We start from the raw sequence: 57,671 nt of genomic DNA on the forward strand, positions 1-57,671 counted from the left end.
ATTTAGATTATGTCGGGTTACCTATTTCAGTGATGCAACGGGAGTGTACATAACTGGGTATTTAAGCAATCGAAAAGGCATTAATGGATCAGGTTTGGATTGATGCTCTAAAAGAAAATAAAGATAGGCTTTTTTATTGTCTATCGTTGTTTTATAACACATCAACTTCAGACTCTTGACGTACCTCATTAATATAGGAGCGAGGCTGCATTTCTAATTTAGAAAAATCAATGCGCTCGCGTTATCATGTGGCAACCAAGCGTTCAAAAAATCACGTGCAACCCGAATGTCTGCCATAGCTGTTCGAAAAAATTGATCGTGTGGGTTAGTAATTTTGGTTTTTATTTTTATTCATTCTGTGGCTGATCGAGATCTGAAATACCAGCCCCCGTATTATTGCTATTAATCAAATAAAAATTTCCCGAAAAGATTATTTTTTTGATGATTTATATGGAATTATGGTGTAGCAACTTCAAGAAGACTGGCTGATATTTTTGGACCTTCCAACTATAATATTTAAGAGTAGTGATAGCACTTTATCATAAATAAAAACCATATTCTATTGATAGTAAAAACAAGGGATTTTAAAAAAGGGTAAAATTTATCACAAGGGTGTACCCTTGTGATATCGGAAAGTCCTTTTTTTGAAATTATGTGTGATCGCTCGGTATTAGCCATTGTTCTCTTGATTTTTTAGAGACTTTAATAAGAAAAGGCTGAAATCAAATAGCTGAATTTGTTTAAATAATTTCGAGATCCTCATTGAGCGTTTATTATTACGGGGAAGGAAAATAATTGTTTGGTCATAAAACGGTCGTGGGGCAGGGTAAAATCCAACTGGAGCACCAAAATGTTCACATTCTTCACTAATAAAGAACCAGTCTTTACTGTTTACAGAAAAAAGGTCAAATTGATTTAATAAAGAAAATACGGACTTTGCGTCTAAATGAACTGTATATAGTCTACCGCAAATAGGAATTTTTTTGTTTAATTTTAAGGCAAGATATCGAGCTGCTGAAAAATGATGAGATCCTCCACTATTACATAAATGAATGCGGTTGTTATCCCATGCATAACAATACAATGAAGGATTGTTGAGTACTCGTCCACCCTCCCACTGTAAATTTTTGTTTAAATTTTGTTCTGATATATCGGTGATTAAATTATGGTTAACCGTTGTTGCGAAATTATCAAGGGTTTTAAACAGGCTCAAATCTGATTTTGATGCGCCAAGGCAATCAATATCGCGAATATCACACCACCAATTTTCTGTTTCATTAACTGTAACGATATATTCTAGTTCTGGAATATATTGTAGCGTTGAGTCGTATCTTTTCCTTAGATTCAGGGTATATTTTTTATCAAAATAAAAACCATCCCACTTGTTCCAATGAATTATTTGATCCGAGTTAGCCGTTTGGGGAGGTGTTTTTAATACCACTTGTAGCTGAGAGTGACTTTTGATTTTTTTTATAAATCTTGATGGGTGTAAAAAACCTTCTTGTATCGAATCAACAATTAAATTAAGTACAGTCCCCATGCTTATCCTTTGTTTAGACTTGCGTTTAACTAGCTCAAAATCTAATAATGCCAAAGAAGTATTCCTTTTAATATTGATAAAATACTGTTTTTTTAGTTGTTTCCATTATATATCTAAAGTGTTTAGGTTTTTTTTGTTTTAAAAGGAGTTGTGTAGTTGGCTGTAATATCATTAGCCTCTAACTTGTATTGATTCAGACGTTGTTTGACAGTTTGACTGTCTTCAAACTTATTATCAGTGGCTATAGATCTTATAAATTGACGAGCGTTATTAACTAACTTTTCTAATAAGTTCTTATTTATTATTTTTATATTTTTACTTGGAGAACACGCATACTCAAAACAAGCAGATAAATGAATCATAATAGGTACACATTTAGCACCATTGCCATAATTGTTATTAAACCAAATTTCAGAACCATTCAGCTGGTTACAATCGTGTTTACAAATAAGATCCGTAGTTGCACCATTTTTACATTCAATAACTAAAAATTTTAAATCATCCAATAGCCAGAGATTATCTGGTCCTTTTCCATAATCATTTTCTGGGCGTTGGCCTATAAAGCCAAGAAGGTATGCTAAATCTTTAAAAGCATCTTCAAATATATTTGCAGTGCCTTCACTAAATATAAGTTTTGAAAATACTCCCTCTGCATAGATAATAAGTTTGTTCCCATCTTTAAATTTTTCTTTTAAATAGGTAGAACATTGTATTGCTTGTGATCCGGTATGATTTTGTAGTGGTCTATAACAGATGCCTTCGATTGGTTTAAGAACCCTTAAATTATCAGATATAGCGGATAACTGAGTTTTTTGCGATTCCACCTTATCGTACTTGTTTATATATTCTGACATATATTGTTTTAACACGCCTCTTAATAAAGGATCTTCATTTGACCTATTGATTTCATTCAAAATTCTATTTGCTGCTTCTTGTGGTTTCCCAGAGCGATCTAAATCGTAAGCCTCTCTTAAAGCTATTTTTATTGGGTCAGTTTTATTTTGATTAGAATAATTTAAGTCTGCCATAATACCCCTGCTTAACTTAACCCATTGAGGATCCCTTTTTAGACAGTAGTTTATGACGGTTTTAATCTCATCAGCTCCCTTTTCTTTTATTTGGTCTGCTATTTGCTCTGATAGTTCTAATTGAGCCTTTGTCGCGGGTGAAAATAGTTCTAAAGTTTCGCCCGTATAAAGCTGAGAAGTAAGATCTTTCCCCATAAGAAAAATGACGCAATAATCATCATTAGATCTAATTCCTCTCCCCATCCCCTGTTCCACTTTATGAACTATTTGATTTACTCTGTTCGAACTACCCGCAAGTTCACTCTGGCGAATTTTATCAATATTATTTCTGGCTGCTGGTAATCCATCTATAACTAACAATCGGCAAGCATTTTCGGGTAAATCAATCCCATCATATTTGTTAACTAAAATAGTTAATCCAATATGAGTCGTTTTAAGTTGTTCAATTCCATGAAGTATACTGTCTTTATTTAAAATGAGATTCGCCGCATCCTCCCAAAACTCCACTCGCTTGTTAGAAGGGACAATTACTACTACGTTATATTCTTTGGCTAATTCCAAACATAATGCTTTAACATCACTATCAAACATATTGGTGTTAAGAGCTTGTGGTAGTAAGATTAATCTGTCACCTACATCTCCCGCTGAATCTGGTGTGATTGGGGTATTAAGGTATTGGGGGCTTACACCAAAATGGGTGGTTAAGACGCTATCGTCCGATAATGTGGCAGTCATAAATATTTTTCTTGATGCATTACTCAGAGATGGAATCACATCGATTGGAATACAATTACTTGTAATTTCAATGGTATTCTTACTAATTACGCAACTACATCGCTCTAAATTTTCTTTAATCAATGCCCATTTAAATTTTATTTCTTCATGATTTTTGTTTTCAATTAAAACCTGCATTACATTACTTAGATTTTCTTGCCAGTTCCAATATGGGATTAAGATGTAGGCAAAAGGATCCCCTGATTTAATCTCCAAATATTTTGCTTCTGACTGCCTTTTCATTGCCTCTTCAAAAATACTATATATTTTTTTATGTGCTGGGTTAGAGGATGATACATTCAAAGTGAATTGTTCTTCGACTGTATTTACGCATGCATGGGCATCATCAATAAGGATCGTTTTAATGGGTATTTTGGTTCCTTCATCCCCAACTCCAAATACTGATTTCCCGTTAATTAATTTATATATATTAGTTACTAAAATTGCTTTCCCTTTTAAAAAACTCTCATTTTCAGGGTTGTCGACTGCATTTAATCCAAGATCTTTTGCTTCGGATAAAACTTGCTCTACTAAAAAATTATCTGGAACAATGTAAACTACAGGACCTTTCTTCTCATTCAGGCAACTTTTTAAAATTAAAAGACCAACCACTGTTTTACCGCCGCCTGTATTCATTTTTATGACCAGGTTTCGTTCCTCTTTTCGGTCAAACCACTTGCTCCATACTTGAGATTGCACATCGCGGGGGTAATGAAATTTGTTTGATTTTTTATTGGGTAACGCATTAAAAATTTCTCTCGGCTTTAAAACAGTATCAACAGTTTGTCCCGTACCCAGTTTGGAAAAATCTAATGCCATTTAATATCCTTTAAAGTTTACTGTTAATCCATATTGGCCAAAGAGTAATTAGGCCTGTAATTGCAATTTTAAGTGCATGTTCAGCGCATCAGCAACCTTCACCAGGGTCTCTAATGAAGGGATAAATGAACTATTGCCACTTTCAAGGCGAGAAATAACAGATTGTTTGGTTCCAATTTTACTGGCCAATTCAGATTGCGTCATATGTCGCTTTTTACGGGCATTTACAATCATTACTGCTATATTATTAATAATTTGCTCACGCTCATAGTGCTTGGCAAATTCTTCATCTTGATTGATTTTATCGTTAATAAATTCATTTAAGGTAAGTGCTTTCATGATCGTATACCTCCATCATTCGTTTTTCAGCCAGTTCAATTTCTTGCTTTGGCGCTTTTTGTGATTGTTTTTTATAGGCATGTAAAAGAACGATGATTTCTTTTTGAATGCACACATAAAAAAACCGATAACCACTGCGCGATGTTTTAATTTTAATTTCCCAAAGCGAGCCTTTTATTTGCCTGAATTGCACCCGTGGGCTATCAAAACCCAGTTCTTCAACACTCTGTAAACAACCAGCAAGTCGCGCTATTTCATCGGACGGTAAATCATTTAGAAATTCCGCCACGGGGTTTTTGCCCGATTTTTTTTGATAAAATTTTATTTTCATATTAATTTATAGCATAAATGTGATAATTTGGAAAGTATTTAACTAAACTTAATCCATGGATTTTAGTTTATTGCTTAACGTTTCCGAGTTATTCAATGATTCTAGTTTATCGAGCAGTTCCTTGATTGGTCTATGATTTTTTAGTAAAGGGTTTGCCCACAAAAACAAGATATCGTCGTCAGTTAATATTTTTTGCACTATATCTGGCTTTTCCTCCAGTAAAATCTCTACAGCACAAGCTACTAACCATTTCGAGGTTGATAGTTCACCTTTTGCGATTTCCTCAATAGTTTTTGGAGCAATACTTTTATCTTTACTAAAAAGCATCCTGGCTTTTTGGTGCAGTTTTTCTGATTTATTGTGAATGGATAATAATTCAGAGAATACCGCCTGAATTTTCAAAGAAACATCTGTTTTTACATTTTCGGAAAGTCCTAGTTGATTAAGCAGTGTCAGCGCTTGTTGTTTTTTTTCATCAGGAAGGCTTGCTGTCTTTATTTTAAGTTGCCCAATAGCGGCACTTATCATGGCATCATAAACATTCAAGTCGATGTGATCTTCAAAACATAACTTGCTTAGTTCATCAATAGCATCAATAAAGCTACCGGGTAATCGAATTCTAAAATCTTTTTGCTCGGACAGAGCCTTTGTGGAAAAGTAATGCTCAATAGCCACTAGATTATTCATGTAGTGCTTTAATTCAATGGTTTCTTCCTGGCTTAATTTATCCCAGCTATCGAATTCATCGCAGTTATTTGCTTGAAATGAGCCATAGGTTGTTTTTTTATCGGCTGATTGCACGTGAACTCTAGGTGGTTTATTCATGTTTGCTTTAACGGCAAACGATAATTTTTTCATGAATCTACTCCTGTTAATGGCCTACTCCCCACAGTAGGGAGTAGGGCAATAGTCAGTATTTATAATCGGGTATTCTTTCTATTCTGTTATCAATGAATTCAACCAGTTGATCGCAAAATACTCCTTTCATCGGTTTATAGGGTATCACTGGCCACACCAGCATGTCTGAGAAGTCTTTGTTAAGGTAAAAGGAAATATTGTATAAGTCTTGCGCCTCATCCAACTCGATACAGACAAAACCATCTAAATAACGCGCATGAACTCTTATAGCAAGCGCATTAGACGATAGTTCATACCATTTAGATACGCCCCACGACCAAACGATCGCTTTATTCGTGTGCAGCAATTGTTGTTGGATAATTTCTGGAATAGTCATTGTGTTCTCCTATGTTTTTACTATGTGTCATTAAGACAAGAACAGTATAACAAGGGTAGCAAGAAATTTCAATTACTTTTATAAACTATATTTATAAGATTAATTTATAAAAATAGTTGACAACTATAAGCTTTTTTGAGATACTGTATTTGTTCCTTGAGAACAATAGTAAAAACATAGGAGAAAACATCATGTTACCCATTTTATCAAAAGAAAAACTATTTAAATTAGCCCCTTCCATATTCACACAAGAAAGTTCCCACAAAACAAGTGCTCAGTACTCACCTATCTCAACAGAGCAAATCATTGAAAAATTAATGTCAGAAGGATTTTTTCCAACTTGGGCAACTCAGACCAAAAGCCTTAGTCAAGAATCGAAAGCATTTGCAAAACACATGCTCCGTTTTCAACGCCATGATGTCATGCAAAATAATCAGGGGCTTTATCCAGAGCTTGTTCTTATTAATTCTCATGATGGCCTGTCTTCTTATCGCCTAATGGCGGGTCTTTTTCGGGTTGTGTGTGGTAATGGAATGATTGCGGGACAATCCTATGACGAAATTAGAATTAAACATCAGGGAGATGTTGTTGGAAATGTTATTGAAGGTACTTATAAGGTGATTGAAACCGCGAACAAGATGCTCGATGTATCAGATGATATGGCTTCAATTCATTTAAACGATACTGAAAAGATGATTTTTGCCGAAGCTGCCCATTCTCTAAAATTTTCTGATGATGAGGGCGCAATGATTGTAGCTCCTGAGCGTTTATTGCAACCAAGGCGTTATGTGGATCAAAAAGATAATGATTTGTTTACGGTGTTTAATGTCCTGCAAGAAAATTTAATTAAAGGAGGGATCCGTGGCCATCGTTTAAATAAATACGGTTACACCACTCGAACAAAAACGAGAGAAGTAAAAGCCATTGATCAAAATGTGAAATTAAATCGTGCGTTGTGGACGTTCACCGAAAAAATGATGGAAATAAAAAGGTAACGGAATTTTTTTAGAGGCAAAGAACAATCTCTTTGCCTGATCCTGAAAATAGCGTGATAACAACAGCAAGATGAAAGGAACATTTGATGAAATTAAGACTATACCACGGACGCAATACCCCAGAACAAGAAATGGATGATTGGGGCTTTGAAGGAGCAACACTTAACGGTGTTGATGGGATTATATGGACTTATGGAGTGCTACGAGTGTTTTTTGTCAATGATAGCTCCTTAACGATAGCTAAGGATTTAACGGGATGGGATGAACTAGGGGATGGTTTAGAAATGTGTGTTTATGAGGACTTAATTAAAACCAAAGAGGGGTACTTTGGGGATTGGGAATTAATTTGAATATAAGTGGTATTTTATTGCTATTCTTTTTCCCTCCTTTTGTTAATTTTATATCTTATATATGCGCTGATAATTAATAGTATGTTAATTGATAAGATCACAGAATAATAAAAAATTCTGTGATCTAAAATTAGAGCATCCAATTTATTGATGATTAAAAATAAAAAAATCTTGATGTAAGAAAAAATAGCGTTAATATTAATCAGAATAATAATAAATAAAAATAACGCCACCTTCCGTTTTATTAAAGAAAAAAATAACATTATTGAATGTGCTTTTATTTGTAAGGATCTAATATTCATTCTAGGATAGTACCCTTCCTGATACCAATCCCACCGCTTCTAAGGGTATCGATTTTGAGTTCTCATTAGCGCAGTTTATGCCGTTAATTTTGGCAACTATAGTCCCTGATTGATAATCTGCTTTTAAAATGGAATCCGCAATTGCCGTGCAAGACATGAAATTAATGTTTATTTTAAATCGTAATTGATTTGGGTTATCAGAATCATGAAAAGGAGCCATGACGAATGCGCTGAAAATTGTACCCATGGGTATCGATTTTGATTCCTTAATATCAGACGAGGTGAAATTAAAATTCTTTGTAACCACAACTTCCCCCATCTTGCTTTCTGACACATAAATTCTTTTTGACTCTGATGTGAGTTCATTTTTATGTTCGGCCAGCAGTTTTAGAGACTCATTTTTATTAATAAACGGGATAGGGATAAACCAATCCACAATGGTTATCATGACCTTATCCAGAAAAGGAGGTTCAACACCATGAATTTTCGCGGCAATCTCGGACAACTCTTTTAGAGATATATAGGTTTGCTTTTCTTTTTGATCTAGTTTTGATTGAACTGAATAAGAGTGATAACCAAATAGACCAATAATAGTTAGTGGTATGATGTATTTACATGTAGTCCTAATACGGTTTTTCACTCGGATATCCCTTTTTTTTAATTGTATATTTACTAAATTTAATCCTAATGCGGAACAATACTAAACGGATGAAATAGCCTGTTTCTTCTCTTTTCGATGTTGCTTCCATTCTTTATCTTTAGAAAAGATCATGATTGATGACTCTTCAAAAAAATAGCTAATATCATCAATGCCAACCCATAAGCAATATTCCTTAATTTCAGAATAGATCTCTTTGCTTATTTCGATTTTAATTTTTTCTTTTTCAGGTGTTTTTTTTGCACTAATTAAAGCCATGGTATTCTCCAAAATTAACATAAATTTTATAAAAAATTTAGTTTACTATATCAGTAAAAAAAGGACATAAAAATAAAAATCGAAACAATTAATAGCGATTGGCAAACGGATCATAATTATTGCAATAATTTGTAGATGAATAACTACGATAATTGTTGTCATGATTTCTATAATAATCATCAAATGAATTGCTAGAACCAAATGTATTACCATTTACATCCAGACAACCAATCATTGGCAGGCCGCTTGCAGGATTAATTTTTGTATCATTTGATTCAGAGTAAGAATGAAAAGAATGCCGTTTAGCATACACTGCCTTCTCTTCTTCAGTCCATTCACTATAGGGTCGAAAATGAATGATTTTAGCAATTTTTTTCAGAAATCTTTTTAATATATCCATGATATAAATATCCCTATTGAGTAAATGGTTAAAAAAATACTGTGAATCACAAGTACGCAATTATTACGCGCTTTTCAAAAGATTTAATTTAAATAAATAATACTTAAATGCCCAGTTAAATATACATACAAAAAGAATGACTAAATAAAAAAGAACACACCCCTCGCAATGTTCATTGCATAAAACATATTTATTATTATTCAATAACTTACGTACAGATTTGCATTTTTAATTCTGCTAACTCCTCTGTTTTATATAGGTGCGTATCCACTCTTTAATAATAATCAATAAGTTATAAAATATCAACACCCAATCCACACCTAACAATTGAATATAAATAGTTTATAAAACAATAATACACACCTATTCGACACCTATAATTAAATGATATAATTATTTAGCATCAGTTAAAATTAATGCACTGAACCTGCATTCTAAATTTAAAAGAGGATTTTATGCCCAAGGCTTATTGTTATTTAAATCAAAAAATCATTGATCAACTCGAATCCATTAAAAAAGATGAAGGCCATGATTCATCGTCTCAAACAATGAAAGAAATGATTGAGCTAGGGATAAAGGTTTATCTCCATAATAAAGATAATCCAGTGATAAGCGAGGATGAAAAAAGACGTTTAGAAAAGGAAGAGGAATTAAATCGTCAACACACGACTCATCTTTTAAGATTGCTTGGAATCAGTGCTGATATTTTTCGTTGTGTTTATGATAAAAATAAACTTCAAAGTGATTCGAATAATCCCGAAGAACATATCGCAGAACTTAAGAAAAAGGTAGATAATTTCATTGAAGGATTTATCAATAATTAAGTTTTATAAATGGTATTTACCGTTAAATTTGAAAGTAAGACAGATAATTTTAATTCTAAAAATTTTACCAAGAATTGGACATTAATTGTTTTAATTGGAAATGAGTGGTTAATCCAATTAAAGTAAATGCGCCTAATGAAATAGCTAAACTACCATAATAAAACAGATCATTTCCATTGGGAAAATGAACTATTTGGTCAATAAATTCGATAAATAAAAAATACAATATCCAAATCAAAAATAACCACAGAGACAATCCCCTTTTTACATCGAAATAAAAACAATGAATACGACTTAATATTGCTAAAACGATAAAAAACGGGAGCGATATAAAATAGAAGAACATTTGCATTCCAGATGGATCATACGCAACCTGTAATAGGTTATTCATTTTAGTGGAACAAGCTATTAATACATAGACATAAATAAGGTAGGATGATGATCCATTTATCAATATAAGAGAGATTATTCCACTTATTTTTTTCATATAAAAAATTCCTATGATCAATTAACAGATTTTAATATATTTCCATTTCTTCTCGCTGAAGGGTCTTTAATTTATCAATTGAATTGCTTTTAATTTCAGGAATTTCAAGTTTAACCTGTTGTGAAATGGCTTCAAGGCACTTCTTAATTTGATCTTGATTTAAATCTGTTTTATTGAGGCTTCCAATCAATTTATCAACACTAACTGCTTTATTTAATGTATCAACTACTCCTTGTATCCCCCCGCTTTTATTGACATCATTAAAGTCTTTTTGATGCAGAGGAATAGCAATTTCTACAGTCTTTCCATGCTGTTTTAATCGTTCAATGGTTTGAATAATTACCCTATCCTCTTTAATAGGTTTACCATCATTATCCATGCAAATGACTATTTTATCAGTGAGCAATGCCATATCGATATTTACAAAATTTTCCTTGCCCAGTGTAGCTATAACGCGTTCATTTTGAACTGCATCTCTGATGCTTAGTCCTGTTTCTACACCTTCTGCAATATAGGTAACACTTTCATGCCCTGTACCCTCATTTAATATGACTCCAGCGCCTGCTTTTGAGCCATAAGTTTTCTTAGGTTTCATCTTCATTATCGCTTTATTTGCGGTTTCATTATCCAGATATACCGCTTCAACGCAGGCTACTTTATTGTCTTTGTCCCGAGCAATATTCAATAGTGCTGGTCTGTAGCGAACTTCTTCGGTATCTTTAGTATAAACATGGGGATGAAAGCGAATATTTTCTCCAGAAACATTATGAATCTTTCTGATTTCTTTTAAATACCGCTCTGCTATTGTGCCTGATATGGGTTTAGATTCTCGCGCTAATTGCATTCCATAATCTGATGTTTTTCTTTTCTTATAAGAATCGATTTCTTGAATCTTATTAGGGGTTTTGCTTGCTAATTTAATACGTTCCTTTAAGTCATCACCTGTTAATTTTGCAGCATATTCAAGACTTTCTTTAAAGTTTAGATTTAATGTTTTTTGAATCAAATGAAGCATATTTCCTTTTTCCTTTGTTTCAAAGTTATGCCAAACACCTCTTTTTTCTCCACTTAAACAGATGCTTAAGCTGCCGTTAGTACCGTATCGATATTCTGTTTTTGAAGAAAGCGCTCTATTGGGTTCTCCAAGTAGTGTTTCAATCACAAGCTCAGCCTGGTCGGATAAATGTTGTGACAGCGTGTTGGCATCATAGCGAGCTTCCTGGTTCTTAATTTGGGGCATGCTTTGCGCTAGCTTGGGTGATTTTGGTGGCTCATTGGGCGTTTTGGACTTTATTGGGGTATTCAGACGGCCAAGCGATTCCAATGCAGAAGTTTTTTCAGGAGTAACACGAAGTTGTTTTTGTAGTTTTTTATGATCGTCTGTATAAATCATCGCATGCAAGGAGCCTCGCGTTACCATGATATAAAATGAACGTAGATGGTTTACTTGAGCATTTTTAGTTTCAGCAACTCCAATAACAAATGGGGATGAAGCCCCTTGAATGGAGTAACTGGTAGCAGTATAACTATAATCCCAATGGGAATCCTTCAGCTGTTTTTTTTCCAGTACGTGCGCCACACCACTGCTGTCTTTTACGGTAAATGACTCATCATTTACCTCCGTCACCTGCACCCTTTCATTAGCGAAACGTCCCAAAGTTTTATCAGATTTTTTAAAGTGAATTTTTTCACCCACCGAAACCTTTCCTGGCATGGATTGAAACAATTCAATCTTCCAGTCTTTATTTTCTTTTTCAGGAACAAAGAGACATTTATTTCCTTTCGTATCATTTAATACCACTACTTTCGCTGACTCATCTACCGAAACCACTTTAAAATAGTGCTCTCCTTTCTTTAAAAAATACTCTTCTTTCTTTTTTAAGCAATCTCGATACGTTTCACAATAATAAAGCTCTGCAGTGGTGTAGTTCGTGCTTAGTAGCCGCGGAAACTCTTTGTTTTCAAGGCCTATGCTAGACTCTTTCATCAGCGCATTTCTAATCAGACCATTTGCAACTTCCCTTTTTTTATTCTCATGAATGATAACAATGGTGTTATCACGGCATGCGGGTGTACGTGATAAATAATCTCCTACAGCCATTTCTATGGGGCTTTTTTGTTTTAATTCTTCCTGGAAGAGTTCTCTTTGTTCTTGTTGAGTGGGTTCCTGTTCCAGGCTCGTTTGAGTCGAATGGCCTGTTTCAATAATTGAAGAGGTAATGTCATGGTAAGGACTATCGGCTTTAGTCCGGGTGATTGAGTCTAAGGGTTGATTAGCTAACTGAGTTAAGGCCTTATCAATATCACCCGTGATTAATGTTTCGATTGCTTTTTTATATCCGATGACTTGTTGTCGCACCAAATCATCCATACAGGCCACTCTGATGCTTCCTTCTTGAATCAATATCTTGCTTGGCTTACCACTTTCAATGCTTTGATGCTGGCTAATATCGCCAAGCATTGCGCAACGAGCGCCCGAACTATGAATTTTTTGGATGAGGCTTGCGCAATCTCGATTAGAGACCATAGAAGATTCATCAAGCAGCACAAGTGTTTCTTTGTTTAATGTCGATTCCTGTTCTTGTTCAATAAGAAAACTCTTTAATGTTTGCGCTTCAATGCCCAGCGCCCTCATTTCCTTTACAGCCTGGTGTGTGGGCGCGACCGCAATCAGCTCAACCTTTTCATGAGTCATCGATTGAACATGTCTGATGGTGTCAATCGCACTTCGAGTCATGGTTGTTTTTCCTGTTCCTGCATAACCCTGAATCATAATAAACTGATCGGATGTAGTCGTGATTAACTCACAGGCTTCTTTTTGGCCTTTGGTAAGGTGCGTCAGTTCTAATTGTTTTCGTGCTTCATCACCACTCATCAGCGGCTTTATCATGTTAATGCCTGCTTTAACATTCTTGATAATTGACTCTTCAAATGCCACCGCTTCTTTGGTGGTCAAAATCTCGTTCCCCCCTGATATTAAATCCCCATTAGTTATGACCTTATCCAAGACGTTATTTAATTCGTTAAGTCCTGCTTTTCCTATAGCCTGATGAACAGCAACCTTAAGCAAGTCTGACCGAGTAAAGGCTGCTTCTCGTTCCGAAAGATGTGCTATTGCAAAATTCAGCGCTTTTTCTGCATCACTTTTCGGGGTTTTTTCCGCGGTTAAAACAGTTAAGGCCTGTTCCAGTGACGTGAGCAGATCAGCCGTGGTTCTACGGTCAATAATCTGTGCACCATGATTGGTTTTGGCAGCATCCAAAGTCAGCGATATCGCTGAGGATTTTGTTGCAGTCTTCATTGCAAACCGATTAGCCTTGTCCACATCATCCGTAATAATCATTAATTCTTCTTTGCTCGATTCGCATAATACCGACATGGTATTTTGTTTGAGCGCATAGGCCGGTAGTGTCATAATGGTTTGTTTCACGGGTTTAATATCATCAGAATAAATGGTTTTGGCATAGGCATGGCTCAATGGGAAATGCTTTTCGTTACTTGTGATAAGATGAATAGTTTTTTTTCCATCTTTTATTTTTATTCCATGGCGGGTAAATGCAGTGACCTCATATTGGTTGCCGATTTTTAATCCTTCAAAGGATAAACTGCCCGTAGCAATTAATCGATCTCCTATCCCTACTGATAATGGTGTTTGTTCATAAACCTGCATGGAATCTGTAATATTTTTAGCAGCAAGTTGTGATCTTGCCCCGTTATGATTCCGAACAATCAATTGATTGTCTTTTTCATTGACACCGATTACCGTGAATTTTTTTGATTCTGTACGGGTGTTCTGGATTAATACCCAATCGGGCTGATAACTTTTGGCCAGTTTTTTTTCACTGAGGGTCAAGGACATACGGGTTAACGTATTTATACTCTTTTCATCTACTGAAATCTCCCCGTGCTCTTTTAACTGCTTACGGATTGCTTCATTGACCTCTTTCGCTTCGAGCTTTGAGACAGTTAATACTTTTGTATTCTGCCTCTGGTTCAACGGCAAGTTACTGTACATTTGTGCTGTTTTTAGAATACGCCCTTCAATCGTTTTTTCTTCTATGAGATTGATGTTGGTGGCAGGCGCTTTCCTGTCATCAACATCAAATGTTTTTATGCCGGCTTTATTCAACAAGTCGGGAATATCGGATTTAAAACCAGAAAGGGATTGTGATTTTTCCAGCAAAATGACTTTGGCACTCCGCTTGTCGGCAATAGATAATAAAGTATTCATCTCGTCAGGTGTCAGACGCTGTGATTCATCCACAATCAGCACCTCGCGCTCCTTTTTACTGTTAAAGAAAGGTAATTTATGCTCTGAACGATGACGATAATTAAAGCCTGCTACTGTTTCACACAAATCCTGTTTTCCAATAGATACAATCCATTGCCACAGGGTAGGCGCTGATTTAGTCATGTCCTTATTCATCGTCCGCGCAGAAAATGCAGAAGGAGAAAGAATACGAATTTTTTTTGAATCCTGTGAATAATCAATTAAAGTGCTTAAGAGCTCACGCGAGGCAGCGCTTTGTTGTTTGATGCGCACAACTCCTTCTTTGTTAAATAAGGCTTGAGTTACTGCTTTTTGAATGGACTCATTTTCGGTGAGTTTGCAAACCTTTTCCGTATTGCGTTCTATGCCTTTTTTTTGGTGTGTGAAGTTCACGATTTTTTTAATGAGCTCTTGTTCCTTGTTAATGAGCTTACTCGTTGTAAAAGAGGAGTTTTCTGTATTAAGAGCAATCAGATTTTGTGCATCAATTTCTTTATCAATCCGTGACATCAGCGCTTCAAAGCCCTGTTCACCTAAGGAAAAATAAAGGCTAGTCTGTAACACTTCCTGATAGGTAAAGGTTAGTTTTTTTTCCTCTAAATGCGCAATTGCATCAAGAACACTTCTATCGAGTTCTTGATTATTGGACATGGCTTCTTTGGGCGTATGCGATTCTTTAGTTTTTTCTTTTAAGGTGGCAAGATAGGTGGCTGGATTAATGCCTAACGCTTCACTTTCAGCGCTCCATCGTGTGCGTAATTGCTCTGGAGAAACCATTTCCTTTGATTTCCTTGAATCCAAAGTTGCTCTGTCATACGCTTTTAATGAATGAGAGTGCATCCCTTTAATGTGTTCTTCAACCTGGGTACGGCGTTTAGAGATTTGTTCCAACAATGCCTTATCAAAATGCTTGATTTCAAATAAACCATGGGCATCACCCGTATGCTCTATTTCGAGTCCCATTTCTTTTAAACCCAGAGCTATTTCAGATCGGTACACAAGCCCCAAAAAGATTTGATTATTCATAATCCATTCCATGGTGCCATTATTGCGACTGATATCAGAAGCCAAAGCACGCCATTTGCCATCCAACCGCTCGGTGAAATTCATCAACAATGCGTGCACATGCAGCTGAGGATCAAGCTCTCGGGAGGTATCATGAAGAATGGCTGCAAAACAAAGATTCCCTGTTTTTTCATATTCCATGCCATCTTTTCCTGATTTACGGGCTTCTGCCGCCTCCTTCTCAATCAGTTTTAAGACTGTCTTTACCGCATTAAGGTGCAAATCAATAAATTCTTTGTGTTCACAAACCAGTCCAAGATACGACACGGATTTTGGGGCAGAAAAAGTTAAATCATAGCCGCCTCGCCTGTTCATTTCACCAGTGGCTGATTTCAAGCCTTTAATCAGATCGCTACTTGGTAATTCGCCACTGACAAGAGACTCAAGGGTATTTACGTTAACTTCTCCAGAAAGATTTTGACGTGCAGCACTTAATCCAAACCATTGGGTAACCAATTGGTTCGTAAAATAATAATTTTCCTGATCAAAATAATAACCAGGCTTTTTAATGGGTTTAACTCGCAGACTTAACATGATTTATTCCTCTATCAAAAAATGAATTCTTTATCGGACTCGCGTTCGATACGTTTGATGTTGGTTGGCGCTTGCACCTCAAAACGATTGCCGGTGGGCTCATTAACAGCAGAATCATTTTTAAGATTTGCATCACACGGAGGGAGAGACGGCATGGCACGAGGTAAAAACCCTGCGGCCTTTATACTTCTTTTTTGATAATGAAGTTCCAGCTTTGTAATAGGGTATTGACCTGGCAATCGCAGATAACAGGTAAGCGGATCAAGTCCCATAATTTCAGGATAGGTTACTAAGGGGCGTGTTATACGGTTTTTTCCTAATGAAATACCGTCACGAATGGAGTTGGCTCCATAAGAGTAATTTTCTCGGGTGTCATCAATTTCTTCATCCCCAAGCTCTTTACTGACAAGTTGCGCCATTTCATGGCTTGGACTTGCAAAAAAGGCTCGGGTATTAAGCAAATCAAAAATTTCAGCTGCCCCACTACGACCATATACCTTCTCTAATTGACTAAAGCTCTGCATTCCCAGAAGAAAACAGCCGCCAAATTTCCTGACTTCAGCAATGGTTTCACCCAATAAGGGTAATTTGTGCAGGCTTGGTAATTCATCGCAAATAAACCAAATTCGCCTGTTCGCGTCTTCTGGCAAACTTAAGAGTGTCAGTGATGCCATGGCAATCCACATCGAAATCAACGGCTTTAAAGATTTATGTTGTTCCCCATTGCTTGATATAAAAAGCCAGCCCTCCAAATCTTTATTTAACAGATAATCACGAATGGAAAAGGAAGCCTTCCCAGACTCATCAAGCCCACTTAACGACTGCATTGATTTAAGGTAGGTTGTAATGACGGAGCGAATGGAGATGGCTGTTTTTTCTATTTTATTACTGACTAAAGTCGCTGCAGCTGTACCGCTGAGATAAGGTTCCAACTCGCTAAACTCGCCAGTTACAAGTAACCCTAACAGCTTGGATAAGGAACGTTCTTTATCCTCACGCATTTGACTTGCAAGACAGGCAAACACGGTACGTGCTGCATTAACCCAAAACGGATCGTTTTCTCCGTGCATGGGGATGAGGCTTTCTGCCATATTCTCCAGTAATTCATCTTTTGGGGCTTCCAGCCATAAATCCCAATTAGCGCAGCGTGCATCAAAGGGATTGAGTAAGACATCATGACCTTCCTGAAAATACGCCTGAGTAAACGTGCACCCCTTATCATAAACAATGACTCGGTCGCCACGCGCACGTAAACAATCCATCAATTTCATGATGAACTGACTTTTTCCCATACCGACCGTACCATGTACTAATAAATGCTGTACCTCTGAGCCTTGCAAAAGAGGGAATCCATCAAGATGTAAATCAGATGCTTTTCTTTGCTTTATTATCTGTTTTTTAAGTGTTTCTGATGAGACTAAACTCGCCCCTCGTATAAATTGGTTTTGTGTTTGTACCTTTCCTCTATAAATGAAATATCGGCTCACCAAAAGTGCCACAATCAACGATAAGGGAAAACTCCATAAAGTTGACTGTAACAAGAATGTCAGTAAACGATCTGAGGTAGCAGAAAAATAGTGATTGTGGAGAAGCTGCTCGACAGTTTGTGATGCATACCCCCCTTTAACAGGGATAGAAAATACATGTGGCACCCCTGCCAGGTGATAAAAATGAGCCGCGTGATAGGACACCGTCTGTCTTATCATTCCATGTGGCGCAAAGATACAAGTCAATACAATGCTTAACCCTGCCCAAATGAATAAGTAAACATGAAAGAGCGCTTTGTTAATCTGAAACCACATCCGCAGATTATGGAATGAGATCTGGCCTCCCCGGGTATAATGTTTGTAATTGGATTCATGACTCATTTTATCTTCCTCCTGCTTGTTTTGGGCAAAGCAGCGGCTTCCACTGCTTGTATTTGTGGTTAAAAATTATTCTTTTTGGTGTGTTTTTTTTATTTTAAGGGTATTGCCGCACTGGCATTTTTATCCTTATCAAAATAATTCTTTATGAGAGTAAACAGCGCACTGATGCCTATTCTATTGAGCTCCATTTCAACAAGGATGCTCGTTAAGATCCCGCTGATGAAAAAAGCGCCAAAGGATATGAAGAAGGCAGCACTGGGAAACAAGAACAGTGAAGGAATCAAAACAATCCCCGCAAATATTCGATAGGCTATAGTTCCAGCCCGCCTTATTTGTTTTACTATCAATGAGCCTGTTCTTAGTTTGTGTTTCAATTGATAGTCAATCAAAATGTATTGATTTAATGAGCTGTAAATGAATAGAAAAACAAAAAGGCACAGTCCTAGAGCCATTAATGGCAGCCAGAAAAAAATGTAGATGAGCTCGTGCGTTGAAGTCTCCACCATCAACACGTTCCAATAAAAAGGAAGTGGAAGTAAAAATCCTAGAAGTATTGTTCCATATAGTTTAAAAAAAACATGCAAAAACAAACGCCTGTTCGCCTGGTAATACTCCTTGGCCGGCATAATATCCACGTCCAAGGTTTTTAATATTTCTATATCCAAGGCGATGGCCTCTTTTAATTCTTGTGAATTCATTTCTTCATTATTCATGGATAAGCTCCTTCTTTGGGGCTGATTTATCATGATGATCAACCCATTTAGTAAAATAGGCGGGTATAGCCACGTTGGTTTGCCCCAGTTTTTTACCTTCGCCTACATCGTTGTTTGTTGTTTCAACCGCTTGCTGGTATTGACTCTTTAAACGCCCTCCTCCACTGCTTGTTTTATTGACCGCCGCATCTACCTGATTATTAATTTTTTGCTGCATACTTTTGACTCTTGATGCATCCATGCCAACTCCCATAGCCTTTCCAGAATCCTCCAATGCATTACTGTTTTTGTGGTAGTCAGCTCTCATTTGTGACTCTTTTGTACTTAATGGATTTGCTGCATCCTGATAAAAGGAGTCAATCCGAGCATTTTTAGAAGCATTGCCGTATTGTGCGATTAAACCTTCTCGTTGTTCACTGATAAACTCATTAGCTAGCGTTTGTAATTGTTTTAATGAGGCCAGATCTGAAGGATTGGAATACAATTCATCTCGTGCCTTCTCTCCAATGCGGTGTGCCACAAAGCCAGGAAATGCCTGATTAAGATCGGTGGTAATCTGATCGGAGTTTGATTCCACATAACTCCTGGCCGTGCTAATGCGAGCCGCTTTAGACATCGAGGCATCGTAGTTTTGGCTTGCCGTTTGCGCCTCCCTTAAATCGGTACCCATTTGATTCGAAAGGCTTGCCCCTTCCGAATGGCTGTTATCAAAATGATGGTTTTGGGCAAACTGACTCACGTAATTAAGCGCCTGATTAAAGTCTTCTGCTTCCTTCGCTGATATGCTGCTGTCCGTTCCTTCATGGTAACGATCACTACTCGTTGATGACCGATCGAACTTGGCATGGCTATCAGCACCTCCTGTTGCTCCAAAAGCAAACCGCCCAATGCTTCCCAGCATGCTTTTTTCACTTGCAACTCCGGCGTGGATATTTAATCCAGCAGCGGTCATATGAGCCAGCGCATCCTCTTGGCTTATCCCTTCGCGTTTAGCTACATCCGAGGCAATATGCGTCATGGTCGATAATGCCTGGCTGTATTGACCGGATTCACTTGTCGACACTCCATCGCCCAAACGCATATCATGACCCTGCATTTTAGATAACTGCACGGCACTGTGCGCAAAACTGGACAAGGACGTTTGATAATGCTGACTTTCATTGGCTGCAGCCTGTCTGGATTCTTCAAAAGCCTGATTTAAAGAGCCGCTTAAGGCCTTTGTATCTGAAATGTGTACGGGTCCTCGTGACATCCCAGGATTTACGTCAAAAACAGCATCCCCATGGCTTGTGGTAGTCTTAAGCACACCACTTCCCAATTGTTCCGTGTGCATCCCATGCATGTTCGTCCAATTGGTATCGTGCTTGTTAGCCGAAACGTTATTGGCGCTGGTATTTTCATAGTTCATATTCCAACCGCTGTAACTTGCCATTGAGATGTTACCTGCAGCTGTAGATTGCGCTTCACTGACTGACAAAGATTGTGCCATACCACCAAAATGCTGGGAGGATGTACTCAAAATCTGTCCCAATCCTTTCGTGATGTACAGGGCAATAACAGGAACACTTGCCGCCAATGCACCTGCCGTATAGGCAAAATTACTTTGCATGCTGGCTAATGAATCGATATTAGAGAAGGTCACACCTCCTGTTTTTTGACCAAACAAAGTAATGGTGGTACTTGAGGCCATGGAAACAAACCAATGAAAAATAATAAACATCGGCGGCCATGACCAAAGGTAGATTTGAGATTGCACCCACAGGAAATAAGCGTTACTCAGGGTCGGAAAAAATGAAATCAAAACGACTAATGGAAAGATACACAGCGTCAACATCCACATCACGGTCATATAGTAAGGCAGGCGAAATCCTGCAAGCCAAAAGCTATTGGCTTCAGCGATGTGCATTTTTTGGGTGCTGTCCGTATTGGTGTAATTCATGAGTGCGGCATCAGCTCCTGAGAAAGCAAAAGCATCGGCTGCGGCATCTCGGGTCGCATTAATTAAGATATTTTGGGTGAGTGTTTCGGCAGCATCTTCGGTAATGTTCATGTAATATTTGTGAGCGGCCTCCAACCTGTCACCAAAAGTCTTTTCGCCAGGCAACGAACTGCTGTCTGTGTTGCGTGATGTTAAAGCGCCTGTGGTTACCAGATGATTAAGACGTTCCAACTCCAATTTCGCTGCAATGGGTAGTCGAGTCTTCAAATTGGCTGCTGCATCACCACAACTTAAATTGACTCCATTATGCATAATCACCCGATAAATGGGTGATGGCTCTTCAAAATAGGTTTTAGAAAGATGAGCACTTTGGGTAAGCTCTTGAGGGCTTAATTGATGGCTTGCCAAAAGTTTTGCCGTAAACACGCATTGGCGGATATAGGACGATAGATCTTGTGCCAAATCAGGCGACATGGAGAGCCTTGTCTGAGTTGCTGCAAGCCAAGTCCTTGCACCAAAAATCATTCCTGTTTTGTTGTACTCCAGACTATCTGGCATGCGAAATACATCACTAAAGGCGGTCGTAATTCCATACCCCATGCCACTAATCAATGAGGCAGGTAAAGCAACGCCTAGAGGTACATGATCAACCGTTAAGGCTTCCCCTGCTCCTTCGGCTGTCTGCATGTCAATAATAGCCACAGGCACTTTAATTCCCAGCACGCAATACATAACTAAAAAGGTGGTCAGCATAAAGCGAGTTAATGATTCGAGCTTTTTCCCCATCACGTACTGATAACCGACCATACCAACGGATAGAATCATGATAATGTCACACGCCGTACTAAAGGTAGATTCAGTAAGCAAAGTGGCCATACCATCGAGCAGCTCTTTTAAATAAATCCCATTTTGTGGGGTATAGATTAACAATGGGCTCATTGTGCTCCTCCAGTATAGGATTGTCTTAAGATGGGATTAAGGGCATTAAGTGCCTGCTTCACGTTGTTTTGAACCAATTGATTGGTGGTCAGTGCCGCATTAAAACGCGCTCTTGATTCGCTATTAAAATTATCTACAAATTGTTGTGCCACCTGCAGATTTTTAAATAGTTTTTCTTCATGGGCATTTCCTATATCACGCCCTGCAAGGGATGCTCGAATCACTTCAAGTGAGTTTGCAAGATATTGCGCAAGCAAATCCGTTGCTACACTCTGGGCAAGCTCATAACTGCTTTGTATGCCAATATTCTGCTGTGCGCTGGCTGAAATAAGCTGAAATACGGACGGCTGGGTGAGTTCAATTAACCCTTTTTGTTGGGGCGTTAACGCAGTCCCTGATTTGATATTCTCATAAACTCCCTGCAGGATGGCTTGCACCTGAGAAACCAGAGCGTCTTTGCTGCTGATCTCCTGGCTTCCTTTCACATTGATGGCAACACATTTTATGGGCTTGTTCGAATCAGTACACTTATAGCTGGGTAATTTGCCTCCATAGAGCAAGGCTTTTACAAAATCCTGATTAGTCGCTAATGAGGGATACGTTTGCATCCCTCCTTTGGCATCAAATACCAGCGTTCCTGAAATCGACATATAGACTTCTGAAATTTCTGTATCTGATTTGATGAATTCATTCAGTTGTAATGCATCCCAAACTACGTTGGTATTCAAAAGAGCCCTGTCTTTATATTCTGAATCGTTTTTTGCCTGTTCCAATCGTTTTTCAATCTCCCCTCCTGTCGAACATTTATGTCGGGCTTCTGCCCAATCGGTGTATACATTACGATTACGCCCGATGTCCTCACACAAACGCTGATGTGCCGCTCTATTTTTAGGATAAAGCGCTGCAGTCAGATTTTCTCCCATCTCGCACGAATTAAAATTAGTCCCATTAATATCATTTGCCAGTTTTTGCATGTACTGCATGGCATGAGCAATTTCAGGCAGTTCGGTCTCGAGTGCAAGGTTCATTGCATAGCCTGCCCCGTTACTTAAAATATTCTGCATGAATGAAACAATCTGCTCTGATTTAATAAAGGAAAAACCACCTGCAAAAATATCAATTCCGCCACATCCTGAGCGAAAACCAGGTACATCAACGTGAGCTATCTGAATGGAGCGCACCTGATTTCTGGCATAGACAGAACCTAATGATGCAAATCCTGCTGCCTGTGATTCATAGGAATGGCTACCTGTGACATTCGCAGAATAACCAAGATTATTAAAAAAATGATTTAAATCGGTACTGGCTGATGCATGAACACCATTTCCTGCCACGCAAGTAAAAGACGCAACAACGGTTAGCACAAGAGCTCTAATCATTAAATTTCTCCTCAATGTGTTGCTTTAATTCATGAACTCTTTGTGCCAGCTGATAAGGTGTTGCCTCTCCAAACAAGACAGCGTAGGCTTCCAGGGTATGTCGATTGACTAAAAACAAGGCGGGAACCGTAGGCTTATACCCTCCTGATACATAGAACGTTTGAAAAAGTTCAGGTGTTAATGGTGTGGTATCGAGTCCATCCAGGGATTCTCCATCCAGGCTAAAAGCACGAACCTTAATATGAAATGTTTTTGAAAAATCCTTTAAAACAGGGGAGAATTTTTTACAATGCGGGCAGGTGCTTCGATAAATAAATGCAAAATAATAATTTTTAGATAAATCTTTAGCTTCAGCTGATTCCTTCTGTGCAAAAGCTTTAGGGGCTTGCTTTTTCAATAACAATGCATTGAGTTCTTCAACTGCGACATTGGCGTGCAATGGATTAATTACAGAACAAAGCAGTAAAAAAATGATGCGGACAATCATGCTTCAAACCCCTCATAGCTGTATCGTTTGTAATGAGTCGCCACATCCAGCAGACGTTCCTTTAATTCGGTTGTGGAGACAAAACCGTAGGACAAGGGCAACATTTGTTGTGTTTTTAAATCAACAAGAAACAGTGCTGGCATGTAGCGTGACTGCAAATTCATTGTTTTTTGTATTTCATGAAGAGGTATGTTTTTAGGATTAGGAAGACCTTCAATGGGTTGTCCATCTGTCGTGACCGAAATCATGGAAAAGTGGGTCAGATTGACGAATGGCACAAGATGAGTGATGAATTTTTGCGAAATGGAACTGTTCCCTTTGTAAAAAAGGATTAATCCATAACGTTTCGCCCCTTCTCTGACTACCCTCTCCATTAAAAGATTCATTGAATCATTGCGAATGGCCACAGCCGTATTGTCGGTTGGAAAATTTAAGGAATGATCCAGCTCGGGATGAGACAACAGCACCTGTTGCCAGTACTGGACAAATTTCTGATTGTTTTTGGCATACACCTGCTGGGCTTTCATGTACTCATAAGTTGCATCAAATGATGGGGCAATTAATGCCGATGCGAGCTTATTCATTGTGGCTTTGCGGACTTCCATGAGCTGCTCATAAGGAGTCAGCGAAGGCTTTGGCACCTTTGGATTTTGAACAGGTTTCATCTGAGGCTCTTTGTTTTCTGTACTGTACCAATGAAACCCATGAGCGGGTGGACTTACTAAATCAGCCATGACCGGCATGGAAAGTAACATTAAAATAATAGTGAATAATCTCATTTTTGTTCCGCCTTTTTCTGGACTCGCCGTTTGATTTCATCCATGGCTTTTGAAGGATCTGGGCTATTTAAAACGACATCGCCTACAATTCCTGCTTCTTTTGTTGGCTGTCCTTGGGGAAATGGATAGACAGGGTTTAAAAAATCGATGCGCCCCATATCAAGGCTTTGTAATTCATTCACACTGAGCCCCGCGCAGCGTGTATGCTCTGCATCTCCTAAAGCATTGGGATTTAATTGTCTTAAACGTCCTTCGGCCTGGATAATGCGTGCCATTTTGCTGTCAAAAACACAATAGGTTCGTTTGTGCTCCAGACAGGTGCCAAAAATGGGATCTTTCTGACTGCAAAATTCGCCTACATAATGAGCCAGATAATTGAGTTTGGCTTTGCCTAAAGCCTTATCTTCTTCACGACACAAATCGATATGGAGCTTGTCTGCCCAGCCTTCATTCGAACAACAATCAATAATGTCCCAAACCCAGATTTTGCACTGCACGGGATGGCCTGAAAATAAGGTGGCTTGCGTTTTACCAAACTCAGCGCCAGCAGCCCCTGCAACGGCCATGGGTGCCATCGCCTCTCCAAAACCATCATTCTGAGTTGCTGTATGTTCCGTACAGTCTCCATCGGCACAAAAGAGATCACGCACACAGGGCACAGGCTGTGGGCAGACTGTCTCATCGCAACGATATACCTGCTCATAGAGTGAGCAGGCATTATTGTTCATTAATATGCAGCGCGAGCTTGCCTGTAAACATCCTTTTTCACGTTGCGTTTTACATTCATCGGCTGCAGCGGATGCGCACTGGTATCGTGCATTAAGCTCCCAGCAATCACGGGTGACAGGCAGGCCATTAATGACACGGGTTGGATTGGAATCAGTACACTGTTCTTGTGTTTTTTGACATAGGTTGTTTGTCTCAAGAGTGGCGCATTCATTATCCCAGTGCTCTTCTTCCACATAGGATTTCGAATGAGCATTAATCGTCAATGCCACCTGAATTGGGTAATAGCGACTGAACTTATCTGAAATATACAAAGTGATTACGCCTCCATTTTGGCAGGTTGGAAGTCCCACAACACGCACCCAATGAGCAGAGCCACCATTATTTAAAATGGAGTGAACCGTGGCTTTCATTTCTTCACAGGGATGATTTAATTTCACTGGATTGGTTAAGTGACCGCCTGCGCTATTGGTCATGGCACCCGTTATAAGATTAACCGCAATGAACCCCGTCCATTTTTTATGAACCCAAACCTCAAAATCAGCCCTTTGACTTAAACGCTCGGTGTTCACGGTTACTTTGCGTTTTTTAAAACACTGCTGCTCGGGCAATTGCCTTGATGTATGACAGATTTCCTCATGCGATTTAATGTCACAAGCCTGTGGCTTTTCATCACATTTGACTCGCTCATTAGATTGTCCATGAGTAATTGCATAACTTTCTTCTTCAATTAATTTAGCGTTTTTAATCGCTTCATTTTTAGTATTGATTTCAAATTGGCGCTGACCAAAATGCTCGGTCACAGTATGTCCACCGGCATCATTTTGTAAGGCATTGGCAGCAAAGGTACTTAAATCTGTTTTTTCTGTCTCAACCCCCTGATAATGAAGCGATTGCGAGGGAGTTTCCGTATAGTCTTTGAAGGTATTCTGGGGCTTAAATTCATTCATGGCGCTCAGCGGTTGATTCCCCAAAGATTTTGCGTATTCTTTTAACTTCTGAAAGTCCTGGGCTGTTGTATTGGCAGCCGAGAAAGTGCAAAAGCCAAAAATACAGGCGATAGCCAACATACTTCTAAACATGGCCTTTCTCCAAAATGGTGGCCGCTAATGTCGCTCCTGCGTCTCCTTTCTGGACGATGAGCTCAAGTCCTTTTTTAATGCTTGCATTGCCATACACTACATCAAACGGTTGATTGGCGCAGGGCTGCCCTGAACCGCAAGACCTGGAGGGCTCTGTTACTACAAGCGCTGGAACCGTTGTAATGTGGAATTGATTAAACCAGACTGGATCAATAGAAATTCCCCTAAAGTTTAAATGCTGCTTTTGGGCTTCACTATTGAGGCGTTTAAATGTTTCTATGGTTTGTTTAAAATCCCCATCCACTAACCCATTAATGACCACAGGAATATGAAACCGTGCTGCTTCATCGCTTAATGCAAATAAAAGTGAGTCGGGCATGGAAAAGGATACAAATAAAATGGCACCTTCAGCCCCCTGCAGTTTTTGATTGCTTTGTAAACCGTCTGTGCTGCGTTGCATGAGTGTATCAATTAATAATTGATGCTCTGATTGATTCCGTGAGGACGTGCGCTTTAGCGTTTCAATTGTCTTATTCGAAATGGTTGATACCTGGTGAGCCCCTTCTTCTTGGTAATGCCTTAACTCATCATTAGTGTTTGCAAAGCATCCGCCAATCCCAGTTAGAAACAGAATAATGATTTTAATGTAGTGCGCCATGAAAGGCCTCCTTATAAAAAGCAACAATTTCTCTTGCGCCAAATCATGAAACCAAAATTATCCCCGTCCCCAGGATAGGTATGTCCGGCTTCCCAGGTAATGACTGAACGGCCAAAGGGCTGGCAGCGTTTTGCATCAGGTAATGTGTTGACTAATTGGTAGCGATACCGGCTTTTAGGTAAAATGGAAGAGCGATAAGTGCTACAAAGTGCAGGCCAATCTTTAACAACGGAATCTTTAATTGCTCCAAGGCGATGAAGCTTAAAGTCGGTGCGTTCTGTCAGAAGCGTTGCGGCACTAATGGGACTTGCCTGATTGGCAACAAAACCATTGAGAGGATAGGTGGAGCCTTGAGCGCCCATGCACCAGAATAAAGAATCCATGGCCGTCCCTGCCAATGCTTTGGTTGCATCTGCAGCACAAGACGCACGCACTGGCGGTGTGGTAAATAAGGTGGCTTCAGGATTAAGAACAAAAGCAAACTCAGAGTCATTCCATGTTGGATCAAGTTCACTCAAATACATCACATCAAAATCTTCTGTCTCCATACAGCCGATGGAAGTGAGTACCTGCAGCCAATACATCAGTGGGTATTTGTACCAATGCACGTAATAAAATGCGCCACGCCCATCGGTATCAGGCATTTGTGAACCACCCAGCCCCTGATCTTTAATGTGCAATTGCACCCCAAGATTCACCATGCAATAAGGCTTTCGTGTCACATCCACTAACGCAAAGGGTTCCCAATAACCTATGGTAACTCCTAAAAGTTGTAATTTGTTTGGGCAGGAGCAGATAGGATTGCCAGGGTTTTTCGTATCAGGATATTGGCTCTTTACCACTTCGGAGGAGCCAATGGTTAATGGGAACAAACAATCCCAGCAAATGTCGGTTATAGGATTGACAAAATGCCCCTTACATTGTGATGCATGTAGTGAACTTATGAAGAATAAGCTCACAACAATCGAATAGAAGAATCGTTTATTCATCGTTCACTCCTATTTCTTTGACCTGCCAATCAAGACCTTCCTGACTGACTACGCTTGGAACGTGTTGAAGGTGAAGTTTGGATGAAATGTTGCCGTTCACATCAAAATAAATTCGACCAAAAAGCTCTGCAGCAACTCGAACATCCCCGCCGGTCAAAATAAATTTAACGTGCTTAAAGTCGGTGTAATGTTTTTTAACCCAGGCAACTTGTCCTGCATCATCTGCATTAAAAAAAATCAGAGTTTTAAGGAAATGAACGCGCTCAAATGGATTGATCCGAGTTCCTGCCTTTGCAATTAAGTGCCCATCAGGTGTCCAGACATCATGAGATACAGTCACTGCCGGTGAAATGCGAAACGTCTTAGGCTTGCGAGTCGTGCTCAATGCCAAAGGGGTTGGCCTCATCGCCTGACGTGCGGCTTTCTGCTCTAAATCGCGCTGAACATGCTCTAAATCACCGCTTTGCTGCAATGCATAGAGTTTGTTCATAATGACTTTCCTTATATCCTCTTCCTTGACAGGGAATGTCTGACCATAATGACCTATATTTTTTGCATGACCCACAGGTTCTAGTAGACAGAAAAAACCTAGAATAAGGAGAAACAATCGTTTACTAGCGCGCTTCATGTTTTATCCTTGTTATGGTCAAGGCAATAAGCTCATCCGTCACATCCACAGGGGACGGTTTGAAACCCGCCAATACGGACGCACTCACAAGAGTTACCCGATGTGACGCTCCATAATCCTTGATGACTTCTGGGAGGGTGCGCGAAAAGCGCTCCATTATTTTTAATTGTTCTTCATGAGTCAGTTTGGAACGAGCAAGCATTACCGAAGGCGCTTCAATGGCTCGATTCATGTCAACCACCAAAAGAGGAAAAGGCTTAGGCCACATCACCAAAATACCCGCCAGAATTCCAATTAATCCGCCAATTCCTGCAAAGACCCAGTGCATGGTTTTGATCTGGTTAAGCCGCATAAGACCTCCCATAATGCTCCTTTGCCACTCGCGATACGGCATCAAGAAATAACAGTCCCTGTGCCACATAATTAATGACTGCCTGATAATCATCACCATCGGAAGATAAAAGCACGCGAGTAAACGGATCAACAAACAAGCGATGAAAGGAGGAAATACCATTAGCACGCAGCAAAACTTGAGAAAAACCCGCTTCTTTCGCTATTGGGAATGATTTGAGAATAGTCATCTCGTAGTCTGAAAAAGTCTCATGCTTTTTTTGATGCTCTAAAAGCGGTGATTCCTCTTGTAAAAAAACAAGCTTTAATGCGGAATTTTCCCAGGCGGCTCGCGCTTCTGAAAATTCGAAATAATCCTCAATCCCCTGGGTAATCGTGACAAATGATGCTTTATGTCGCCGACCAGTACGAAAGCCTTTGGTAATAAAGTTCACCGCAATTGAATCTCCTGTAAAAAATGACCAGGCTTCATCAATGATGCACATCTTTTGTTTGTTCCTGTCTGAGTTGAACATACGTCTTTGAAATTGGGAGATAACGGACAGAAGAACCGGTGCACGAATGCTTTGATTGTCTTCAATTTCCTTCAAGTCAACTACAATCATACGGGCATCAGGTGATAGTTGAGATGGCTCATTAAACGCTTTGCCATGCTCTGAGGCAGAACAGTAGCGCTGGAGGTTCTTAGACAAAATGCGCGCTGTAGGATAGGTTTCGCGGTCGTGCTCGTACAACGACAATAAGACTCCTGCAACTTCATCAATGCGCGTTTGATTCTGAGTTGCTCCAAAAGCGGTTAAAATAGCTTCTCTTAAAGTGCCTCGGTCGTCATCTGTAGCACCGCTGGTAGGGCAGGTTAATAATTCAAACAAGGCAATGATGTCATCAATTTCCCGTAAAATGTCCGTTACATGGGTAAAGGGATTCATCGCCAAATTGCTGTATTCAAGATAAGTCCCACCGAGTGCCTCACACAGTTTTCTATAGCTCCCGCCCACATCAATAATGAAAATATCTCCGCCATTAAACAGGATATTGAGCATCAGCATCTGAATGAAAAAGCTTTTTCCTCCGCCCGAGGTTCCAGTGACAGCCATGTTGTAATTGCTTCCAAATACACCAGAGAAAGGATCGATGCAGGCAAATTGATCGCGCATGGTAGGCAACAAGATACCCTTACCTACTCCGCGCCAGTCAGAAAGAATGGGCATGTATTGGGTTGCATTCCATGAAGAAATTGGCCACATCATTGTGGGAAGAGAAAAATCCTTAACCAGATTTCCTGTGAAAAAAAATGGCATCGAGACTAAAAAATAGGGACATTGCATGCGTTTACACAATGCCAGTTTAATGTCATTAAACGCAAATACTGTGCGAGCAGCTTCTACATCACGCTCTTTCTCATGAGGTCTGGAAAAAAGAACCACGTTATAAAGCATCTTTACAGAGCGAGTCTTTTGTGAGGATAAATCATCACGAAAGGTACGCCATACCCGTGCCTGCTCCTCCGTTCCCGCCACATTTAATGCGTAATCACTTTTAGATTTTTTATCCAAATCACGGGTTTTACGGTTCGCCCTACCCTGAGCACGTCCTTGCTCTTCAACCAGATAGATGACCGAGATGATGTGGTTGCAGGATATTCTTTTATCAGGATGAAAGATATTGCTGGTATTATTAATATTCTCCCATAAACAATATTGGCGAGGCAGGCGATCAATGGTCAGAACTGATACGGCTGTTTCATAAGCATGCCCAGATTCATTAACCCCTTGAATCACTACTTCATTATTTTTAAATTCAATATCAAAGTCATGAGACAGCGCCTGCTCTTTGAGTAATTTGGTTTTATCATAAATAACAGGGCGTGGAGTAATGACATCAGGACAATTATCCAGATAAAAATGAAGCAAATGCAAAAAATCAGTTGCATCTGCTTGCTTGAATCCAATTTTTGCAGCACTTAAAGATGCTTCAAACGAAACGCGAAACTGACCAAAACAGGCTTTTAAATCACTCTCAGATTCTTTTTTGATTTTATCAATAACGATATAGCAATCTGTATGCGTTAATCGAGGTGAAAGCATCGTGTTGGTTTTAAAACCATGGATGGCGGCTTTTTGATAAAAGGCCTTAAGGTTATCTCCTAACAGACTTAAATTTTCAAATTCGCTTTTTGAAAACTGGGAAGTAAACGCCTCAATATCATTCCCAACTTGATTGTGTTTGACGCAAATCAACTGCAAGGTGAACTCATGCGACACTTTAGATTGCAGCAGCGTATCCAGTTGTTCCGCTATGTGTTCATTCGCACCTGTTAAAGGAATAATGCGATAAATTAATCCTGCGTTGTATTCATTAAAAAACAGCTTCGATTCCTCATCAAAATATTGATAAGGTACTATTTTTTCAGTAAAAGAAGGATATTGATGTGCCTTGAGGTCAAAATCAGATTCATTGTCCGTTAGCTCTTTGTCATTCCAGGCATCCTTAAGCAACTCATAAGTATCTTGAACCCATTCTATAGCGTTTGTAAACATGGCTTTTCTCCTGTGATCTGGTCGGCGCCTACTTATAACCTGAATAAAGAACCTGGCTTTTTGCCTGCTGCACGAATTGACCATCGGGTGTGTAGCGTTTTTCCTGTACCATGCGATTCACCATTTCCATGCTTTGACAACCACCCCTGTCAGCAAAGGGACATCTGGCATCCTCATTGTCCAGGATGGATTTGGAGCAGGCAGATAACTGCGACACTAAGAAAAGAGTAATCAATAAAAATAGAGGTTTAATCATGAAGTGGCTCCTCATTTTGTACGGTTGAAAATAAGGGGGTAGGTGGTTGTCCTGGTTGATTTAAGAGGGGATTCTCAACTGGATTAACGGTTTGAACCATGGGCTCTTGATTATTGGACTGCATCAATGAAGCGCCATTCACAGGGTGTGTATTTAATTCATAGGCACGGCTTACAGTGGTTGTAACCCCAGACTCGTTTTGAGCATGTCCTTCGTTGATAGCGCGTCCTGACTCGTACACCTGATGTTCTTTGTCTATCCAAAAGCCTTTAGTAAATAAAACTGAAACACGACGACCAGCACGTGCCACAACCAGTGGATGATAAATATCAGCAATGCGCATTACATAGTCTGAAATACGATTGGCAGGATTACTAAGCGCACCACCAGCAGCCGATTGAGCAAGGGTTGATGCCTGCCCATAGGTTGTAATGGTGCCAGCCCCGGGATTGATTGTTTGAGCGGTATTTAAATTCTTTAACCCATCACCAAATCCTGCCAGCATGCCTGCCGCTGCCGAATAGGTTAACAGAGGTTTTGTTTTTAAAATGGAAGTTCCGCGTAAATCCTGCATGGCATCCAAATCAAATACAGAGCCGTAGGCCTTTTGTTCAAAATTGATGTTGTTTCCTGCGCAAGACAGTGTTTCTAAATGCATCACCACGGAACTTCCTGATAAATCACCATAAGTGGATACCAGGGCGACACAGTCTTCCAGATGAGAATGCTGGTTGTTGGGCATGATTCCTCCGCTGGTAAGGCGGATTAAAGCAGTTCCCATGTTTTTTGAGCCGTTTATTCCTGCATCACCTAAAACCCCAGTCAGCAACACCCCTTCAACAAAGGTTCCCGCCCAAACGTAATTTTTAGCGGTTCGTACTTCTTTGTTTCTTTTCTTCCGGTTGTTAAATTGCACTGTTTCCAGTCCTGATTTTGCTAGCAGTTCGCGCTCTGCCAGATGCTTTTTCTTTTGCTGTGCTTCCATTTCTTCACGAGTTGGCGGCCTAACGGTGACCAGGCTTGCCTGACGGGTAGAAACCAGTGCAACCTGTAATTGTTCGTTCATTTTTTTATTTTCTTCTTCAAGGTGTGCAAGCTGTTCTTTCATGGCCTGTACCAAGGCTTTTGTTTCCGAATCTTCTGTATTCACAGGTGCTGCTTTCTGCTGATTTTTATGATGTTCTGCCACTAACTCTTTTAAAGAATCAATTTGTTGCTGCTGTTGCAGAAGGAGTGCTTCGTCACTGCCCTGATTAAAAGTACTTTCAAAAATACTCTCGAACGGAGCTTCTTCCTGGTGGACTGGTTTTTTTTTCTCAGCTGATGAGTAACAATAAAATCCATAGGATGCGCCACCCACTAGTAATAAAATGGCCGCGTGCTTCAATTGTTCCTTTTTAGCCAGTTTATTGGCGTTTTGAGGCTTTAGCGTCAGCCATCGTTTTATTTTTTTAAACATTACCTACTCTCCTTCCAACTCTTTTTAAGCAGCGTCTGATTTATCCCTGATTGCTGTATAACCCGTATAAATAAGCGATTTTTTTGGGAGGAAGTTCCTCTTCACTTAATGACAGGGATTCTGCGTCCTTATGGGCAAATAAGGCTGTTGTAAGCGCTAGTTCATGATTTGATGTATTTTCTAACCGATAGATAAAGCCTGAGAAACGCTTACCCTGATATTGCTTTTCAAGGGTTACCTTTATGTTTTTTTTAATGTAAAAAGTTCGTGGAACAACCCGTTTTTCATTAAATTCTTTGGGAGTCTCCCCTGCTTTCATGGCAGCCATTGCCTCATCTACTTCACTGGCATCAGGGGTATCCAGTTTCACAAATTTCAATTTTGTTTGAGCGCGCGGCACAAGCCTTAAGGTTTTTCCAACCGATTCATCAGGTGTCAGGGTAAGTGATACGTGATGTCCTTTATCTGTAGTTAGGAACAGGGTAATGGGAACTTGAAAATTGGGCTTTATATACACCGAAGAATCGGTGCTTTCAGGGTTATCCATCTCACTTTTATCTACTGTAATAGCATGCTCTGGGTAACTTAATTTAGTGATCGATTCCCCTTCAACAAACACACGATTAAAGTTAATACTCGATAAGGTCAGATTAAACTGCTCTCCTTCTTCAAAAGCGATGACCGAAGGAGCTGTGCTTGCACCAACAATTCCTGAGCACAAACAACTGATAAGAAGAATGGTTTTTTTAGCTTTATCATAAATTGAGTTAGTCATGGTGTATCTCCTGAATGGACACAAGATTTAAAAGGCCTGATTGATATGAAAACTGCACTCGATACATTTTGTGTTGTGGCTTTAATTGAAGCCCATGGCTTGTGCGATACAATTGCCCTTCGATTTGACCTTGATTTTTAGAGACATCCACGGATACTTTTTCAGCATAAAAAACGGAGCTTACATTTTTTTCATGTACTGTTTTTCGCTCGGCATCCAATAGTTTGGAAAACGATTCCTGGTATTTCGCTGGAATCAGATGAGACAGCATGGTGTAGCGTGCATCAATGGTCTCTGGGTTGTAGGTCAGGCGTAAGTCAGCAGCTTTTTGCGTCATTTCTTTCAGGTATTCGGGTGAATAACCTTTATCGCCAATGCTAAACTCAAGACCAGTGCACACTGGAAGCCAGTGAACCTGCTTATGCAGTAAGGTATAAAAATTTAAGGCGCACAGAACAATAATTGCAAATGTACTCGATAGCGCCCAAATCAGCGTCAGTTTGAATAACAGTCTGTTTTTTGCAATCGCATTATCACGAAATGAAGTATCCATTAAATCACCTGATATAAATTCGGTTGGCAGAATCGGGCAAAGCTCGAAATAAAAGGGACGTTAACCTGTGAGGCAGCGACCAGTACACGATGGCAAACAGACTCCGCAGAGGCAGTCCGCCATACTTGATATGCATCGCAACGCTTAGGGCTGCGCCTATCATAAAAAGCTGATAGGCAAGTCCTGTTAAAAGCCCAATTCCTGTGAGTAAAAAAATGGGCAGGCCTGTGGTAACAGGAATACCCGCAATTTTTGGCTCATCAGAGAGCATAAAGGTTTGGTAGTTGCGAGCCATTATTTCAATGCCCAGTGAGTAAACACCATCAATACCGGAACACCCGCAAGGACTGCGATATTTTTGGTTTTGATGTAGGCATAAGCCCCTGCAAGCCCTTCTGCTAACAAAAGAAAATAAGGAAGATCTGAATCCGCTCCAAAGGTTGCCTTTACTTCCTCTTTTAATCCAGAAAGCCGATTCTCAGCAGCGAAACAAGAGTCAGGCATCAAACACAACAGTGCCAAACTAATCATTAAAAAAGGGAGCAGCTGCCTGGCATACAGATATCCTTTAATGCTCAAATCGTTCATTGCTGTTCTATAGTTCATCACATTCTCCTTTTTTGGTTAAAAAAATCCCCTGAGCCCCAATTTGTGCTCATTTTTTATTCTTTTTATTTAATAAATCGTGTTTTTGCGGTTTTAAAAAGAGTGCTTACTCATCCATGGCTACTCCTTTATTGGGCATGTTTTGACTTAATAGGTGATTGCTCTTTTTCAGTTCATCTAAAATTTGCGTCAGTAGGTGATTTGCTAAATCCAGTTTTTTGAACAAAGCCACATACTCAACTGATTTGGCTACGTCAGGAACCTCGGTATTCAGGGCTAAAACAAGTGCATAAAGTCCTCCACCAGTCAGAACGTGTTTAAAATATTCGAAATCATGTTCCTTATTCATTGCTGCATCAACTGCAAGTATCTGATTGAGCTTAACGTTATTTTCAGGCAGTGTTACGGGCTCTGCATAAATAATTCCACTTACGACCATGAAGGTCATCGATAGCATGAGTGTTTTAATTGCGTTCATAAAGTACCCCTTTTCTATTGGCTTATTTTTATCAGTTAATGCACTGTTTCATTCTCAATCGGATACATTAAAAACAACTGCTGCCTTCTTAATAATGAATAAGCATATATTGCTGCTTGTGCATTCTTATCAAAATCAAAGCCACCTATGTTCAGGGCCGCCTGTTGCAAGCAGGAAATACAACTCTCTAAAATATCAAATACTTCTTGTTCTACATTCATAATGGATTATTTTGATGAGCGATAAGGTTATTGAACCATCATTTAAGTGAAGGTGCATTCACCTAGGTGCAAGGATAAGAAAAAAGTGAAAATTTTTTCTTAGAATGAATAGACTAATTAAAATAACTATTGAAATCGTAGGTAATTATCAAATATTTCATCAACTTTACATAATCGGTAAAGAGTTGTTCCAGGTTAGACTCATGCAATCCCATGTCCTTTAACCAGTTAAAAAAATCCTCTCCTTTTAACAAGTTATGCTCCTCTCTAAATTGTTCGACTTGATATATAAGCTCGCATTGTGTAATTGCATACGTTTGTTGATCAAGAAGAGATAGTAAGTATTGATAACGGAGCCTATTCTTTTTTGTTTCAGGAATTGATAGTAATTTAAGAATATTTTCCACTCTCTTTAGAGACACTAAACATTCTGTCTGCTCATGCACCGGGGCACGCAACCAAACAGGAGACAAAGTGGACTCAATTAATTTTTTTTCAAAAAGAGTAAACTCTCTTTTTTTTCTATTTAAATCAGAAACCGTAGAAAGAATGTGTTGTTGATTTAAAGAAAGCAATAACGACTTTGCATCCTCTTTTTTTGCATCTATATAATTAGATTTAATCAAATGATAAAGATCTTCTGACACGTGTTGAGCAATTTTCTCCCAAGTTCTTTCAGCATAAAAAATGGATCGTATTGAATTTAAAACAGTTCCGTTATTAATACTATTTTGTCGTTCAAGCGTTAGACGAATATTGATTAAAGGAATAGTTTGCACGTTATTGAATTTAGAATAAGCAATTGCCACTTCATCGTCGCCATCTACTTCTTCATTCTTATACATCTCATATATACGCCCATGTCCACGCATGCCAAAAGAATCCAGCTCGGCTGCTCTCAAAGCCCCCATTGAAGCTGCACCCCAAACCTCAATACCGTAGTCTAATGCTGTTAATATTTCTTTATGCCACACAGAAGGAACCCAGGAAAAATTTCCATCGATGATAACTATCCGTTTATACCCTGATTTTATTGCTTTAAGTACATCTCCCTTTTTGATTGAAGGTAAATACGCCGCATGGGGAAGTAGATGTATCGCTTCTTGGTGGGTTAACGAAGTTTCTAAAAAAACTACTGTTTCATACATGACTTATCAAATCCATAGAAATTAGTTTTACTTTTAAAATGCATATTTCTTTGTCATAGTATTTATAAACTAAAATATCCTGATTGTTTCCCTTAATCTTTTCAAACAGAGCTGAAAGTGCATCTTCTATTGTCTTTACCGAATAATTAGGCAACTCAGAAAAATCCTTCTTATCTTTGACGACAGGAAACTCACTAGTTTGAAAATCATACTTTGTATGAATCAAGTCATCACGGGAACCTGCTATTGTAGTTACTCGCGATTGAATAGCCTCAGTCAGTGCTCGATTTAAAGCTATTTGTTTATCGAGATGACATCCACCGCCTTTAAATAGAATTTGATTTTCAAAAGGATTTTTTGATTTAATCCATACCTCAAACGAAGGAATTTCATAAATATTTTCATGAAAGTAAATATGATAATCAAATTTTTTTGTTATATTTTTGACCATTTCACCCTTAACAAAAGCAGTTACGGATATTTTTAGAGCATTTTGTCGTTCTATTACCTCTAGAATTCCGTGTAAAAGGGCCTCTTTAAAGTTATTTCCCCCCGCAAGTCCAGTGGTATCAGGAGAGTAAATCAATACTTCTGGCAAATAAGAATTTAGTGAGAACTCAGCAAAAGGCACAAGAATGGATTTTTCTGCAAATATTAATTCAGCTTGTACCCAATTCATTGGCCGTGAAGAATCACTAAAGTGTACAGACTTTGAAAGATCGTTTAGCGGTATAAAAATAGCTTTGTCTTGAGCTAGCTCAAGCTCTGACTTATTAGTCAGTTGTGGTATTAATTCTTCGGCAAAATATACTTCAATGGACTCCATCAATGCCGAGCACTGAGCGGCCTCTTTTGTTAATCCTTTTCCCTGACTTGTGGTTAACGATTTTGCTCTAGGTCTTATTGCAGTATAGACAGGTAGAGCGGTGTAATCTAAATGGGTTAAATCGGCTAAGCGTGTAATTCCTGCCAGTTTCTTTAAAGAAGTCAATAAACCTAGTGTTTCGCTGTAATTACGAGCTCTTAAAGACGTTTCTTGATGCTCAAAAATCATTTAGAAAGCCTTTCATTAAGATAATAGGCATCAACACCTAAGTTTCTTAGTTCTGATACAAACAATTTACTTCGATATCCTGATGCACAATAAAATACCAACTTCTTATCTTTATAGGATAAGAAAAATGAATAATCAGTATTCTCTTTAACAGGAAAAAATAGATCATCTTCTAATTTGGTAATCTCTCGTTCTTCTTTTTGCCTTATATCAACTAGAAAATGTTTGGTTCTATCAAGTTGCCCCAGGGAAATTCCATAATCAGCGCCCTGATTCTGCAGATAACTTAAGCTGATTTTTCTTTGTTTACATGCAAAACAGTTATTATTTTGCTTTATAGGCATTGAAGAGATATTGAAGTTTTTCGCATCTATTATTCGTATCTGTGGTATTTTTTCATTCTCTATCTTGAGTAAATAATTTAATGCCAAATTAGCAGCCATGGTTCCTGCCATTCCTGTCACAGTGCCTAAAACACCCGCTTCCGAACAATTAGGTATTACACCTATAGGTGGTGGATTTGGGTATAGACAACGATAACAAAAGTGCTTTGTATCAAATAAAGCAAGTTGAATGATATTGACCAAAATACTACAGCTGATAAATACTTTATTCTTTAAAACACAAATATCGTTAATAAGGTATCTTGTTTCAAAATTATCTGTTCCGTCAATAATCAAGTCAATATCAGATACTAAGGAATATCCGAAATCCACATCAAACCTTTTAGTGTGAACCTCTATGACAATATTTTTATTAATTTTTCTTAAAACATCTCTCGCTTTTTCTGCCTTATAGAACCCTATATCGCATTCATTAAATAAGATCTGTCTATGCAAATTAGAAAGGTCTACTTTATCATCGTCGACAAGAATTAACTTTCCAACACCAGCTGCGGCAAGATATTGCGCTACTGGACTTCCTATCCCGCCGAGTCCAACGATCATAATTGTTGCGTTATTTATTATTTTTTGACCTTGCTCTCCAATAACGGAAATTTGACGTTTATATCTATCCACTCTCCTACCCTCCTGAAATAGAAGTCACAATACACACTTCATCATTTGGGTTAAGAATAATGTCTTTAATGGATGATATCTGTTCTGAGTTAACAAATACGGAAATGTATCCTTTTGAACAACCAAAGTCGTCAAACATCTTTTCAAAATTTTCTTTATAAAATTCTGCTAATACTTGTTGCAAGTTTGATTTACTGGAAACCAATTGGGTTTGTTTTCTATCTGAATTAAACTCTATTAATTGATATTCATGCATTCTTATAACCTGTAGATTTTTGTATAAACGACATATATAATTTACTTATATTTTTAACAATTGTGACGAAAATATGAACGAACAACTGTTTAAAGACCTTACTAAAAACTCATCAGCAGCCAAAATGAGGCTATAATCGATTTTTAGAATTAATATATTTCTACAATATCTTGCTCTGCAAGAAAGCTACCTGCTTGGTTGATTTCAGTAATACAGTCATCCCAACAAATCACCATCACTGACTTAGACATATGCGCCATTTCCTCACTGGTATCATCAGGCCTAACAAAAAGTGTCCACTCGTTTTGTACATGGAGTTCTGGCTTGTGAATTTTTTTTATAACACCGTTCTTTCTAGGAAAATAACCACAAATGTAATGGCTTTTATTCTTTACCAAGCGAGGAGGGTCAACCTCACAAACAATACAACATAAAATTGTTTCAAGACTCAAGGAGTATTTCTTTTGGTATAACTTATTTAGACCAATACCTGGAGGTCTAGCATTAGTTTCAATAAACTGAATACAACCATCCTCACTCATGAAAAACTCGGTGTGAAGCACCCCGTTATTGAATTCTAATAACTGGCAAATCTTAACTGAAGCATCCAAAATTAATTGTCTCTGATGCTCATCTAAAATATTCAGACTAAATATAGGCAAATTTTTACTGACCATTAAATGATTTGGATGCGTATATTTTCTGGCTTCTACAAACAATATATTCCCATCAAATACTGCCAATTCTGAATGGTATAAATCATCTGCAACATAAGCTTGAACGATATACTTTTCCTCGCTCTCTTTTTTATTGGCCAAAAAATCACAAAAATCCTTCTCGGTTTTAATATGATATGTCTCATACGAGCCAGATGAATTAATAGGTTTAATAAATATCTCTTGATCACCTATCCTTTCTTTGATTGATTTTAGGTTTGAAGATTCAATCAATGTTGTTGTTTTAGGATATAAAAATAAACCATCCAATTTTTGATACATAAGATCTTTATGACTTAATAGCATCGATGTATTCAAACCCATGCCTGCTATATTTAGTTTTTCCCTGACTCTTGCTACATCAACAAACATATCTTCCGAAAAACAGACTATATAATTAGGGCGAATCGAATCACAAATAGCGAGCAGATCTTCAAATGAAAATGAGCTTACTAATACATTTTCTCTGTCCTTAACAAACTTAGATTCTTCTTTAATCAAAAAAATCGGGGAAATTCCTAGCTGAACTAGTAGATCACAATCAATTAGCTCATAATCCTGGAGGGGATCAATGCATAACAGTGTCTTTATTTTCATTGTATTTAATACCAAAGCATCCTACTAAAAATGTTGTTTTAGAAGGGAACTGATCTACTGAATAACCAAGTTTATCTGTTACTTCTAAAAACCGAGAATCATAAGAAAAAATTGTCTCTCTAGGCAATTTAAATAGATTATTAGTCACTTGATTATTTTTTTCATGAAAAAGTGTTAAATCCAGATTAGTAGCACTTTCAAAAAAAGGGGTACTCTTGAAATGACCTAACTTCTTTATATGATCCGCATATTGCAAATAAGTATCGTATATTAATTCACATCGTTGTGGTTTATTTGAAAATGATGTTGGTTTAAAAGCCATCTCTTCTTTGAGTATTGAATAAAAAACAGGATTGTTTTTATTTTTATCAAAATGCACTGGCTCCATAACAAAGGGAATGTATTTGGATTTATATATATCGCGATACACCTCAACAATAAAATCTAAAGGTAATAAATCATCACCAACAGCTAATCCGTAGCCAGGAACTTGTCCTGTCCCTATAGTAATTAATTGGCTAATCGCATTATTAGTAAATTCATTTTGAGATATTTCTGGATTATTTGCACGAACATAGGCCATTAGATAATTATAAAAAGGCAGATTTGCGTAATATCCTGTTTGATTAGAATCAAACTCCATCACCAAACTCAAAAGAGTAGGTAATTTATTCTCTTTTATTAAAGTTACAATTTCAGAGGGAAATACCAATAACCTTGAACGCCAACTACAATTGGCTGCATCGCACAAACTTTTGAAGGTTAAATAATGATTTCCAAGATCATCTGGAACAGGAATATCCGCCTTAAAATATTTTTCTAAACTAGCATGAGGCCTTGCATCCGCTACAGGACAGAGTAAGAATGTATTCCTTGCGCCGGAAGATATTTGCAATATATCTGTTGGATGATGAGTATTTGAAGCATTATAAAGTGAACTAACGCTTAAAAAATCTCCCTCTCTATAGACCTGATGTGTACTTGACTTCCCTTTAAACTCAATAAACATTTCAAGATTTTTTTCTAAAACCATTGAGAAAGGAACTGAAGACAGTCTGCCACCCGTATTTGGTAAATAAAAATGGTGTTCATCTGCAATAATCTGCCCATACTGATATTCAAGAACAGTAAAAAGCATATTTTCAATGCCATCTATGGTTTCCAATACTTCATAGAGGCGTTTGCTAACCCGAGCTATGTCCGTTTTTACCTTATCCCACGATAATTCACTCATATGGCATCAATTTAAAATCCTATTAATTAACTGAATCATACAAGAGAACATGAGGGTATTCAATCAATCCGTATTTCATGTAATAAAATTTATTGGTAAAAATAACAATTTTTATTGCATTAATGCATTTCAAGTTATAAATTATGTCACATGGAACGCGTTTTTATATAAACGGAGTTTAAATGACAATTGATCATGTGGATAATCAAATCATAAAAATGATAGTCAGCGGCTGTCATGTGAATGACATTGCAGAAGATACAAAAAAGTCAAAGAGATACATTCTTTACCGACTCAGTGACTTAAAAACTAGCTTTAATTGTAAAACCACGCCGCAGTTAATTTATATGCTGGCTACATCAGGTTTAATTAAGTAATATTTTTCACATGGATGTATTATGAATAATTCGATTTATTATTTAGGCTTTAACAAGCTTCTCTCATTAACCAAATGCTCTAAAGAAGCACTTCTCTTAGATAAAATAATTTTTCATCATCAAGGTACCCTTTTAAAGCGCGAAAATAGATTATGGTTTACAAAAAAAATTCCAGAACTTGCAGCAGAGCTTGGGTTTAGCGAAAGCAGAATATATATTTACCTAAAAAACTTAGAAGAAAACGGCTTCATTATCAGAAAACGATTTAAATATTACGGTGTGCCTCGATCGTTTATAACCCTTACAGAAACGCTTCAAAGAAAATTACAACTGATCCCCAAAGAACCCAAAAGCACTATAGAGGTAAAAGAAAAAGAGCTTGTTTCTGAGCCAGATATAAACGAGAGAATGGATTATCTTGTTTCAACAGATATCATTAATAAAGAAAAAAATAGAGTAATTAATAATATTACCTTTTCTCAGTCAGACACCAGATTACCACTCAATGAGCTCCATATTGCTAAAGGGATGTTGATGAATGTTCAAAAGCAACACGGAGTAAAACTATCCTCACCACAAAAGGTCTTGGATGAGGTTGTATTTTCATTAAGTAACCAAGAACAATTCCAAAACATTGGCACTTTTCAACACAAAATTAATATCATTTCTCAACTTCTTCGCTCAAATCGCTGGAGAACACCCAAAGGATTTGATAAATATTCTCCTGAAGGGAAACGTTACAAGGAAAAGCACGACCTGGAAAATGCTGTTCGACTACAATTGAAGAAGGAAGAATGTACATATTCTGGATTAGATGAGATCGCTACACATAAACATTTATCCAATGTTTATGAATTGGCTCATCCCCCATGTACTAACATAGAATTACAAAAGTCACTTCAAATTCAACAAAGTCTTATAAATGGCATTAAAAAAGATATCAAAACAATAAAAAACCCTAATGTATTGGATAATTTTCTAAAAATATTAGCTCAAGAAGAAACAAAATTATCCAAATTACAGGCGGAGTTATCGTTACAATAGATCATGCTACTCCTTCGATCGCTTCGACCGAGATTTTTTGTATACTATTCTCAATCGTTTTAGAACATAACCAGAGAATGAGTGCACCAAAGATGGCATAAAGACCTAGCTGGGTAAATGCGCTCATATAATGTTCATTGCTAATAAGCGGATTTAGTGATTCCGATTGAGTCATTAAATTAGAAAAATAGTTGGATAATGTGGCTGCTATTCCTGAAGCCATCATCCATATCCCCATCATAAGTCCTTGCAGTTTTTCTGGTGCAAGACTTCCTATCATCGCGTAACCAACAGGAGCAATAAGCAACTCCCCTATCGCCTGAAGAAGATAATGCGCAATAATCCAAATCATGCTAGTTAATCCCTCAGTACCACAATTCATTATGCCAACAGTCAATGCCAAAAACGACAATGCAATAAACACTAAGGAACACATAAATTGTTTTGATATTGAAATGGTGATTTGTTTCTTTCTTAGTTTATCAAATAGAGTGATTGCTATAGGTGAGCCAATAATTACAAAAATTGAGTTTAAATTCATTAACCATTGTGGAGGAATATAATAAGTACCTATGTAAATACTCACGTTATACTTCAAGAATTGAGTCACACCCATAGGTCCTACAAAATAAAGCATCCAAAATACAATTGAACTTACCGTTAAAAATACAAAAGAATATATTTTTTTTCGTGCATTTTGTGTACTTAAACTTCGTCCAAGTAATGTTATATAGAATAAAGCCGCAGAACCAATTAAGAGTATGAGGCCATTTGCTAACCAAGAATAATAAAACCCTGCTAGAAGAATAGGTATAATAAATATGATTAATATCAGACCTAGTCGACCCCTCTTTATCTCCTCCCTGGTATTTACTTTATTTTTTGCGAAATATCTCCACGATTTAATAATGAAAAACACCGTAATTAGATTAATCAAATTACTTACTTCAAATAAACGATCGTATCTATCGTGAATATCAATAAATCCGCTCATAACATAACCAGAGAGGAATCCTATATTCATAGCACTGTAATTATGAAAAAATGCTTTTTCTCTTAATTCATTTTCGTTACTTGTAAATTGTTGGGTAATAAGGCAGTTAATACATGTAGATCCTAATCCACACCCTATAAGAAACAAGCTTAACCCTAGATACACAATAGAATCAGAAAAATTAAGTACTATTAACCCTAAAGTTTGTATAAGCGTTGAAATGGCAAATAGCAATCGATTACTTAAAAATCTATCCCCAATGTACCCCGCTACAAAATGTAAAATAAAATTTGATGCCAGAAAAAATCCTACGATTCCATTGGATTGCATTTGAGTTAAGCCAATATTCTTTGTTAAATAAAGGGATAATGATGAAAATAAAATAGCAAAACTGAATGTAGTTATTGCATTTAGCCAATGTAGATAAACTACCCCTTTTCGCTCACCCCTTACAGCATGCATTTCATTTCCTTATTAAAAACTTTTACTGTTACATCACACAAACAATTCTTCAGATTTTACTTGGACTAAATCACTCAATAATTTTTTAGGTTCAACTTGCACGGAGGGAATAGCTGTTTGCTCAGCTGTTATAAATCCATTTTTATTACAATGATCCATAAAACTAAATAGTTTTATAAAGTAATCATCAACGTTAAGAAACCCTATCTTTTTGTCAAGCTCTCCAATTTTTATTGCATTCCATGTTTCAACAGCTTCCTCTAGTGTTCCTAAACCACCAGGCATAACGATAAATGCGTCAGCCAGATATTGAAGCATTTTTTTTCTTTCTTGCATGGAGGAGACTATATGAAGTTCATCTAGAATGTCTAACGGTTTTTCTTTGTCTAAAAGATGTGTGGTAGTAACCCCGATCGCTTTACCGCCCAACTCTTTTACAGTTCTTGCTAATAAACCCATCATACCAAGACGTGACCCACCATAAACTAGTGTAAGTCCATGAGCAGCTATTTCATGAGCAAGCTTAATAACAGCTTCTTTGAATACCAGATTATTTCCAGAACTAGCACCAAGATATACACAAATTGTTTTCATTACTAATTATCTCATTCCCCGTAAACGTCGCACCCATCAATAAAATAATATATCCCCGTAAATGTCCCACCCTTAAAGTTTATAGCTATTCTTAATTGCTATTGAACTAAGTCAATATAATCTTCCATTGATATGATAGTACCTATTTCACTATATCTATTTTCTTTAATGAAGCTATGAAAAGAAGCTTTGGTTGCAGGGTGATCCAGACCATGCTTTTTATACCAATTTTTGAGAATACTACTTTGCACCTTTATGAATTTCTCAAAATCATTATTTAAATCGATTTTTTGATGTTCTGTTAGTTTCTCTAGGTATGTGTTTATCTTTTTGTTTACATACTGTTTGTAGCGATCTGATTGCTCTTCCAATTTTTCTTTCTTTTCTTTTTCTTTAGCTTCTGAGATCTTGCGACGTTCATTAATTACAGCTTTGCTTGATCTGCTAAGCTTATAATCTTTTTTTAATGCTTCAATCAAATACCCAGCTAAGCCTCTAATTTTTCCAGCAACAAAACTTTCTGATTGAGTAATAATTTCTACTTTTTCTCGAATGTACTCACTGTCATACTTTGCATATGTCTCATCAATCATTTGAGTTGAAAATCCAAATGTATTAATCAATATTTGTTTTAATCCTTCGTCAATCGATAAGTCATTAAGTTGGATTGGAGACTCATCAAACTGTTTTTCTAGTTTGAATCGAACTCTAGTTACTTTCTGATTAACTCGTTCTATTTCAGGTAAAATACGAATAGGTGATACGGCATTTACTTCATTAACGCCAACATCAAGTACTCTTTTCTTAAAATCCTTAAATACTTGATATTTTCCATCAAATACGCCCATTAACTTTCTAAAAATCTCTATTGGAAACCATGGTGTCTGTGCAAGTCCTTTGTATCGAATACAGTTCTCGTAAAGTGCTAAGCCATAACCTGATTTAAACTTTGAAATCAGATCAATATTGATTTGGCCATAAATTTCGGGTTGATACATAAGGTCTTTCATTACCTGGCTGTATTCATAGATACAAACCCCGTTAGAAAGCTCCGCAGACGCCAATATTGAGCTAGCCTTCCACCTTTTTTCTTGCCCAGTTGTACAGTCAATAACGTTCCATTCAATAGCTATTGTTATTAATCCAAGTAAAGCTTCTTTTAGCTTTGCAGTATCTTTGCTATTGTAGCCAATCAGTTGATATAGATCTTTTCCTCTGATTTCGAATTGCTGTTTGTAAGGCAGATCTGGGTACGCATTAAACAGCAACGCATTAAAAAGCTTTCGCTGAACTAATGACAAGTTATTAGAACAATGTATCGCGTTAACATGTTTTTTAAGTTCAAGACTTTTATTATTTATTGCTACGCTTCCCATACGTTTCTCCATGCTACCAAACAAGTAATCCGAGTACTCGGATTCACTCTCAATCCGAGTACTCGGATTCTGCTATAATTTGCTCTAAATAATTTGAAACGTGCTCGCACATATCTTCCACATTAACAAAACTAGCAATCTCTTTATTAAGAACAATAGATGGAAGTCCTCGATAATCTGACTTACAAGTAAATAATTTTTTCCCATTTACAGAGATATAAGACTTAGCATTACTGACAGTTTTAGTTTTATTTTTTTGTCGTGACTCGTTCTCTTCAAAAATTTTTTCTAACTTAGCTTGTGAGGTGATTGTTTTACCTAACTGATTGGCAATAGAAAACATTTTACTGTAGTTTTCTTTAGACTTATTAAGTATTTGAACAATCGTTACAGCAAGCTGTTTTGAAAGGGCATGTACATCAGGGATAGCTCTCACTATATCGTCTGGAATTTTAGAATAAGCCATCAATTCGTTGAATGTAGAATAGGAGATGCGTAATTTTTCAGAAAGTTCCTTTTCTGTTTTAAATACATTATCTAATAACAATCGTTTATAAAGCATCGCATTAGAATAATTACTAACATCATTCCGTAATTTATTCTCTGCATCTTGCGATGCAATAGCGTCTTGAACGTTGGGAATATCTTTTCTAATTACAAGAAAGGGGATTCCTAATCTCATGCAGGCGATATGTCTTCTTCGACCGAAAATAACCTCATATTTTATTTTTCCATGAGGATTAGGATGACTTCTTACTAAAGCTGGCTGCAACTGCTTATTTGATTTAATAGAATCAATTAGACCATCAATATCACCTAATTCACCTTCTTGGCGATTAGCGTATTTCCATGGTTCGCATTCCTCTGGATTAACATAAATTAATTCCTGTTCAGCAAATTCAATTCCAGATTGAGTTTTAAAATAAGATGGAGTCTTGGGAGTAGCTGGTTTTAAAATAATTTCTTCTTCAGTAGTCTCTATTTTTTTTACTTGACCACTTTTCATGAGCATACCTAAAGGGCCAGAATTATGAACGTTACGCTTACTATTATCCATGTTGCTCTCCACTTACAAAGGATGCTTTAGCTTGTTTATCCCAGATTTCTTTAAAGTTATTAATAATTTCAAGATTGACATCATCCAAATGTTGCAAGGCTCTACGATAAGCTTCTCGACTACCACGGGGCTTTGAAACATCATAGATGGTTCCGATCTCATTAGCTGCTTTTGCAACCTCTACTGTTTCACACATATGGTTAGTGAGAATATATCTGCCAAACTGCTCTCGCATCATATTCTCCATCTGTAACGCCTCATTACTTCCGCTGTGTTTAGAAATGAGAATTCGTAAATATTCCAATTTTTTTGAAGGTAATTCTTTGAACATGTTTCGTAAGGTAGCTGTATACATAATAAAACTTGAATAATCATTCATACTTGGAGGAATAGGGATAATGATCCCATCGCACGCAATGATTGCATTAAGTGTTAGTAAACCAAGATTTGGTCCACAATCAATTAGAATTACATCATATTGATTTTTAATAATTTTTAATGACTCTGATAATCGTATGAAGGGTGAACCTAGGCGCTCATGATTGTTTTCTTTTTCGTTAGGTAAAATCAGATCGCAATCTTGTATCGCTAAGTTAGCTGGGATGATATCAAGACCATCAAAATGAGTTTTTAATATTACATTTTTTATATTATTAGGATTGGATATTAACACATTGGTTATTGTATCTTCATAACGTAATTCTAAATCAGGTATTAATCCTGAACTAATTAAAGTTGCTGTTCCTTGTGCATCAAAGTCTAAAAGTAGGACTTTTAAACCTTCTATAGCAATTTTTTTTCCTAAATCAACTGTGGTTTCAGTTTTTCCAACTCCACCTTTTAAGTTAGAAACAGCTATGGTTAAACACTTTGAGCCCTTTGGTCTTTTATATCGAGTTTCTGCTTTATCTCTAAGCGCATTAATAGCTGCCAAAGTATATTTTTTAATTTTCCTGCCATTTTCAGAGTCTTCAATTACTATTCCAGGGATATCATCTGATGATTCTAGCAATTTTCTGAACGTAGGATCGGAAACTTTAACCATTTTTGCGGCCTCAATAGCTCCCCAAGTTCTAGGTTTTTTTCTTTTCTCAGGACTAATCACAAAATTTCTTAGTGTTAGTAACATTTCGTTACCTGCTTGATAGAACTTATCCATTAACTGTTCTGGATTATCTGTTCCATACGTAATGATTTGAGGATCAAGCATGATTTCCCTTTTATTAAAATAAGTAATTTTCACATTTCTTATAATTTATCTATGATTTATTGAAAATGCAACAGAAAAATGAAATTTCTATTTACTATAGAAACACAACGTGTTTTAATTTTTTTAAGATCTATTTATTAGTTGTTTAGAAACTAAGTCAGTCAATCTTCTTAAGGGTTATAAGAGAGTCAGAGGGACTTTTACGGGGATTATTAGGGACATTTGCGGGTAAGGGTGAGGCTGCTACGGGACAAGGTGAGACGTTTTCAGGAAGTAAAAATAAGAATAATAACTAAAGGTGCGACGTTTACAGGTCGGGTGGGACGTTTGCAGGGATAATTGAGGAGAGACACTCGTGTCAAATTTAGAATTGAAGGGATTGAAGTTGCTTCGAGCTCTAGACAATTCATTCCAGGATGGAAAATCGAAACCCTGTGAATCGATAACTCATTTAGCTGTTGAGTTATTAAATTCTGGAAAATATCAGCCTAGAAAACAATTTGATGAAACTGTTTTAGATGAGCTTGCAAGCTCCATCAAAGTTCAAGGGATTATCCAGCCACTTATTGTTAGAAAGATTGCAGAAGAACGTTATGAGATTATTGCTGGCGAAAGACGCTGGCGAGCGGCAAAAAAAGCAGGATTAACTTATGTACCTGTTATTATTAGAAATGTTGATGATAATATTGCTCTCGCATTTTCACTGATTGAAAATATTCAACGTGAAAATCTCAACCCAATTGAAGAGGCGCTAGCATTAAACCGTTTTCGCGAAGAGTTCCATATGACTCATGAAGACATAGCACAAATGATAGGGCGCTCTAGAGCTTCAGTTACTAATACGCTTCGCTTACTATCTTTGGATTCTAGAGTAATAGAGATGCTAAACGAGGGTAAGATTGATATGGGACATGCCCGAGCAATTTTGAAACTTTCGCCAGAACATCAATATCAAGTTGCATGTGCCGTTATTGAGAAACAGCTCAATGTGCGTGATACGGAGGCATTAGCAAACCGATTGAAGTCATCAGGGGATAAGGAACATGACAAGACTTTTTTTTCAGCTACACGCCATGACAAGTGTGAGGAGTGGAGTACCTATCTATCCCAACAATTTACAACAAATGTTTCTGTAAAAGTAAATGCTGAAGGTAAGGGAAAAGTGATTATCGAGGTGAATTCTGCTAGTGAGGTTGATTGGTTGATCAAACTAATGAGCGAAAGAGGATAGTTATCCACAAAATCTGTTGATAACGTTGTGTGATAATCGTGGGTTATAACGTAATTAAGCCTGTTAATGAGAAAGAAGAGCGTGTTTAATTTTTGGATTTTGGATTAATGATGAGACCATTGCGTATTTTTATCAGTAGCGTACAACAAGAATTTAAAGAAGATCGTCTAGAGATATGCCATTGGTTGAAAAATGATCCCTTAATGCGTCGTTTTTTTGATCCATTTTTATTCGAAGAATTGCCAGCTCATGATAGGAGGGCAGATCAAGTTTATCTAGAACAAGTAAGTGCTTGTGATATCTATATTGGTCTTTTTGGCTATGATTATGGCTTTGAGAATGCAAAAGGTGTTTCCCCTACTGAGGAAGAATACAATCTAGCTTCCGAGGAACATAAGACCCGATTAATTTTTATAAAGGGAAATGAAGAAAGTAAACGTCACCCTAAAATGAAAAATCTTATTACTCGTGTTGGAACTGAATTAATCAGAAGGCGTTATCAATCTATTTCCGAGCTTATTTCCAGTGTTTATGCGGCTTTAATACATGATTTAGAAGAACGAAAATTAATCAGAAATAGCCCTTTTGATGCCGCTCCTTGTCGAGGGGCAACATTATTAGATTTAGATGAAGAGGGGATGACGGCTTTTTTACGTCGAGCAAAACGAGGACGTGGATTTCCACTGCCTATCGATGCGACCTCTTTTGAATTACTGTCCCATTTGAATTTGCTAGATGAGGATAAGCCTACACATGCCGCAATGTTACTCTTTGGAAAGCAACCACAACGGTTTGTTATGTCATCCGAGGTAAAATGTGCTCATTTTCACGGGACAGAAGTAGCCAAACCCATTCCTTCATATCAAGTATATAAAGGCACGTTATTTTCACTGGTCGATCAGGCGATTGATTTCGTAATGTCCAAAATTAATCTTTGGGTGGGAACCAGAGAGAGCGGGGCGGAAGTGCCTGTTGCCTATGAAATTCCCCAGGAAGTTGTCGCAGAAGCGATTGTGAATGCGGTTGCTCATCGAGACTATGATAGTAATGGAAGTGTACAGGTAATGCTGTTTGCAGATCGATTGGAAATTTGGAATCCAGGAGGACTCCCTCCATCATTGACCTTAGAGAAATTACGTCATCCACATGGTTCTGTTCCAAGAAATCCCTTGCTTGCTGAGCCATTGTATTTAACGAAATATATCGAGCGTATGGGAACTGGTACAGGCGATATGATTCGTCGTTGCCGTGAGGTTGGACTGCCAGAGCCTGAATTTTCTATCTCCGATGGATTCAAGACAACCATTTGGCGTAAATCATCATCGATGACCGGACAAGTTACCGGACAAGTTACCGGACAAGTTACCGGACAAGTCGATCCATGGGTTGAGCGGGTACTAAGAGCATGTGAGCTAAAAGGTGAGCTGAAAAGTATAGAGCTACAAGAGGTAGCAGGTATTAGGCATCGAGAAACTTTTCAACGTAATTATCTTGATCAATTGCTCAGGGATGAGTTAATCGAGCGTACTATCCCAGAAAAGCCTAAAAGTAGATTGCAAAAATATCGTTTATCCAAAAAGGGAAAAATTTTATTAGAAGATTTATCTAAAAATAAAAAATAGGATGAAGCCGATGTTAGAAAAGAGAAAGAAATAAAAAGCAATTATTAAGTGACTTTGATTGAATGATTTCTGTTTGAGGGAGCGCTGTTTAGCAAAATATCACCGAAGGGCAATTTTTATGCGTTTAAGTAAAAAAATCAACTTCCATATTTTAGTTTTAAGCGTCGTTTTCACTACAACCAATGGTTTTGGTTACATAAATAACGTCGCTTTATTAAGCGCTATTAAAACACGTTTATGATAACTCTGTATATTAAATAGTCAGTTAAGGCAAAACGGTAAGCCTTGGCGTCATTTAGAAAATAGCCAAATTAGCAATGCGTTTTAGGCGATCAGGGTTGTCTTCAACATAAATTGCTGTGGTGACAATGTTGGCATGACCTGCAAGACGAGAGACAGCTTTAATATCCGCGCCCTGTTCAATTAAGCGGGTAATGAAAGTACGTCGACCAGAATGGGAGCTTGCCCCAATGATTCCTGCCTTATCATAGAGTGACTTGAACCATTTTTGCAAACTATTAGGCGTAAAGCGACTTTTGCGTTGGGTCTGAAATAAGGGTTTGTCTCGTGCAACATGTTTTAGGGTATCGAGATGAGCTTGGAGTGCTTTGCGGATTTTTTCATTGGCAAGATAAGCGTAACGTTGCTTTTCACCTTTGGTCATTGAGCGCTTCAAACAAATCTCTTCAAGTAATTGATAGTTGTAATCGGCTACATCTGCAATAGTGAGAGAGGCAATTTCTTTCACTCGCAATCCAAGTCCAAAAGAACAATACACAAGGGCACTATTTCTTATAGCGAATTGCCCATCTTTGGCAACAATAAGCAGTCGCTTAAACTCTGCTTCACTTAAGACTCTGGCCTTTCCTTCTTTTGGCATAAAAGACTCAATATTTTCCTGTTATAATGGTATTCTAAATAAATCAGGCTGTCTTGGCAAAAGCAAAAATATAATTGTGGTTTATAGTAGAACTTTAGTATGAATACACTCATCGATGCAGCAATAAAATATCTTTCCAATCATTATTGCAGTGAAAAAGAACTTATAAGGCAATTAGAGAGGGATTTTTCGCATGTGCCCGAGTTAGATGCTCAGATTCATGCAACTATAGCTCGCCTTCGGGAATTACATTTAATTAATGATAATCGTTTGGCTGAATCATTAAGTGCCCGTTATATCCATAAAGGAAACCGTTTTATTCAACAAATATTAAAACAAAAGGGCGTTAAAGAAGAAGTGATTGAGCAAATCTTAGAGCATATTGAACTGGAAGAAGTTCGCGCCCTAGATGAAGCTCGGAAAAAAATGCGTGGATTTAAAAATGATACAGATGAGGCGATAAATACAAAATTAGCTCGTTTCTTAAGCGGCCGAGGTTTTTCCCATGCTACGATAAAAACCGTACTTAAACAGTTAAGTGAAGAACAGACTACTTAAAGTTTTAGATAGTGTAGCGGATGAATACAACAATCATTTGCATCTATAAGAAAAGAAAACTGTAAATCAAACTCTGAATAAAATGATAAACTTACAACGCATCATGATTATTGGTAGACCAGGAAGTGGCAAGTCCACTTTTTCTATTATGTTGCAAAAGAGCCTAAATATTCCATTATTCCATTTAGATAAATATTTTTTTATTGCCGATTGGGTGCCACGAGAATATGAGGATTTTTTGTCACTCCAAAAAGAATTAGTCGCTAAGCCTTGCTGGATTATTGATGGTAATTCCAGTAAATCATTCGAGATACGTTATCAGGAAGCCGACATGTGCTTGTACTTTAATTTACCCAAGTGGCTATGTTATTGGCGGGTATTTAAGCGCTTTTTTTATAAGGCTTCAGAAATTGATGATAGAGCCGCTGGTTGCAATGAAACGGTACGATGGTCGCTATTAAGTTATATGTGGAACTATGAACAACGGATTAACCCTTTATTAAATGTCTTAAAGAACCAATATCCAAAAGTGAAATTCATTGAGCTGCGTAGTTCATATGATGTGGCGCACTTGATGCGTGTACTTAAACATAAAGAAGAGTACAGTATAGTGACAGGATTTTAATAAATGATGCCGACGAATATGATAATACTCTTGATGGGTATTGCAGGTACTGGTAAAAAAACCATAGGCGAGGCAACGACAACACTGGCGCCTCAGTTTCGATTAGCGCATCACCATGCTTGGATCGATCCGGTTCTAAAACTTTTAGGTAACGATGCTCAAGTATTTTGGTCTCTTGATGATAATGGATGGGCAGCGCTTAACAAAGCTCGTGATGTGATTTTTGATACGATGACTGCGGTTTGCTCTAAAGAAGCGAGCTTTGTTATTACCTATGAGCTCTTAGCGAATAATTCTTGGCATCAGGAATTTTTTAATCAAGTACAAACCGTTTCTCAAAAACGGGGAGCTGTGTTTGTTCCTATCCGACTGATTTGTAATGGTGCAGAGCTTGTTAAACGCTTAAAAGACTCAGATAGAAAGGGCTATTTTAAAACACAAGATGAGGCGCTTATTACAAAAAGATTGTTTGAAGAAGACGTTTATTTTAGCAAAGAGCCGTATGAAATGACTCTAGATGTGAGCCTCCTTTCAGCAGAGGAGTCAGCGCGTCGTATCTTGGATTGGACTTCCTTAGTTTATGGGAGTAAAAATCAGAATCTGGAATTTAAACCATTGAGTCAAAGAGATTTGAACTTAATGACCCAATGGTTTGCAGAGCCTGAGGTGAAACAAGGGTATGCTCGGAATCAACAGTTTTCTTTGGAAGATATTAGGGCAAAGTACTTACCTCGCATTGAAGGCATAGATCCAGTTCCGAGTTTTATTATTTATTTGGATCAAAAACCAATTGGTTTTATTCAATATTACTGTCTTGCCGACCATTTACCCGAAGGAATTTCAGGACATAATGCTTCCTTGTTTGACGAGGCCACACCTGAACAATTGGCTGGTATCGACCTTTTTATTGCGGAGCCATCGTGTCGTGGGGTAGGGTTGGGCAAACAAATTATAAGGCGTTTTATTGCCGAACAACTCTACAAATTTAAAGCTGTTGTGGTTGATCCACAAATTGGAAACGAGCAAGCCATTGCGTGCTATCAAAAGGCTGGTTTTCTTCCCACGCAATACAGTGAAGACGCTGATTACCTACTCATGATAAACATGCTTTCTTATAGAGGATCCTATGAATATTCTTGAAACTCCCCATCTGATTTTACGTACATGGAGAGAAGCTGATCTTGATCCTATGTCACTTATTGATCAAGATAAAAAGGTATGTCAATTTTTACCAGGAATAGGGAGTAAGAGTGCTACAAAAGCAGGCATTGAGAGGATTATCGCACATTATAAAGAGAAGGGATTTTCTTTGTATGCTGTTGAACTGAAAAGTACAGGGGAAATGATAGGATTTTTGGGGTTAATGACCCCTTCTTTTGAAGCGCACTTTACCCCCTCTGTTGAAATTGGCTGGAGACTTTCCTCAACACATTGGAATCAGGGTTATGCTACGGAAGGAGCAAAAGCTGTTTTAGATTATGCATTTACCTCTTTAAATCTTCCCGAAGTAGTTTCATTTACAGCAGTAAATAATCTGGCTTCAAGACGTGTTATGGAAAAAATTGGTTTGCAACACCATACCAAGGATGATTTTGATCATCCCAAATTGGAGCACAATAGTCCATTGAGACGACATGTGCTTTATCGATTATCCAGAGCTGATTATCTGAACAACAAGAGTATCCAAGAATGATTTGGGAGACCACATTAAAAAGAATTACGGATGAAACGGCGAATCGTGCAGCTAATAAGTGGGTAAAAAACTCTACCCATCTCAAGCTTATCAATAATCAAATTAACTGTGTTTATCGATTTGAATCTAAGAACCAAGGTTTTTATCTTCGCATGACACATGAAAAAATACGAAAAGCGCGTGAGCTTTTGAGTGCCATTGATTTTCAGAAGCATTTATTTTTGTGTGGTACACCTATTTGTGAACCGGTTGCATCTCAAGAAGGAAATGATGTCGAAACGGTACACCAAGAGGATTTGGAATTTTTTGTTCATGTTTGCCGTGAAGTGCCAGGACAAATCATGCATTTTGATTATTCAGATAAAAAAGCTTATCTAACATGGGGAAGGGCTCTAGCGCTATTGCATCAAGCCTCGCAAAGTTATGTTGCATCAGAGCATCATTTTTTAATTTGGGAAGATTTGTGGCGTGAAACTTGGGATTATGCGCGTCAAGAAGAGGCGCTGATCCAGGATTTATACCAAACCATTACGACACGCTTCAAAACTTTTTCAATCAACTCAGCTAATTTTGGCCTAACTCATGGGGACCATCGACCAGGAAATGTGCTGTATGATGGGAGACAAGTTCATCTGATTGATTTTGATGAGCCTGTTTATCATTGGTATCTTGCCGATATTGCCAAACCTTTTTTGGACTTATGTAATAAGCCATGGCCTCTCTGGAAACCTGTGTTTGAATGGTTTATAGAAGGGTATAGACAAATCCGGCCATTGAGTTCAGATGAATTAAAAGAAATAAATCATTTTTCGCAAATGAAAAGCTTAGATATCTACCTTTGGTGTAAATACAACTGGTTTGAAGAAACAGCGCCAGGAGGAAAGCCACGGGAAGAGTGGCTTCAAGACTTAAAAACTATGGCATTAACTCCTTTGTTTGATGTGCAATAACCGATTAAGGCGATTTACATTGGGGTGGGTAATGAATAATATCATGAATGCGCGATAGTTCATTGGTTAAATTCCGGTAGCCATGCGGTTGATTGGCATTAAAACGAAGCCCTTCTCCTTTAGAAAGTGTTCTCCAGCTCCCGCCTAACAAAAGCTCAATGGTTCCATCCACAACAATGACATGCTCAATGACTCCATGTTTATGGGGAGGTGAAAGATGTTCACATTCTGGCAATAGCTCAATAACAAACAATTCAAAATGGAGTTGTTCATCAAAAGGAAACAAGGGAAGTACTCGTATTTTTTCATCATCTGGATGCAAGGTTTCAGCATGTCCCGCCCTATAAATAGGATTGGTTGAATTATCCAGACTGTCTTCAATAAACGATGAAAAGGAGGTTTGAAAGCCGCTCGCAATTTTCCATAAGGTAGAAATCGTTGGACTTGATTCTTCTCGTTCAATTTGCCCAAGCATCGCTTTAGAAACACCGGTTTCAAGTGCTGTTTTATCTAAACTCCAACCCCGTTCTTGTCTTAATGATTTTAATGTTTTTGCAATACGGTTTGAAATTTCTTGCATGATGTCCCTTAATAAAAGCTTGTGCGTTTTAGCGCACGAGTATATACTGGTTTATTATGCGTTATAACGCACGAATTGTGAAGTAGATTGTGGAGGACTGTATGGTGGAACACCCTTTTAAAAACAAACTGGTTGCGGTGCTTAATAAGCGTATTGAGCCAGGAAAAGTGATGAATGCGCTTGCTCATATGTGTATTGGTTTAGGCGCTGTGATTGGTGAAAAAGAACTGCGTTTAACCAATTATCGAGATGCAGATGGAGGCTCTCACCCTTATATTTCAGAAATACCTTTTATCATTCTTTGTGAGAACCCCAATAAAATTAGAACATTACGCCAGAATGCTTTAGCAAAAAATGTTCTTTTTAATGATTTTACCGATACGATGACTGTGGGTACCTATCAAGAGCAAATTGAAAGAACAGCGCAGGTTAAAGAAAACGATCTGATTTACTATGGCATTGTTTTATTTGGGGATTGGGACGTAGTGACAGAAATTACTAGAAAGTGTTCTTTGTGGCGATGATGGGTGAATGATCATGATGGATAAAGGTAAAAATTTAAGTAAAAGCGCACAAATCATACAGGATTTTTTATCTCAAAAAGGGATATCATGTGAGGTCAAGGAACTTGGTTCAAGTACACGCACTGCAAAAGATGCCGCTGATACTTTGGGATGTAGTGTTGCTCAAATTGTGAAGTCACTATTATTTTGCACTGAAAAAACCAACAAGCCGGTATTGGTATTAGCAAGTGGTGTTA

At 37.8% G+C, this 57,671-nt stretch carries 58 protein-coding genes and 2 pseudogenes (1 of these 60 only partly in view); 14 read left to right on the plus strand and 46 right to left on the minus strand.

Features of this window, described 5'->3' with window-relative positions; genetic code table 11:
• Positions 1-21: 21 nt before the first annotated feature.
• The 7 genes and pseudogenes from Lqua_RS18620 to Lqua_RS02095 all read right to left on the minus strand — a co-directional run bounded on the left by Lqua_RS18620 (position 22) and on the right by Lqua_RS02095 (position 6,065).
• Positions 22-351 (minus strand): annotated as a pseudogene (locus Lqua_RS18620) (Rpn family recombination-promoting nuclease/putative transposase).
• A gap of 319 nt (positions 352-670) precedes the next feature.
• Complete coding sequence (locus Lqua_RS02070; RefSeq protein WP_133141072.1) at positions 671-1,594, minus strand: DUF6685 family protein; 924 nt, start codon at positions 1,592-1,594, stop codon at positions 671-673.
• A gap of 68 nt (positions 1,595-1,662) precedes the next feature.
• Positions 1,663-4,161 carry a DEAD/DEAH box helicase family protein gene (locus Lqua_RS02075; RefSeq protein WP_058472655.1) on the minus strand — a complete coding sequence of 833 codons (2,499 nt, stop codon included), beginning with the start codon at positions 4,159-4,161 and terminating at the stop codon, positions 1,663-1,665.
• 48 nt (positions 4,162-4,209) lie between these two features.
• A complete protein-coding gene (locus Lqua_RS02080; RefSeq protein ID WP_058472656.1) occupies positions 4,210-4,500 on the minus strand; it encodes a helix-turn-helix domain-containing protein in 291 nt (96 codons plus the stop codon).
• Positions 4,478-4,831, minus strand: a complete 354-nt coding sequence (locus Lqua_RS02085) for a type II toxin-antitoxin system RelE/ParE family toxin (protein ID WP_058472657.1) — start codon at positions 4,829-4,831, stop codon at positions 4,478-4,480. The genes Lqua_RS02080 and Lqua_RS02085 overlap by 23 nt, the downstream gene beginning before the upstream one ends.
• 48 nt (positions 4,832-4,879) lie before the next feature.
• Positions 4,880-5,689 (minus strand): hypothetical protein, encoded by an 810-nt coding sequence (locus tag Lqua_RS18625; protein ID WP_058472658.1) that lies wholly within the window; start codon positions 5,687-5,689, stop codon positions 4,880-4,882.
• A 52-nt stretch (positions 5,690-5,741) separates the two neighbouring features.
• Positions 5,742-6,065: a hypothetical protein gene (locus tag Lqua_RS02095; RefSeq protein ID WP_058472659.1), complete on the minus strand. Its 324-nt coding sequence runs from the start codon at positions 6,063-6,065 to the stop codon at positions 5,742-5,744.
• A 191-nt stretch (positions 6,066-6,256) separates the two neighbouring features.
• On the opposite strand from Lqua_RS02095, the gene Lqua_RS02100 reads away from it, so the two are divergent.
• Complete coding sequence (locus Lqua_RS02100) at positions 6,257-7,060, plus strand: DUF932 domain-containing protein (RefSeq protein WP_058472660.1); 804 nt, start codon at positions 6,257-6,259, stop codon at positions 7,058-7,060.
• Between the two features lie 86 nt (positions 7,061-7,146).
• Positions 7,147-7,410, plus strand: coding sequence for a hypothetical protein (locus Lqua_RS02105; protein ID WP_058472661.1), 264 nt, complete (start codon positions 7,147-7,149; stop codon positions 7,408-7,410).
• 303 nt (positions 7,411-7,713) lie between these two features.
• On the opposite strand, the gene Lqua_RS02115 is transcribed toward Lqua_RS02105, so the two are convergent.
• The 3 genes from Lqua_RS02115 to Lqua_RS02125 all read right to left on the minus strand — a co-directional run bounded on the left by Lqua_RS02115 (position 7,714) and on the right by Lqua_RS02125 (position 9,088).
• Positions 7,714-8,352, minus strand: coding sequence for a hypothetical protein (locus Lqua_RS02115; protein ID WP_042238340.1), 639 nt, complete (start codon positions 8,350-8,352; stop codon positions 7,714-7,716).
• Between the two features lie 60 nt (positions 8,353-8,412).
• On the minus strand, positions 8,413-8,628 hold the full coding sequence (locus Lqua_RS02120; RefSeq protein ID WP_058472663.1) for a hypothetical protein: 216 nt from the start codon (positions 8,626-8,628) through the stop codon (positions 8,413-8,415).
• A gap of 88 nt (positions 8,629-8,716) precedes the next feature.
• Entirely contained in the window at positions 8,717-9,088 is a 372-nt protein-coding gene (locus Lqua_RS02125) for a hypothetical protein (protein WP_476630073.1), read from the minus strand.
• Positions 9,089-9,483: 395 nt separating this feature from the next.
• On the opposite strand from Lqua_RS02125, the gene Lqua_RS02130 reads away from it, so the two are divergent.
• Positions 9,484-9,852 carry a hypothetical protein gene (locus Lqua_RS02130; protein WP_058472665.1) on the plus strand — a complete coding sequence of 123 codons (369 nt, stop codon included), beginning with the start codon at positions 9,484-9,486 and terminating at the stop codon, positions 9,850-9,852.
• 64 nt (positions 9,853-9,916) lie between these two features.
• Here the strand turns inward: Lqua_RS02130 and Lqua_RS02135 are convergent, their stop codons facing one another.
• The 28 genes from Lqua_RS02135 to Lqua_RS02270 all read right to left on the minus strand — a co-directional run bounded on the left by Lqua_RS02135 (position 9,917) and on the right by Lqua_RS02270 (position 41,658).
• Positions 9,917-10,339 carry a hypothetical protein gene (locus tag Lqua_RS02135; RefSeq protein ID WP_058472666.1) on the minus strand — a complete coding sequence of 141 codons (423 nt, stop codon included), beginning with the start codon at positions 10,337-10,339 and terminating at the stop codon, positions 9,917-9,919.
• Between the two features lie 31 nt (positions 10,340-10,370).
• Positions 10,371-16,208: a conjugative transfer relaxase/helicase TraI gene (gene traI, locus Lqua_RS02140; RefSeq protein WP_058472667.1), complete on the minus strand. Its 5,838-nt coding sequence runs from the start codon at positions 16,206-16,208 to the stop codon at positions 10,371-10,373.
• 14 nt (positions 16,209-16,222) lie between these two features.
• Complete coding sequence (traD, locus tag Lqua_RS02145; protein WP_058472668.1) at positions 16,223-18,076, minus strand: type IV conjugative transfer system coupling protein TraD; 1,854 nt, start codon at positions 18,074-18,076, stop codon at positions 16,223-16,225.
• 89 nt (positions 18,077-18,165) lie between these two features.
• Positions 18,166-18,789 carry a hypothetical protein gene (locus Lqua_RS02150; protein WP_058472669.1) on the minus strand — a complete coding sequence of 208 codons (624 nt, stop codon included), beginning with the start codon at positions 18,787-18,789 and terminating at the stop codon, positions 18,166-18,168.
• A complete protein-coding gene (locus Lqua_RS02155; protein ID WP_058472670.1) occupies positions 18,782-21,667 on the minus strand; it encodes a conjugal transfer protein TraG N-terminal domain-containing protein in 2,886 nt (961 codons plus the stop codon). The genes Lqua_RS02150 and Lqua_RS02155 overlap by 8 nt, the downstream gene beginning before the upstream one ends.
• Complete coding sequence (locus tag Lqua_RS02160) at positions 21,664-23,046, minus strand: conjugal transfer protein TraH (protein WP_058472671.1); 1,383 nt, start codon at positions 23,044-23,046, stop codon at positions 21,664-21,666. Before Lqua_RS02160 ends, Lqua_RS02155 begins: the two co-directional genes overlap by 4 nt.
• Positions 23,039-23,533 carry a type-F conjugative transfer system pilin assembly thiol-disulfide isomerase TrbB gene (gene trbB / locus Lqua_RS02165; protein ID WP_058464712.1) on the minus strand — a complete coding sequence of 165 codons (495 nt, stop codon included), beginning with the start codon at positions 23,531-23,533 and terminating at the stop codon, positions 23,039-23,041. The genes Lqua_RS02160 and trbB overlap by 8 nt, the downstream gene beginning before the upstream one ends.
• Positions 23,530-24,312 (minus strand): type-F conjugative transfer system pilin assembly protein TraF, encoded by a 783-nt coding sequence (gene traF / locus Lqua_RS02170; protein WP_058464711.1) that lies wholly within the window; start codon positions 24,310-24,312, stop codon positions 23,530-23,532. Before traF ends, trbB begins: the two co-directional genes overlap by 4 nt.
• Complete coding sequence (gene traN / locus Lqua_RS02175; RefSeq protein ID WP_058464710.1) at positions 24,309-26,120, minus strand: type-F conjugative transfer system mating-pair stabilization protein TraN; 1,812 nt, start codon at positions 26,118-26,120, stop codon at positions 24,309-24,311. The genes traF and traN overlap by 4 nt, the downstream gene beginning before the upstream one ends.
• On the minus strand, positions 26,113-26,778 hold the full coding sequence (trbC, locus tag Lqua_RS02180) for a type-F conjugative transfer system pilin assembly protein TrbC (RefSeq protein ID WP_238585513.1): 666 nt from the start codon (positions 26,776-26,778) through the stop codon (positions 26,113-26,115). The genes traN and trbC overlap by 8 nt, the downstream gene beginning before the upstream one ends.
• An 11-nt stretch (positions 26,779-26,789) precedes the next feature.
• Positions 26,790-27,767 (minus strand): conjugal transfer pilus assembly protein TraU, encoded by a 978-nt coding sequence (gene traU / locus Lqua_RS02185; RefSeq protein ID WP_058472672.1) that lies wholly within the window; start codon positions 27,765-27,767, stop codon positions 26,790-26,792.
• Positions 27,760-28,395 (minus strand): type-F conjugative transfer system protein TraW, encoded by a 636-nt coding sequence (gene traW, locus Lqua_RS02190; RefSeq protein ID WP_058464707.1) that lies wholly within the window; start codon positions 28,393-28,395, stop codon positions 27,760-27,762. Before traW ends, traU begins: the two co-directional genes overlap by 8 nt.
• Positions 28,382-28,759, minus strand: coding sequence for a TrbI F-type domain-containing protein (locus tag Lqua_RS02195; RefSeq protein WP_058464706.1), 378 nt, complete (start codon positions 28,757-28,759; stop codon positions 28,382-28,384). The genes traW and Lqua_RS02195 overlap by 14 nt, the downstream gene beginning before the upstream one ends.
• Positions 28,737-31,286 (minus strand): type IV secretion system protein TraC, encoded by a 2,550-nt coding sequence (gene traC / locus Lqua_RS02200; RefSeq protein WP_058472673.1) that lies wholly within the window; start codon positions 31,284-31,286, stop codon positions 28,737-28,739. Before traC ends, Lqua_RS02195 begins: the two co-directional genes overlap by 23 nt.
• Before the next feature lie 28 nt (positions 31,287-31,314).
• Complete coding sequence (locus Lqua_RS02205; protein WP_058464704.1) at positions 31,315-31,542, minus strand: hypothetical protein; 228 nt, start codon at positions 31,540-31,542, stop codon at positions 31,315-31,317.
• Positions 31,535-33,001, minus strand: coding sequence for a TraB/VirB10 family protein (locus Lqua_RS02210; protein ID WP_058472674.1), 1,467 nt, complete (start codon positions 32,999-33,001; stop codon positions 31,535-31,537). The genes Lqua_RS02205 and Lqua_RS02210 overlap by 8 nt, the downstream gene beginning before the upstream one ends.
• Positions 33,002-33,041: 40 nt before the next feature.
• Positions 33,042-33,776, minus strand: coding sequence for a type-F conjugative transfer system secretin TraK (gene traK / locus Lqua_RS02215; protein WP_058472675.1), 735 nt, complete (start codon positions 33,774-33,776; stop codon positions 33,042-33,044).
• A complete protein-coding gene (locus Lqua_RS02220; protein WP_058464701.1) occupies positions 33,769-34,329 on the minus strand; it encodes a TraE/TraK family type IV conjugative transfer system protein in 561 nt (186 codons plus the stop codon). Before Lqua_RS02220 ends, traK begins: the two co-directional genes overlap by 8 nt.
• 4 nt (positions 34,330-34,333) lie before the next feature.
• Positions 34,334-34,624: a type IV conjugative transfer system protein TraL gene (traL, locus tag Lqua_RS02225; protein WP_021460416.1), complete on the minus strand. Its 291-nt coding sequence runs from the start codon at positions 34,622-34,624 to the stop codon at positions 34,334-34,336.
• Complete coding sequence (locus Lqua_RS02230) at positions 34,624-34,935, minus strand: type IV conjugative transfer system pilin TraA (RefSeq protein WP_058464700.1); 312 nt, start codon at positions 34,933-34,935, stop codon at positions 34,624-34,626. The genes traL and Lqua_RS02230 overlap by 1 nt, the downstream gene beginning before the upstream one ends.
• Positions 34,936-35,041: 106 nt before the next feature.
• Complete coding sequence (locus Lqua_RS02235; RefSeq protein WP_058464699.1) at positions 35,042-35,413, minus strand: hypothetical protein; 372 nt, start codon at positions 35,411-35,413, stop codon at positions 35,042-35,044.
• A 35-nt stretch (positions 35,414-35,448) separates the two neighbouring features.
• Positions 35,449-35,634, minus strand: coding sequence for a hypothetical protein (locus Lqua_RS02240; protein ID WP_058393350.1), 186 nt, complete (start codon positions 35,632-35,634; stop codon positions 35,449-35,451).
• A gap of 113 nt (positions 35,635-35,747) precedes the next feature.
• Positions 35,748-36,782 carry a TfuA-like protein gene (locus tag Lqua_RS02245; protein ID WP_058464698.1) on the minus strand — a complete coding sequence of 345 codons (1,035 nt, stop codon included), beginning with the start codon at positions 36,780-36,782 and terminating at the stop codon, positions 35,748-35,750.
• On the minus strand, positions 36,775-37,836 hold the full coding sequence (locus Lqua_RS02250; protein ID WP_058464697.1) for a YcaO-like family protein: 1,062 nt from the start codon (positions 37,834-37,836) through the stop codon (positions 36,775-36,777). Before Lqua_RS02250 ends, Lqua_RS02245 begins: the two co-directional genes overlap by 8 nt.
• Positions 37,833-38,855, minus strand: coding sequence for a HesA/MoeB/ThiF family protein (locus tag Lqua_RS02255; RefSeq protein ID WP_058464696.1), 1,023 nt, complete (start codon positions 38,853-38,855; stop codon positions 37,833-37,835). The genes Lqua_RS02250 and Lqua_RS02255 overlap by 4 nt, the downstream gene beginning before the upstream one ends.
• Positions 38,856-38,859: 4 nt before the next feature.
• The gene (locus tag Lqua_RS02260) at positions 38,860-39,111 is read right to left on the minus strand and encodes a MoaD/ThiS family protein (RefSeq protein ID WP_019235296.1); all 252 of its coding nucleotides are present in this window, start codon (positions 39,109-39,111) and stop codon (positions 38,860-38,862) included.
• Positions 39,112-39,260: 149 nt separating this feature from the next.
• A complete protein-coding gene (locus tag Lqua_RS02265) occupies positions 39,261-40,424 on the minus strand; it encodes an ATP-grasp domain-containing protein (protein ID WP_058464695.1) in 1,164 nt (387 codons plus the stop codon).
• On the minus strand, positions 40,396-41,658 hold the full coding sequence (locus Lqua_RS02270; RefSeq protein ID WP_058464694.1) for a hypothetical protein: 1,263 nt from the start codon (positions 41,656-41,658) through the stop codon (positions 40,396-40,398). Before Lqua_RS02270 ends, Lqua_RS02265 begins: the two co-directional genes overlap by 29 nt.
• A gap of 182 nt (positions 41,659-41,840) precedes the next feature.
• Between Lqua_RS02270 and Lqua_RS02275 the strand changes: the two genes are divergently transcribed.
• Together Lqua_RS02275 and Lqua_RS02280 are read left to right on the plus strand one after the other, a co-directional pair.
• Entirely contained in the window at positions 41,841-42,035 is a 195-nt protein-coding gene (locus tag Lqua_RS02275) for a hypothetical protein (RefSeq protein ID WP_019235293.1), read from the plus strand.
• Positions 42,036-42,056: 21 nt separating this feature from the next.
• Positions 42,057-43,079: a hypothetical protein gene (locus tag Lqua_RS02280; protein WP_058464693.1), complete on the plus strand. Its 1,023-nt coding sequence runs from the start codon at positions 42,057-42,059 to the stop codon at positions 43,077-43,079.
• Position 43,080: 1 nt separating this feature from the next.
• On the opposite strand, the gene Lqua_RS02285 is transcribed toward Lqua_RS02280, so the two are convergent.
• From Lqua_RS02285 to Lqua_RS18630, 6 genes and pseudogenes are all read right to left on the minus strand, one after another.
• Positions 43,081-44,535: a peptide MFS transporter gene (locus tag Lqua_RS02285; protein WP_058472676.1), complete on the minus strand. Its 1,455-nt coding sequence runs from the start codon at positions 44,533-44,535 to the stop codon at positions 43,081-43,083.
• A gap of 33 nt (positions 44,536-44,568) precedes the next feature.
• Positions 44,569-45,129 (minus strand): LOG family protein, encoded by a 561-nt coding sequence (locus Lqua_RS02290; protein ID WP_065240137.1) that lies wholly within the window; start codon positions 45,127-45,129, stop codon positions 44,569-44,571.
• A gap of 98 nt (positions 45,130-45,227) precedes the next feature.
• Entirely contained in the window at positions 45,228-46,505 is a 1,278-nt protein-coding gene (locus tag Lqua_RS02295) for a replication initiation protein (protein WP_238585514.1), read from the minus strand.
• 49 nt (positions 46,506-46,554) lie between these two features.
• Positions 46,555-47,562 (minus strand): ParB/RepB/Spo0J family partition protein, encoded by a 1,008-nt coding sequence (locus Lqua_RS02300; protein WP_058464690.1) that lies wholly within the window; start codon positions 47,560-47,562, stop codon positions 46,555-46,557.
• Entirely contained in the window at positions 47,555-48,772 is a 1,218-nt protein-coding gene (locus Lqua_RS02305; protein ID WP_058464689.1) for an AAA family ATPase, read from the minus strand. The genes Lqua_RS02300 and Lqua_RS02305 overlap by 8 nt, the downstream gene beginning before the upstream one ends.
• 56 nt (positions 48,773-48,828) lie before the next feature.
• Positions 48,829-48,900, minus strand: a pseudogene (locus Lqua_RS18630) (hypothetical protein); the annotation flags it as partial.
• A 227-nt stretch (positions 48,901-49,127) separates the two neighbouring features.
• Here Lqua_RS18630 and Lqua_RS02310 point away from each other — a divergent pair.
• Both Lqua_RS02310 and Lqua_RS02315 read left to right on the plus strand, forming a co-directional pair.
• Positions 49,128-50,003 carry a ParB/RepB/Spo0J family partition protein gene (locus Lqua_RS02310; RefSeq protein ID WP_058464688.1) on the plus strand — a complete coding sequence of 292 codons (876 nt, stop codon included), beginning with the start codon at positions 49,128-49,130 and terminating at the stop codon, positions 50,001-50,003.
• Positions 50,004-50,110: 107 nt separating this feature from the next.
• Entirely contained in the window at positions 50,111-51,625 is a 1,515-nt protein-coding gene (locus Lqua_RS02315) for an ATP-binding protein (protein ID WP_238585515.1), read from the plus strand.
• A 295-nt stretch (positions 51,626-51,920) separates the two neighbouring features.
• Here Lqua_RS02315 and Lqua_RS02320 read toward each other — a convergent pair whose 3' ends face one another.
• Positions 51,921-52,505, minus strand: coding sequence for a tyrosine-type recombinase/integrase (locus Lqua_RS02320; RefSeq protein ID WP_014845023.1), 585 nt, complete (start codon positions 52,503-52,505; stop codon positions 51,921-51,923).
• 99 nt (positions 52,506-52,604) lie between these two features.
• Here Lqua_RS02320 and Lqua_RS02325 point away from each other — a divergent pair, with 99 nt between their 5' ends.
• From Lqua_RS02325 to Lqua_RS02345, 5 genes are all read left to right on the plus strand, one after another.
• A complete protein-coding gene (locus Lqua_RS02325; RefSeq protein ID WP_058472677.1) occupies positions 52,605-53,063 on the plus strand; it encodes a regulatory protein RecX in 459 nt (152 codons plus the stop codon).
• 82 nt (positions 53,064-53,145) lie between these two features.
• On the plus strand, positions 53,146-53,688 hold the full coding sequence (locus Lqua_RS02330; RefSeq protein ID WP_058472678.1) for a P-loop NTPase family protein: 543 nt from the start codon (positions 53,146-53,148) through the stop codon (positions 53,686-53,688).
• Between the two features lie 3 nt (positions 53,689-53,691).
• Positions 53,692-54,828 carry a GNAT family N-acetyltransferase gene (locus Lqua_RS17790; RefSeq protein WP_083501227.1) on the plus strand — a complete coding sequence of 379 codons (1,137 nt, stop codon included), beginning with the start codon at positions 53,692-53,694 and terminating at the stop codon, positions 54,826-54,828.
• Entirely contained in the window at positions 54,815-55,381 is a 567-nt protein-coding gene (locus Lqua_RS02340; protein ID WP_058472679.1) for a GNAT family N-acetyltransferase, read from the plus strand. Before Lqua_RS17790 ends, Lqua_RS02340 begins: the two co-directional genes overlap by 14 nt.
• Positions 55,378-56,331 carry a phosphotransferase enzyme family protein gene (locus Lqua_RS02345; protein WP_058472680.1) on the plus strand — a complete coding sequence of 318 codons (954 nt, stop codon included), beginning with the start codon at positions 55,378-55,380 and terminating at the stop codon, positions 56,329-56,331. Before Lqua_RS02340 ends, Lqua_RS02345 begins: the two co-directional genes overlap by 4 nt.
• A gap of 4 nt (positions 56,332-56,335) precedes the next feature.
• On the opposite strand, the gene Lqua_RS02350 is transcribed toward Lqua_RS02345, so the two are convergent.
• Complete coding sequence (locus Lqua_RS02350; protein ID WP_058472681.1) at positions 56,336-56,911, minus strand: helix-turn-helix domain-containing protein; 576 nt, start codon at positions 56,909-56,911, stop codon at positions 56,336-56,338.
• A gap of 101 nt (positions 56,912-57,012) precedes the next feature.
• Here Lqua_RS02350 and Lqua_RS02355 point away from each other — a divergent pair, with 101 nt between their 5' ends.
• Both Lqua_RS02355 and Lqua_RS02360 read left to right on the plus strand, forming a co-directional pair.
• Positions 57,013-57,435, plus strand: coding sequence for a DUF2000 domain-containing protein (locus Lqua_RS02355; RefSeq protein ID WP_058472682.1), 423 nt, complete (start codon positions 57,013-57,015; stop codon positions 57,433-57,435).
• A gap of 16 nt (positions 57,436-57,451) precedes the next feature.
• Positions 57,452-57,671, plus strand: partial view of a YbaK/EbsC family protein gene (locus Lqua_RS02360; protein WP_058472704.1) — the 5' end (the start) only. Its footprint extends 272 nt past the window's final position; only the first 220 of its 492 coding nucleotides appear in the window; its start codon is at positions 57,452-57,454; its stop codon lies beyond the right edge, outside the window.

It is taken from the genome of Legionella quateirensis, from assembly GCF_001467955.1.
GTDB classification, from domain to species: domain Bacteria; phylum Pseudomonadota; class Gammaproteobacteria; order Legionellales; family Legionellaceae; genus Legionella; species Legionella quateirensis.

What these genes read in the sequence shown, in the direction of transcription:
- Lqua_RS02075 (WP_058472655.1), bottom strand. Translation starts at nt 4,161, where the DNA reads ATGGCATTAGATTTTTCCAAACTGGGTACGGGACAAACTGTTGATACT.
- Lqua_RS02080 (WP_058472656.1), bottom strand. Translation starts at nt 4,500, where the DNA reads ATGAAAGCACTTACCTTAAATGAATTTATTAACGATAAAATCAATCAA.
- Lqua_RS02085 (WP_058472657.1), bottom strand. Translation starts at nt 4,831, where the DNA reads ATGAAAATAAAATTTTATCAAAAAAAATCGGGCAAAAACCCCGTGGCG.
- Lqua_RS18625 (WP_058472658.1), bottom strand. Translation starts at nt 5,689, where the DNA reads ATGAAAAAATTATCGTTTGCCGTTAAAGCAAACATGAATAAACCACCT.
- Lqua_RS02095 (WP_058472659.1), bottom strand. Translation starts at nt 6,065, where the DNA reads ATGACTATTCCAGAAATTATCCAACAACAATTGCTGCACACGAATAAA.
- Lqua_RS02100 (WP_058472660.1), top strand. Translation starts at nt 6,257, where the DNA reads ATGTTACCCATTTTATCAAAAGAAAAACTATTTAAATTAGCCCCTTCC.
- Lqua_RS02105 (WP_058472661.1), top strand. Translation starts at nt 7,147, where the DNA reads ATGAAATTAAGACTATACCACGGACGCAATACCCCAGAACAAGAAATG.
- Lqua_RS02120 (WP_058472663.1), bottom strand. Translation starts at nt 8,628, where the DNA reads ATGGCTTTAATTAGTGCAAAAAAAACACCTGAAAAAGAAAAAATTAAA.
- Lqua_RS02130 (WP_058472665.1), top strand. Translation starts at nt 9,484, where the DNA reads ATGCCCAAGGCTTATTGTTATTTAAATCAAAAAATCATTGATCAACTC.
- Lqua_RS02135 (WP_058472666.1), bottom strand. Translation starts at nt 10,339, where the DNA reads ATGAAAAAAATAAGTGGAATAATCTCTCTTATATTGATAAATGGATCA.
- traI (WP_058472667.1), bottom strand. Translation starts at nt 16,208, where the DNA reads ATGTTAAGTCTGCGAGTTAAACCCATTAAAAAGCCTGGTTATTATTTT.
- traD (WP_058472668.1), bottom strand. Translation starts at nt 18,076, where the DNA reads ATGAGTCATGAATCCAATTACAAACATTATACCCGGGGAGGCCAGATC.
- Lqua_RS02150 (WP_058472669.1), bottom strand. Translation starts at nt 18,789, where the DNA reads ATGAATAATGAAGAAATGAATTCACAAGAATTAAAAGAGGCCATCGCC.
- Lqua_RS02155 (WP_058472670.1), bottom strand. Translation starts at nt 21,667, where the DNA reads ATGAGCCCATTGTTAATCTATACCCCACAAAATGGGATTTATTTAAAA.
- Lqua_RS02160 (WP_058472671.1), bottom strand. Translation starts at nt 23,046, where the DNA reads ATGATTAGAGCTCTTGTGCTAACCGTTGTTGCGTCTTTTACTTGCGTG.
- trbB (WP_058464712.1), bottom strand. Translation starts at nt 23,533, where the DNA reads ATGATTGTCCGCATCATTTTTTTACTGCTTTGTTCTGTAATTAATCCA.
- traF (WP_058464711.1), bottom strand. Translation starts at nt 24,312, where the DNA reads ATGAGATTATTCACTATTATTTTAATGTTACTTTCCATGCCGGTCATG.
- traN (WP_058464710.1), bottom strand. Translation starts at nt 26,120, where the DNA reads ATGTTTAGAAGTATGTTGGCTATCGCCTGTATTTTTGGCTTTTGCACT.
- trbC (WP_238585513.1), bottom strand. Translation starts at nt 26,778, where the DNA reads ATGGCGCACTACATTAAAATCATTATTCTGTTTCTAACTGGGATTGGC.
- traU (WP_058472672.1), bottom strand. Translation starts at nt 27,767, where the DNA reads ATGAATAAACGATTCTTCTATTCGATTGTTGTGAGCTTATTCTTCATA.
- traW (WP_058464707.1), bottom strand. Translation starts at nt 28,395, where the DNA reads ATGAAGCGCGCTAGTAAACGATTGTTTCTCCTTATTCTAGGTTTTTTC.
- Lqua_RS02195 (WP_058464706.1), bottom strand. Translation starts at nt 28,759, where the DNA reads ATGGGAGGTCTTATGCGGCTTAACCAGATCAAAACCATGCACTGGGTC.
- traC (WP_058472673.1), bottom strand. Translation starts at nt 31,286, where the DNA reads ATGTTTACAAACGCTATAGAATGGGTTCAAGATACTTATGAGTTGCTT.
- Lqua_RS02205 (WP_058464704.1), bottom strand. Translation starts at nt 31,542, where the DNA reads ATGATTAAACCTCTATTTTTATTGATTACTCTTTTCTTAGTGTCGCAG.
- Lqua_RS02210 (WP_058472674.1), bottom strand. Translation starts at nt 33,001, where the DNA reads ATGTTTAAAAAAATAAAACGATGGCTGACGCTAAAGCCTCAAAACGCC.
- traK (WP_058472675.1), bottom strand. Translation starts at nt 33,776, where the DNA reads ATGACTAACTCAATTTATGATAAAGCTAAAAAAACCATTCTTCTTATC.
- Lqua_RS02220 (WP_058464701.1), bottom strand. Translation starts at nt 34,329, where the DNA reads ATGGATACTTCATTTCGTGATAATGCGATTGCAAAAAACAGACTGTTA.
- traL (WP_021460416.1), bottom strand. Translation starts at nt 34,624, where the DNA reads ATGGCTCGCAACTACCAAACCTTTATGCTCTCTGATGAGCCAAAAATT.
- Lqua_RS02230 (WP_058464700.1), bottom strand. Translation starts at nt 34,935, where the DNA reads ATGAACTATAGAACAGCAATGAACGATTTGAGCATTAAAGGATATCTG.
- Lqua_RS02235 (WP_058464699.1), bottom strand. Translation starts at nt 35,413, where the DNA reads ATGAACGCAATTAAAACACTCATGCTATCGATGACCTTCATGGTCGTA.
- Lqua_RS02240 (WP_058393350.1), bottom strand. Translation starts at nt 35,634, where the DNA reads ATGAATGTAGAACAAGAAGTATTTGATATTTTAGAGAGTTGTATTTCC.
- Lqua_RS02245 (WP_058464698.1), bottom strand. Translation starts at nt 36,782, where the DNA reads ATGTATGAAACAGTAGTTTTTTTAGAAACTTCGTTAACCCACCAAGAA.
- Lqua_RS02250 (WP_058464697.1), bottom strand. Translation starts at nt 37,836, where the DNA reads ATGATTTTTGAGCATCAAGAAACGTCTTTAAGAGCTCGTAATTACAGC.
- Lqua_RS02260 (WP_019235296.1), bottom strand. Translation starts at nt 39,111, where the DNA reads ATGCATGAATATCAATTAATAGAGTTTAATTCAGATAGAAAACAAACC.
- Lqua_RS02265 (WP_058464695.1), bottom strand. Translation starts at nt 40,424, where the DNA reads ATGAAAATAAAGACACTGTTATGCATTGATCCCCTCCAGGATTATGAG.
- Lqua_RS02270 (WP_058464694.1), bottom strand. Translation starts at nt 41,658, where the DNA reads ATGAGTGAATTATCGTGGGATAAGGTAAAAACGGACATAGCTCGGGTT.
- Lqua_RS02275 (WP_019235293.1), top strand. Translation starts at nt 41,841, where the DNA reads ATGACAATTGATCATGTGGATAATCAAATCATAAAAATGATAGTCAGC.
- Lqua_RS02280 (WP_058464693.1), top strand. Translation starts at nt 42,057, where the DNA reads ATGAATAATTCGATTTATTATTTAGGCTTTAACAAGCTTCTCTCATTA.
- Lqua_RS02285 (WP_058472676.1), bottom strand. Translation starts at nt 44,535, where the DNA reads ATGCATGCTGTAAGGGGTGAGCGAAAAGGGGTAGTTTATCTACATTGG.
- Lqua_RS02290 (WP_065240137.1), bottom strand. Translation starts at nt 45,129, where the DNA reads ATGAAAACAATTTGTGTATATCTTGGTGCTAGTTCTGGAAATAATCTG.
- Lqua_RS02295 (WP_238585514.1), bottom strand. Translation starts at nt 46,505, where the DNA reads ATGGGAAGCGTAGCAATAAATAATAAAAGTCTTGAACTTAAAAAACAT.
- Lqua_RS02300 (WP_058464690.1), bottom strand. Translation starts at nt 47,562, where the DNA reads ATGGATAATAGTAAGCGTAACGTTCATAATTCTGGCCCTTTAGGTATG.
- Lqua_RS02305 (WP_058464689.1), bottom strand. Translation starts at nt 48,772, where the DNA reads ATGCTTGATCCTCAAATCATTACGTATGGAACAGATAATCCAGAACAG.
- Lqua_RS02315 (WP_238585515.1), top strand. Translation starts at nt 50,111, where the DNA reads ATGATGAGACCATTGCGTATTTTTATCAGTAGCGTACAACAAGAATTT.
- Lqua_RS02320 (WP_014845023.1), bottom strand. Translation starts at nt 52,505, where the DNA reads ATGCCAAAAGAAGGAAAGGCCAGAGTCTTAAGTGAAGCAGAGTTTAAG.
- Lqua_RS02325 (WP_058472677.1), top strand. Translation starts at nt 52,605, where the DNA reads ATGAATACACTCATCGATGCAGCAATAAAATATCTTTCCAATCATTAT.
- Lqua_RS02330 (WP_058472678.1), top strand. Translation starts at nt 53,146, where the DNA reads ATGATAAACTTACAACGCATCATGATTATTGGTAGACCAGGAAGTGGC.
- Lqua_RS17790 (WP_083501227.1), top strand. Translation starts at nt 53,692, where the DNA reads ATGATGCCGACGAATATGATAATACTCTTGATGGGTATTGCAGGTACT.
- Lqua_RS02340 (WP_058472679.1), top strand. Translation starts at nt 54,815, where the DNA reads ATGAATATTCTTGAAACTCCCCATCTGATTTTACGTACATGGAGAGAA.
- Lqua_RS02345 (WP_058472680.1), top strand. Translation starts at nt 55,378, where the DNA reads ATGATTTGGGAGACCACATTAAAAAGAATTACGGATGAAACGGCGAAT.
- Lqua_RS02350 (WP_058472681.1), bottom strand. Translation starts at nt 56,911, where the DNA reads ATGCAAGAAATTTCAAACCGTATTGCAAAAACATTAAAATCATTAAGA.
- Lqua_RS02355 (WP_058472682.1), top strand. Translation starts at nt 57,013, where the DNA reads ATGGTGGAACACCCTTTTAAAAACAAACTGGTTGCGGTGCTTAATAAG.